Source organism: Bacteroides stercorirosoris (assembly GCF_900142015.1).
GTDB classification, from domain to species: domain Bacteria; phylum Bacteroidota; class Bacteroidia; order Bacteroidales; family Bacteroidaceae; genus Bacteroides; species Bacteroides stercorirosoris.
This window is the reverse complement of sequence record NZ_FQZN01000003.1, coordinates 113,880-171,550: the sequence shown is the minus strand read 5'-3', so window position 1 is coordinate 171,550 and position 57,671 is coordinate 113,880. Positions and strand designations below refer to the sequence as shown.

The window sequence follows — 57,671 nt, the reverse complement described above, 5'->3', positions numbered from 1 at the left end:
GGAAGGAACCGACACGCCCGTCGCTACCAAGGAAATCAGCGTGACCGCCGACGGCGGGGAGAAAACCATCACACTGACCGCCACGGCCAGCGGTAAAGTACAGCCGAAGTTCAGCACCACAACCGGATGGGACATCGACTGGCTGACGCATGACGAGGCCAGTTATCAGTCGGAAGTGGTAGACGGAGTGATTACCACCACCATGACCTTCAAATACACGCTGACTGATGGAACCCCGTATGTTCCTGTTACATTGACACTTGCCAACGAATCGGCTTCACAGGATGAATCGGTGTACACCAAACTGACCATCGTGCCGCCCGCCACAGCCCCGGTACTGGATTTCGCCACACCGGATGCGGCTACGGGGAACTTCAACCTGTACGATAAGGCAAACAACAAGCTCACTATATATAAGACCAGTAAGAGCCGCATCACGCTCGGAGCAAGCTGTCCCTTCGGTACGAAGTTGGTGTTGCCTAACACGCTTCCCTGGCTGGAGGTATCGAAAGCTACCACAGGTCCGGCATCAAGTGCCACCGGAACTCCCTCCACGGATGTGCATGCAACGACTCCGGTAGAAGAGTACTACACGCTCACACTAAAGGATGTAACGGCAAGCAGTGATGTGAACAGCAAGTTCGAAATCATCAGCCTGGGTGACGACACCAAGAAACTGGAACTGACGGTAGAACTGCTTGACCCTGCCATCACGACGATTGAGCTGACGGGCACTACGGGCGGAGCCGCCTACGCCGACAATAAGATTACCGATGTGCCCCGTACCGCTGCAACCACCGTTGAAGTGAAGGTGACTTCCCCGCAGGGTGTGACGGCGGGCACATTGTCGTCCTGGTTCACCGTTGCAGAGACTTCTGCCTTTACAAGAGACAATCCGACGGATACCACCGGACATCAGACTTTCACCCTGACCGTGAAAGATTCCGTCACCGACTTCACCGCCGCACCGATTGTGCTGAAAAACAATATCTCGGGCATGGAAGACGTGACAGTACTGGTAAGCCCTGCCGCACCTGCCGTTGTTCCTTAATTCAGTAATATAAATCCCGTGAGTTGTCTGTATGGACTATCTCAATTCCCCTCCTCCAGTTGGAGGAGGGGTGCCCTTTAGGGCGGGGTGGTAGGTGGGAAAAGAATTCCTTAGCCTTGTGATTCATAGGTATTCCGTTGTTTTACCTACCACCTCCCTCTACGGGTACTCCTCCTCCCCAGGAGGAGGAGAATTGAGATACTCTTTCAACAATATGAATAACTCGCAAAATATCAGTAAATAACCGATTAATAACAATAAGATCATGATTAAAAACAGAAAACAGTTTTCCGCATGGGTGATAGGCTTGCTTGCCCTCTCACTTGCGGGTTGCAGCGAAGCGGAAGTGCTGCCGGCAACCACTCCCGGCGATGACCCGCTGGCCGGTGACCCCACACGCCGCGAAGTCATCCTCGGCTTCCAGAACAAGCTGAACATAAAGACGGCGGGCGCCGATACCCGTGCCGCTAACGCCCGCGTCGCCACCACCCGTGCCGACGATGCCATCGCCACCACCGAAGAGAATGAAATCACTTCACTGGACATCTATGTGTTCTCCTCGGACAAGGAGGAAGGCCCGTACACCTATCAGGAACGGTTCTGCTACCGCGCAGATGGTTCCACCGTCCCCAACGCGACCAAAATCATCCTGACCGTGGAAGGCAACAACGTGGCACTCGCCACCCTGCGCCCCAAGAAAGGCCTGTTCACCAAGTTCTACTGCATTGCCAACCAGCCGAAACTGCTGAAAGCCGGAGCGGAATACACCGTTTTCACCCCGCTGGAACAAAGTTCCCCGGGTGCGGATTACAACGTCGTGACGAAGGCGGGTGTACCGACCGAAACAGATTTCCTCACCTTCACCACCCCGTTGCTGGACCCTGCCGAAGCCACCGACATATTGCTGACACCCCTGCCGATGGTAGGTTCTTATAGCCCCGCGCTCGACTTGCGGGACATCAGCATGGGTTCACGTACCCGCATCAACATGACGCTGTCGCGTATCGTCTCCCGTTTCGACATCATCAATGACGAGAAGCTCTCGCATCTCACCATTACCGGCGTATCGATGGGACACGGCCGCAAAGGGGTTACTTTCTTCCCGGTGGTTCCTGTGGAGGATGCAGACCCTACTAAGACGCTCATCACCTATCCCGACCGTGACTTTGACGGTGCCGATGCCAATAAAGGCACGCAGACAGGTGCTTTCTACAGTTATCCCAGCCCGATTGCGGACAAGGGGTATCTGATTATCAAGGGCAAGTATGCGCTGAACATGACGGACATGCCGCAGGAGGTGAGTTACATGGTGGATTTTGAACAGTCGGTAGCGGGTACGGGCGGTTACATCGAGGTGAAGCCCAACCACCGGTACACGGTTCGCATCACGGATGCCGACCCGTTCAAGCTGGATGTCAACATTACCGTCTCGGACTGGACGGACGGCGGGGATTTCGAGTATCAGCCGGAAAACGAACTGGTTATCGGGACACTGGCGGCAGAACCGGCAGGTGCAACCGCTATTGAGAATAACAATACGGCTACCGTCTCCCCGGATGAGACCGAATATTTCAGCATCCCTTTCACCAGTAATTCGGAAGCGGAATGCAGCATTGTCTATACTAGTTCTCCGGGCGGAAGTGCCGAGTGGTTGAAGACGGAAATCACGAAGGATGTGGTGACCCGTGCAGGGTCAACGTCCTATACCTGCAAGGTGTCAAAGAACACCGGATATTCAGGCAATCTGTTCCCTAAAGCCATCATTGTATTGCGCAGCAAGGCGGGACGTGAGGAGAGCCAGATTGTAGTGAAAGCCTCAGTAGGAGTGCCTACGGTTGCAGCGGCGACAGGTACGCCGTCGGAACCGGCTGGAGTTAATTCTTATGTGGCAGGAAGTGAAGCGCCAGATGTGGCAACCGGAGTGCTCAGTATGCAGAAACAGGAGAATGCGGGCACTACTTCGTCCATGAAACTGACCGTGACCGCCAAAGGGGGAAGCCGGATTTCCGGTCTGCCCGCCTGGCTGAAAGCGGACAAGACGGTGGGACATGCCACCGAAGCCGTGGACTACACCTTTACTCTGGATCAGAATGCAAAGGGGTTCCCGACAGGACCATTCCCAGCCGATGGGGCGGCGACCTTTGAAATCCAGAATCTTTCGGATGCGGCTAAGAAGGTGACGGTAACGGTGAATGTGACGGAAGCTGCGGCACCGTAAAGAAAGGACAAGGAACAATGAAAAAGGTCTTTGTTACATAAGAAAAAACTTTTGAAAATAAAGAATCGGGTAGGAAGAGAACGAAGGGGTTTTCTTCCTACTCTTGTTTTAGGGAACAAAAGAAATCGAAGATATTCTTATGCCATTCGGCCTGTTTTTATTTCATTCTGCAAAAAGTCATATACATAGTGGGAACCCTGTATATGGCTTCGACTTACTAAAATCAATTCGTCCTATTTCTACATTTGATCCGTGGTATAATTTTATGCCAAAACTCCGGCATCACTATTGCTATGCCGGAGTTTTTTTTAATGCTTATGATAACTGGAATATCTTCAAATCATCCTCCACATCGCTGATAGTGCCTATCTGGAAAGTATCTACCAGCACCTTCGCTACATTAGGCGACAGGAATGCCGGCAACGTAGGTCCTAAATGAATCTTCTTCACACCCAGGCTTAACAGTGCCAATAAAACAATGACCGCCTTTTGTTCGTACCAGGCAATGTTATATACAATAGGAAGTTCATTAATATCGTTCAGTTCGAACACTTCCTTCAATTTCATTGCGATGACTGCCAAAGAGTAACTGTCGTTACACTGTCCGGCATCCAACACACGCGGAATGCCATTGATGTCACCCAAAGGCAATTTATTGTAACGATACTTGGCACAACCTGCAGTCAGAATAACCGTATCTTTGGGTAATGCCTTGGCAAACTCAGTATAGTAATCACGACTCTTCATACGTCCGTCACACCCTGCCATCACTACAAATTTACGAATAGCTCCGCTCTTCACAGCATCCACCACTTTGTCCGCCAGTTGCAACACCTGATTATGAGCAAATCCACCGATAATCTCACCATGTTCTATTTCCGTAGGCGGCTGGCATTGCTTAGCAATTTCTATAATTTCAGAGAAGTCTTTTTTGCCTTCGGCATCTGCCTGAATATACTTGCAACCGGGGTATCCAGTGGAGTTTGTAGTGAACATACGTTCTTTGTATTCAGCATTTGCTAACGGGGGAACAATACAGTTCGTAGTGAACAGGATAGGGCCATTAAAGGTGGTGAACTCTTCACGTTGTTTCCACCACGCATTTCCATAGTTGCCCACAAAGTGAGAGTATTTCTTGAAAGCGGGATAATAGTGAGCAGGAAGCATTTCGCTATGCGTATATACATCCACACCTGTGCCTTCGGTTTGTTTCAGCAACTCTTCCATGTCTTTCAGGTCGTGTCCGCTTATCAGGATGCCCGGACGCTTTCCTACCCCGATATTTACTTTGGTAATCTCCGGATTACCGTAACGACTGGTGTTCGCCTTATCCAGCAGAGCCATGGTCTTCACGCCATATTCTCCGGTTTGTAGCACCATCTTCACCCATTCGTCTGCTGAGAGTGATTTTGCAGCGCTGGCAGCCAAAGCATGTTGCATAAAAGTGTGAATAGAGGCATCATCATAACCCAGGCGCATAGCATGTTCCAGATAAGCAGCCATACCTTTTAATCCATAAGTCATCAACTCTTTCAGAGAGCGCAGGTCTACGTCCGGCTCACGCAACACACCAACCGTTTCCGCCTTAGAAGCATATTCTTCACGACCACCCTGCCATTGCAGTTCGTCAATTGCCGGCAGAGAAATGCCCTTATTCCCTGCTTCTTCCATCAACCGATTGCGCAATTCCATACCTTTATCAACCCTGCGGAGAATACTTTCATCATCGAAATTCGCATTCGTAATAGTGCAGAACAAAGAATCTACAACGAAACTATTCACCTCAGGAGATACAGCATGTCCGGCATTCCTCAGTTCATCAGCGACTACTGATACACCACGCACTACAAACATCAGCAAATCCATTGCTTTTGCCGTATGACTCTCTTTTCCACACACACCTTTCAGGATGCAACCTGTTCCTTTCATGGTTTCCTGACATTGATAACAAAACATTTTAGCTTCCATCATCTTATTCTTTTTATTTAGTTATAAAATACATTTGCACCTTCTTCAAAGAAGATAAGCGACATCTCAGCATAACTTTTTCATGTGAGCATGAAAGTTCTGCATTCGATTTGCATTATCTTTGTGCAAAGATGGAGTGTTTACTGCAGGTAAATTGTCACCTATGTTACACCCAATCACAAAAAACTTAAAAAGAATGGAACCACATGTATTATTGCAGATGCCATTGTTTCAAGGCATAACAGAAGAAGCGCTGTTGCGGTTCATCCTGTCGCACCAACATACACTTAAATCTTATAAACCGGGAGATTTCATAGCCTTACAAGGAGACATATACCGCTCACTCTACATCCTGTGCAACGGAACCGTCCGCACACAGATGGTCAGTGCCGAAGGAAAGCAACTGACCATAGAGACCTTGCGGGCTCCCAAGCTCCTTGCCCCTGCATTCATTTTTGCATCCGAAAACCGTTTCCCGGTAAATATCGAAACCCTGGAAGCTGCCGAAGTACTTATCCTGAACAAAGATGCATTCCTGGAATTCATGCACCAGCATCCGATAGTCATGCAAAATTTCCTGAAACTGATATCCGACCGCAGCCTCTTCCTCTCCAAAAAGCTGAATGAGTTTGCCTTACAAAGTCTGAAATCACGCTTACTTAATTACATAAAAATGCACGGCATCCTCACCTCGCAACAGGAAGTTGCACACATACTTGGAGTGGCTCGCCCCTCATTGGCACGTGCCTTATCCGAGCTGACCAACGAAGGTTGCATACTGATGGAGGGAAAGGAAATGCGGATTGACGAGAAAAATGCAAAGAAATATCTATAGGTTCAAGAATTCTTACCTTTACATTGCACGGCATTTGCATATAATTCTTATATTTGCACAACCAAACATCTAATTCCCAATGAAGAAAATCACTTTAACCGATAAGCATCAAGAGTTACTGTTCCAGATACCCCTGTTCCGGGACCTACCCTTGAACATCAAGCACTCATTGCTCGACAAACTCGACATCTCATTGTATGAAATCAACAAGAAAGATATAATCGCCACCCAAGGCACACTCTGCAAAAAGCTATATGTATTGCTGGAAGGAAAACTGCGCGTGGATATCATTGACGGACTGGGAAATGAGGTCATGATAGAATACATCATAGCCGCACGGGCATTCGCCACTCCACACCTGTTCAGTACTGACGGAGTATTACCAGCTACATTCACGGCAATAGAAGATGGCATTCTCTTTACCGCCAGCAAAGAGTCCATGTTTAAGTTGATTAGCCAGGAGCCGAAGATATTGCATAATTTCCTTTGTATCACGGGGAATTGCAATGTCTGTACAGTAACGCGCCTGAAAACGCTTTCACGGAAAACTGTACGGGAACGCTTTGTAGTCTATCTGTTGGAACACAGGAAAAAGAATACTACGACGGTCAACATTATACATAACCAGGCCACACTTGCCGAATATCTGAACGTAACCCGCCCGGCACTGTCGAAGGAAATCAATAAGATGATAAAGGAAAGAATTATAGAAATGGAAGGAAAAACAGTACGGATTCTGGATGAAGCATTATTAGAAAAGTACGTATAAGATACCTCCTATACGTACTTTCATTCTATATTATCTTACCACTTTACAAACAATACACGGGGATTGATATTTACTGAAACCCAGCCCCAGTCTTGCCAGCTTTTGTGATTACCGCCTTTCACTACGTCCATAGTCTCTGTTCCGCGCATAATAGAATATCCGGCAGAGAGTTTCACATCTTTCATCACCGACCAGTTGATCTGGTAATCCATTTCCGAACCTAATGCTTTCTTCAAGCCCGATAATTTTGCCGCTGTAGAGAAGTGATGATAGTTCAAGTCCATATCCACCTTATCGGAAGCACGGAAACGAACGCCCAGACGCTTGTCAAACAAACCGGGAGCATACCCGGATACAAAGTCGGAAGCATAGAAATAATCCATGGCACCATAGAATTTATGGTGCGTGCCATACAGAGGGTTGAAGGCTTTATATTTATCGCTACCACCGCTGTTGCCACTCAGATAATCGGCGCTTGCCACTATCGTCCAAGTAGGTTCAAGGCTGCTCGATGCGAAAGCATAAGCCACTTGCAGGCTTGCCATAAAAGCGGATACTTTCTGCACATTTTGGTTCTTGCCCGTCTGATAATAGAAGGCTCCGATTACATCCCATACGTTTATCTTGCAGGTTATATAAGTTCCCATCGTTTGCAGATAACGGGTGTGAGATTCTTTAGTAGCGGCATCACCGGTTTCCAACCCCAGATTCATGAACAATAAAGATGCATCGAAAGAAGTATAGCTGGAGAAATAATGATACCAGAACGTCTGCATATTCTTATAGGGCTGCGCGCCGTTTTGCTGATAGTAGGTACCGCCTATTTTAGTCTCATCATTCTGATTGAAGGCAAGAATAAGATGCAGTTGATTGTTGGGGTTGGCATACCCCAGTTTCAATGCATCATGGTAGCGTCCGGCTATGTTCCAGTCCAATCCTCCCAAAATACGCTCGTCATCATAAACAAGGCTTTGACGTCCCAGTCGGGCAAAGAAACCTTTGCCGAAGTTCAGTTTGGCCCATGCCTCGTTCATAATGAAACGGCCGTTCTTGTCAATCTGAGGGTCTTGTCCCCATACACCGACGTGCTGTGCAGAGATTTTCATCTGCAAGTCGGAACGCTTGTACTCCATAGAGAGGCGTGCACGGTTGTTGATGAAACCCGCAGGCTCCTCCCCTTCATTGCGGGGAACCAAAGCACCGTTACGATACTCCGCGCGGGGTCTGATTTGGATAGACATTGAAAAATCATTCTCTTTTTCTGTAGTTTGCGTATACGCCATGCTTGGCAAAAGCATGAGAAGCATTGCCCAATAAGTAGTTTTCATAATGATTATCAGTTTAAATTATAAGTATGAATACTTGCTCCCTGTGCGGAAGGCAGGTAGTTGATGCCATACCAGCACATTTGCAGTAATACAAATGATATCAGAAGTAGAATTAAAGCCCTGCGATGCAGTAGCGGTTTGCCGAGACGGAAATGTACATATATAAGGTAAGAGAACCAGGTGGCAGCCGCCCATGTTTCTTTCGGGTCCCACGACCAGTAATGTCCCCAAGCCTCCTTAGCCCACACAGCGCCCGAAAGCATGCCCAAAGTCATAAATGCCAGACCTACGTAAGTCAGGTTATCGCACAAGTCCATTTCCCGGCTCTCAATCGGTTTCTTCTTGAACCATAGCAGATAGATGGCCATCACCGCAGCCGCTCCCAACATGGCATAAGCAAACATATACACTATGACGTGCGGCGTAAACCACGGACTTTGCAAAGCAGGCATCAGGGTTTTGTTGTGTATCTCCGGTTTGAAGATATTGATACAGATAAATACCAGCGACAGGATAAAACTGAAACTAAGTATCCACTTATACCTCCAGCGACTATAAGTGATAAGTCCGGCCAACGGAAGAAAGAAAGAATACCACAGGCGGGTCTCCCCCATCGTCCGCATAGGCGGGCGTTCCAGTGAACTCCACATACCCACAATGAAGCAAAAGAAGATGGCAAGTCCTATCAGAGTAAGCCCGCCTACTATCGCCGGTTTCCTCCCACGCCAGGCGGCAAAAGCGCCGAAGCCCCAGAAGTGCAGGGCAGCAATGGCAAACGGTACAAAATAATCCCACGTCATTCAGTGTCCTCCTCTTTTCTCTTTTGTGCGTTAATAAACAGACAGACAGCGCCGAGCATCATCATAACGATACCTGTGTAAACAGCCGGCAACCACGGGTCGCGAACCAACTCGAAAACACTGATGTCGCTCCAGCGTCCCTTCGTGTCATCATAACTCAATTGGTAAATATTCCATCCCGCCACATTCAGGGGGTGGTTCACTGCAATCGTATCTTCCACTTGCTTGCCGTCTTCCGTATAGACTTTCACTGTCGATGCAAAGCGTTGCGGCTCACGCTCCGGCATGATAAGGCTTGTCAATGAGTCAAGGCGCAATGCCTTATAAGGGAAAATGAAACTGCCGCAACTCACCCAACCTTCTTTCGCAGCTTTCGTCTTCTTGTTCAGAGCTTGCAGGTAAACGGCATACGTGGCACCTACGGAATGGAATTCGGTAAATTTCAATGTATCTTCCGTAGCAACGGAGGCTGCCCACGGAATAGTCTGCCGGATGGATATCAACCAATCAGCCAATTGCCCGTCCGTCACGCCTTCTTCCAGCAACAGATGTTCCGGTGTTTTTTCGGGTAATGTGCGTCCTGTTTCGTTGTCAATCAGCATCAGTTTCGGAGGATATTCGTCAATCGTGAAGTCTTTCAACTCGATGGCGAGTGGAAGTTCTATCAACTTGCCGTGTTCATCGGTTGCCCGCCACTCGGCATTGTCTATACGGGTAGTCATCCGCAGCCTGTGCATATCGGCGTTGCCTAACGTGGCCGTAACCAAAGCAATGAACAGCCCGGCATGATTCAGCAGAAAAGAGAGCTTCTTCCACCTGAAAGGAAATCCTGCACGGAGCGTAGTCAGTCCCAACACCGTCACCAACCATATATAGAGCAATACAAAAGGCCATGCCGAAAGCATCCGCGAGAAGCCTAACACATCCGCCGGATGGCCGGAAGGTGCTTGGCGAATAAGTCCCATCACCACCGTAATGCCCGCCACCCACAGAAGGGAAGACACCGCCGCCGTATAATGACTCATCCATCCAAAGAAATAAACACGCTTGCGCAGGCAATGCATAGCTACTATCCCACCCAGATACACCACCAATACAATGATGTTCACCGGGTAAGCGAACAAACTCCAGTTTATTTCGCCTATAGTCACCTGCAATAGCAGACCTGTTATAAGCAGACCTGCGCCAATCAAGCAGCCTTCTTTATATCCCCACGGTCTGTTCCACATATGCCTCTTTCTTATTTCTGAGCCAGACGACCGTTAGCTTTTGCTTTCTCCAACCAGGCGGGTACGGTGGTCTTCAGGAACTTGTCCTTAGCAGCTCTTTCCGCATCCATATCCAGGCCGATATAGCGTTGTGCCTTGTCCTTAGTAGAGATGTCCGGCATGGGCACATCATCCGTATAGCCGTGTTTGGCCAGTACTTTCGATACAGCCAGACGGGCCTGCATAGCCTTGTCCAGTCCGTGCGAAAGGATACGCTGGATTTCCTGCGGAGCATGGAACGAGCCACCGTGAGAAGCCACACCAAAATCCCAACGCCACTGAGCCTGGCGGATAAGGGCAAGTACATCCTTCATTTGGTCGTCCGTAGCCCCTTTGTCCCAGGCAAACTTAGCCTCGATGTGAGCTTTGGCAAGTTCCTGCTCCAGGCGATTACGGATTTCGTTAGCCTTACGCTGACGCTCGTACACATTATTACGCAATGTTGCCTCACTCTCACGGTGGCAAGTCTGACAAGTGCGGTCAATCATCGCCAACGGGCTTTGTATGTGATGGTCGCTGAACTTCACGCCCCCCTCACTTTTATAAGGCATGTGACAATCGGCACAAGAGACACCTCTCTGCCCATGAATACCCATCTGGGCAATTTCATAATCGGGATGCTGTGCTTTCAGTATCGGTGCGCGGCTCAACTTATGAATATAGTCATAGAAACCTTCATTATCATAATAAGCCTCCATATCTTCCACTGTGAAGCCTTTATCCCAGGGGAAAGTCAGATATTTGCCATCCCCCTTGAAGTAATATTCCACATGGCACTGCGCACATACCAGCGAACGCATTTCCTGCGGAGTAGCTTTCGTGATGTCCCTTCCCTGGCGTGCGAAAGCCTCCATCAAAGCCGGACGGCTGATATGCAGATTCATATTCTCCGGTTCATGGCAATCGGCGCATCCGATAGGATTCACTATTTCAGAACCCATAGCGCCCCACTTATTATTATAGAAAGCATCCACACCAACGGCTTCCATCATGCGGGGAACATCCGGACTCTTGCACGTCCAACAAGTAGAGGGCTGCGGGCCGTCTTCCGCCGTGGCAGGCGCACCCGTACGGAGGCTTGCCGTGATGTCTTCAATCGCATGCATGTGTCCGCGGGGAGTGGAATAATCTTTAGAGAAAGCATATCCCGCCCACAAAACTACCATTTCGGGACGTTGCTCCAACACATCAACGGCAATGTTTCCGTTGAACTCGCTTTGGAAATCAGTCTTTGCCGTCTCCGTCCAGGTCTGATATTCACGGGGGAAATCATCTTTAAAGACTTCATTACGGGCTTCGATGCCTGTAATGACGGTCTTGCGGTTATTGAACACGCTTGCCAGTTCCGCCCGTCGCTCTGTCAGTGCGGAAACACATAATCCTAATACAAACACGACCACCATCGAACCGCCGAACAGCAGCCAGCCTTGCCATGATTTCAATTTCTTTTCCATACGTATATTGATTTTATTTCATTTTCATTATTTCTTCAGCATCTTTTGCAGCCACTCCGGCACGGGCGACTCGGGATAAGGAACCAACGCATTGGGCGTAGCCGACAATGAGTTCTTTCCACCATGCGGCACATCGCGGTGGCAGTCCCAGCAAGCCTTGCCCTCTCCCACCTGAGACATCATGTAGTCTATCTTCCCGGTCTTCACGAACTCCGTGTTCAGTTGCGTATGGCAACGGATGCAGTTGTTCATGATTACCTCCGAACTGGCCGCATGAGCCTTGATAACCTGCGGCTCGCTCTTGGTGAGAAAAGCCGCCACGTGCTTCATACCGTCCATCCCTTTGAACGTCCATTTCTTGACGGCGTTCTCATGAGGAACATGACAATCATTACAAGTGGCATCACGACTATGCGAGCTGTGAAACCAAGTGGCATAATAAGGTGCCATGATGTGGCAGTTCACGCATGCCGACGGATCATCCCCCAGATAGGTATGCGCCCGCAGCAGATACATGAACAAACCTCCCCCGCCTACCACAATACCGCAGATAATTATTGCAGCCACTTTCCATTTGTACGAAGGTAAAAACCTGTTTATAAATGACAATTTCTTCATAGGAAAAAGTATTTTTCACAAAAGTAGCGGCTTTATTTTATAAAAAGTGTAATAAAGATTACTATTTTATTAGTGTCTTGCGCTATCTTTACATAGTTCCATTGAGTAAAAGTTAAGTCTCATCCGTATATCTTCAATAAACACTTAATGTAATTATAGAATATGAGAGTAGTAAGTTTATTGATATGCCTTTTCATTTCAGGAATATTGCAGGCGCAGAAAGGCCATATCACCTTTCAACAACAGTTACCGGACAGCCACCCGCGCTATCTGACGGATGCCAACGGCAAAAGCGAAACCCTCCATCTGATAAAGACGGAAGCCTGGGCAAAAGATGTATTTGAAAAGTTGAAAAGACGAACGGACATCTACGCCAACCTGACAGACGCCCAACCGGATTGGTTGCTCTCCCGCCTTGCCATGTATTGGCAATCGCATGCCACGGACGTATATATAAAAGGTGAAACCTTCGACCATGCCGGAGGTGAAAAAGCCCCGGCACCCACCGTAAGATATACAGGTACGCGCGGCACCTTCGCCACCCACGGACGCCCGCGACTGGAAGACGTCGTACCCTACGATGACACCGACGGCAACGTCACCTTCTGCAACAACGCCTTGCCCGGACGTCCGATGGAAAGCGTACACCCCTCCAAGACCGGACGGAACATAGAGAGCCTGAACCGTGAAATCATGGGTATCGCCCGTGACGCCGCCTTTCTCTATTGGCTGACCGGAGAAGAAAGATATGCAAAACTCGCCGCCGGAGTATTCGATACCTATATGACCGGCATCTATTACCGGAATGTTCCCATCGACCTCAACCACGGCCATCAGCAAACGCTGGTAGGAATGAGTTCTTTTGAGGTTATTCACGAAGATATTCTTTATGATATCGTTCCCCTTTACGATTTCCTGTATGACTACCTGAATGCCCGGCATACTGACAAAATGGATATATACGCAGAAGCTTTCAAGAAATGGGCGGACAATATCATTGCCAACGGTGTTCCTCACAACAACTGGAACCTGATGCAGGCTCGCTATGTCATGAATATTGGCATGATACTGGAAAACAATAAGCAATATGCCGATGGTAAAGGGCGTGAATATTACATCGACTATGTGCTCAACCGTTCCAGTATCCGCCAATGGAGTCTGACTAAATTAGCCGATTATGGCTTCGACCCTCAGACCGGCATCTGGGCGGAATGTCCCGGATACTGCAACGTCGTTCTGAACGATTACACCAGCTTCGCCACCCTCTTCGACCGCAATCTGAACTTTGATTTAGTAAAGGCATTGCCCGTCATTTCCAAAGCCGTGTCCGCCACCCCGCAGTATCTCTTCCCCAACCGGATGTTATGTGGCTTCGGTGACACCCACCCGGGTTATCTGAACACCGCCCCCATCTCCCGCCTGATACAGAATGCGCAACATAATGGTAAGAAGGAGCAGGAAGACTACTTCACCGCCATGCTGAAATGCTTCAACCCCAATGCCGGACAAGAGACAGGGATGAAAAAGGATGTACGCGTCTCCGTCAACTCCTTCTTTGACGACAAACCGCTGGAGCTGACCCCCGCCATAGAAGCCGGAAAGATAGAAGATTACGTTTCTCCCCTCTTCTATGCCCCCAACGTCTCCTGGCTGATGCAGCGCAACGGTATGCATCCGCGCCACAGCCTGATGATTTCTCTGAATGCAAGCGAAGGCAACCACATGCACGCCAACGGCATATCCATGGAATTGTACGGAAAAGGCTATGTTCTCGGCCCCGATGCAGGCATCGGCCTCTACGGTTACAGCGGACTGGATTATCTGGAATATTATTCCCAGTTCCCCAGCCATAACACCGTATGCGTGGACGGCATTTCCAGTTATCCGGTCATGAAGAGCAATCACTCTTTCGACCTGAAATCCAGCTTCCCCGCCCCCGCCGAACCGGGCAGCGCATTCACACCCGTCACTTACAGTGATGTCTACTTCCGCGAACCCGAAAGCCGCGCCGACCAGACCCGCCTGATGGGTATCGTCACCACCGGCCCCGAAACCGGTTATTACGTAGACATCTTCCGTAGCCGCAAAGAGCAGGGCGGTGACAAGATGCACGATTACTTCTACCATAACCTGGGACAGACATTAACCCTGACCGCCGCCGACGGCTCGGACCTAAACCTGCAACCCACGGAAGAGTTAGCCTTTGCCGGTGCCCACCTGTATGCCTATTCTTATATATATGATAAGAAATCGGCCGCCACCGATAAAGACATCAAAGCCACATTCACCATCGACATGCCCGACAACGATGACATCTCCATGAATCTCTGGATGAAGGGAGAGGCCGAACGGGAAGTCTTCACCGCCCTGTCGCCCATGACGGAAGGCTTGAGCCGCACTCCGGGTATGCCTTATAACATAAAAGAGCAACCTACGCTGACCTTCGTAGCCCGACAGAAAGGAGAAGCCTGGAACCGTCCGTTCGTAGCCGTCTACGAACCCTCGTCACAGAAAGAACCCGGCTGCATTTCCGAAGTCAGCTTCCCCGAAGTAAACAGCAAAAATAAGAATAGTGCCGTCAGCGTATGCGTCAGACAAAAAGACGGACGCACCGACTATATCCTTTCTTCCGACCGCCCGGAAGAAACATGCACCAGCGGAAATATGAGTGCACAAGCCACTTATGCGTTATGGGGCAACAAACAAGGAAATGACTGCACGCTGTTCTTGGGCAACGGTACCTTGTTGAGTACTCCTAACATAATCATCAAGTCGGCCACTCCTGCCAATGTACTGCTGGAATATAAAAACGGAACCTGGCACTATACAGCATCTGCCGACTGCACCGTCAGCCTAAACAAGAAAACATATAGGCTGAAAGCTGTTTCAGAAGCAACAAAGTTGAAATAGGCAATACATTTCCAGTCGTTTTGTTGAGATAAATCAACACCACGGGTCATTTTACAACTATCTGATTATCAATAACGTAAAATGACCCATAATAAGGTAACGACTGAATAGGGATGAAGTAATGACTGAATGGGAATGAGGTAACGACTGAATAGGGTTAAAGTAACGGCTGTTTCTCAAGGAAACCTCCCTTGTAAACAACTTTATACAATGCTGAAAAATAGTCGTCAAATCATCATTTCCATCAACCCCAATGCTTTTTATTCTTTTTTGCGTATATTTGCTGTGCTGAAACGAATATATAAAAACAAATGTCCCATACAGTGAAAAACATTTTAAGATATATCCTCCTGTTATTCTTGCTGTTTGGCTTCTTGCCGGGCTATTCCCACTCCTATGTTTTCCGGGGATTATCCGTCACCGAAGGGCTGTCCGACCTGGTGGTCAACGCATTGTATAAGGATTCCATCGGTTACGTTTGGATAGGCACCGGAAATTCCCTGGAACGTTTTGACGGCACTTACCTGAAACATTTCCTCATCACCGGAGCCAACGAAAAAATAAAGCGGGTGAATGCCATAGCTGAAACCGCAGGAAATCAGATATGGATGGGCAACGGCATGGGTCTCTGGCGAGTGAACAATGAAAAAGACATACTGGAACCCATTGCCGCAGAAACTTTGCGATATGGCGTCCGCAGCCTGTTGCCCGACAGCCGAGGTGCCCTCTACATCGGCAGCGAAGCGGGCCTCTTCATCTACGAGAACGGAAATCTGGAACAAATACTGATAGACCCTAATGTCCTTTCCGCATCCAACATCGTCACAGGCCTGAGTCTCGGCGAAGCCAACACCTTGTGGATGGCCACCAACGGCGGACTCTATGCCCTGTCGCTGACCGACAGGAAAATCACCCCTTATCACTACATTGTAGAAGACAAGCATATCTGTTCCTACAACAATGTCACCCGCATCGGCACCATGCTCTACCTGGGCACCATGGGGCAAGGCATCATCTGTTTCAATACCCGGACTCACCAATTCAGTCACTTCATCGACGTAGGGTGCAATGTCATATCTTCCCTGTCCAGCGACGGAGAAGATGTTTTGTATATAGGCACCGACGGAAACGGAGTACATTTCGTCTCCACCCGGAAGATGAAGCCTATACGCTCTTTCCGCCACGAACCGGGGCAGGATGAAAGTATCCGCTCAAACTCCGTATATTCCCTGTTGGTGGACCGCGACGGGCTCATCTGGATAGGCTTCTATCAGTTGGGACTGGACTACAGCCTATATCAAAGCGGGCTTTTCTCCACTTACAGTTATCCGCCTCATTTCGACTCAAAAGATATGCCCGTCCGCAGCATAGCGATTACGGAAAATGAAAAGCTGATAGGCTCCCGCGACGGTTTATTCTATATCAATGAGGACAAAGGGATTTTCAAGAATTTCAAGACGCCCGAACTGCGTTCCAGCATGATATTCTGCATCTATAAGTTCCAGGATAAATATTACATCGGGACATACGGCGGCGGCATGTATATATTCAATCCTTCCGACCAGAGCATCCATGACTTTGAACCGGACGAGTCACAGCCCTTCATGCGTGGACAAATCTTCTGCATCAAGTCCGACAGCAAGGATAATCTATGGATAGGTACGTCCATGGGGCTATATTGCTATAAGGACGGAAAGCAAGTGAAGCACTACACCAGCTCCAACTCCAAACTGCCGGAAGGCAACGTCTACGAAATATGCTTCGACTCTACCCGTAAAGGATGGATATGTACCGAAAACGGCATGTGCATCTGGGACCCTTCATCCGAAAGTCTGAAAACCGATGTTTTCCCGGAAGGCTTCATACATAAAGAGAAAATCAGAGTGATATACGAAGACTCCGGGCACGACCTCTACTTCTTGCCGGATAAAGGCAGCATGTTCATTTCCGACCTTTCCATGAGCCGTTTCAGGAGATTGCAGCCCCACACACTGCTGGAGGGCAAGGACGGCATGTTCATATTGGAAGATGAAGAACATTGGCTCTGGATAGGCACCAACAATGGGCTGTACCGGTATGATAAGAAAGAAACCTTTATCCCTTACAACTTTATAGACGGCATCCCCAGTTCCATCTTCACCCTGTGCCCGCCCATACAGGACAAAAAAGGCATCCTCTGGATGGGAAATTCAAAAGGATTGATCTGCATGGACTTCAAACAAAACAACCGGATGAAAAGCTATAATTATCCGCCGGTAATCACTGATATCTATGTCAATGGCAAAAAGTCCGTCCGCCCCGTAACCGGAAACAACGGAATGCCGGAAATAGAGCTTGAGTCCTCTCAAAACAACCTGACTTTTTATTTCTCGGGCTTCACTTATACCGAACCCGCATACATGACGTATGAATACAAACTGGAAGGAGAAGACGGCGAATGGCAGATTCTCACCGGAAAATCGGATATCACTTACTACGACCTTCCGGCTGGAAAGTATGTATTCAAAATCCGCCATATAGGAAATCCCGACTCGATGGCGTGCATAGCCGTTCAAATCCCCTACCCGATAGAAACATGGAGCATCATAGCCATTGCTATAGCCGCCGCTTTCCTGGGCTATGTCTATTTCCAACGGAAGAGGAAAGAGAAACAGGCAAAAGCCGTTCAGCCCCAAGCCCTGGTACGCGAAGAGACCAAGGAAATCGAGAAGCAGGAGAAAACCGCGGAAGCCAAATACAAGACCAATAAAATCAGTTCCGAAGAGTGCAAGCACCTGACTGAGAAACTGGAAGCACTGATGCTCCGCGAGAAGCCTTACACCAATCCGGAACTTAAAATAGCCGACCTGGCAACCATGCTCGGCCGCTCGGCTCACACCCTGTCTTACCTGTTCAATCAACACCTGAACCAGAATTACTACGATTACATCAACGATTATCGTATTGAAGAATTCAAGCGCCTCATCAATGAAGACGAGTATTCCAAATATACTCTGAGTGCCCTTGCCGAATTATGCGGCTTCAGTTCACGCGCCTCCTTCTTCCGGTATTTCAAGAAAGCTACGGGCATCACTCCCAATGAGTATATCCGGAGCATCGGAAAGAATAACGAATAAGTCACTAATTAAAGTACATTGAATGTTTTTTAGCAATTATCTTTCAATATATTGAAAGATAATTGCTATTTTTATTGCAGTAAACTAAGGAATCATGGAAAAAAGAGTCATCAAAAGCTTGATAATGGAGAAGCAACATGAGATTCCGCAAATGGAACTCATGCCCAGAAAAATAAGAATATAATGCCAGTCAATCGGGCAATGGCACATCTTCATCACACGTCTGGAGCTATGATAAAGTAACTGTCACCACTTACAAACAAAATGACACCAAACAACGCGGTGACTTCAAATGCTGGAATCCGAATACCTGGTTACATGCCGGCAATTATCCTATCTTCGCTATCCGTATGCAGGATGTGAAAGACCTGCACCCGGGAGTAACTGCACGCAACATTACCCTCGACGCCTCCGGTTCCTGCGATGGTACTACCTTCAGCGGTGGTCTGGATGGCAACAATAACAAATGGCTGCACGATTATAAATGCAGTGACGGCAGTCATGTTTTCATATATAGCCTTACAGAACAAAAATGGGCTAATGGCGGTATTTTACCAACGACTTCAGTAGCAACATTCGCCACTATCCAGTTCAAGTATGCTGATATTGGCACCCTGACCGAACAAGTTACTTATGATGTATATTGGATACAAACATTCAAGAATCTCGGAGATTTACAAAAGTATATTACAGCAGAAGGATTAACTTATGAAGTTATCAAATAAAAAATGAATATGAAAAGTAGAATATTAACCATAACAAGTCTTGCACTGCTTCTGGCAGTGCAGACTTCCTGTCGTGAAAATAAATTCGGAGAGGTAGACTTAACATTGCCCGACGAAGAAGAAATCTATACTCCGGTAGCGGCACAATATACCTATACTCATCCTTGTGCTATGTTCAACCAGGCCGATTTCGACCGGGTAAAAGCAAGCCTGAACAATGGGAATGCCCCGCAGGCAGTAAAAGATGAATTTACATTACTAAAGAACAGCAGGTACACTGCCATCCCCTACACTCCCACTCCTTTGGAGTACATTGTGCGTGGCGACGGAACAGGCATCACTCCTGATGGCAAAGAAAAATATCAGGAAGCAATGAACGATGCCGCCGCAGCTTATCAAATGGCATTACTATGGAAACTAACCGGTGACATCAAGTATGCTGACAACTCTATCAAGGTTATGAACGAATGGGCCAAAAACTGTAAAGGTATCAAATCCAATGATGCCAACCAAATGCTAGCTGCCGGAGCCCAAGGCTATACATTCGCTAACGCTGCCGAAATTATGCAAACTTATGAAGGATGGGCAGCTAAAGATTTGGCCCTATTCAAAGAATGGATAACAGAAGTCTTTGCAAAAAAGAATAAAGAGTTCATGGACAAACATGCCAACCAATGCGACGATCACTACTGGTCGAACTGGGATCTCGTGAACATGTGCTCCTACCTGTCCATCGGAATTCTGACTGAAAATAACGACATGGTCAATTTTGTAGTAAACTACTTCTACGATGGTGTGGGGAATGGTTGTATCAAAAAGTTAGTGCAAGGCACCTTCTCCGACCCATTAGGAACAGGTGAAGAAATCAGCCAGAACCAGGAAAGCGGACGCGACCAGGGACACGCCATGATGTCTGTTGCTGTTACTGCCAACCTGTGCCAGATGGCCTACACGCTATATCAGGTCAACCCATCCGTTCCCGAACTTGACTTCTTTGCAGCCAATGGCAACGAAGTTATGAAGATGGGCGAATATACTGCTCTCTTTAACCTTCGTGACGGATCCGACCAACTTAATTCCAGTGGTGACTGGTTGGTTACTCCAGAGAAAATGCCATTCAACGAATATAAATATTGCATAGATTGCAGTTGCAGTAACAAAACGCATGGCGCTACCCATACGTCTGTTGCTAATGACAACGGTCGCGGCAAACTTCGTCCGGGATGGGAGATTTTTTACAACCACTACTCGAAAATAAAAAAGCTGGGCAGTGGTTATAAATATGCAGAACAAGCAGCCAAGAAAATGCGCCCCGAGGGTGGTGTGGATGGCAATAGCCGTTATGGTACCAACAGCGGTGCTTTCGACCAACTGGGTTGGGGAACGCTGATGATGTATCGTGAATAAAAAAAGGGCTTGACCATCAAATTGTGTTAATGAGATTCCATAAGATAGGAGAATAAAAATACAACTTCTCTATTTCTTATAGAATCTCATTATATATTTTCATTCAAGTAATACTAAAAGACGACATTTTTTCCTAAATTTGCATAGTACAAAGAAAGAAAACGCTTATGTCTTTAGGAAAACACATATTAGTTCTCGTAATACTTTTTATAAGGGTATTCAATATCTTTGCTTCCAGTAGCGATTATATTATTTACTCTATAGGAAACGAAGAAACAAACTGCAAATTTGAAGACAACCGTGTCAATTGTATTTATAAAGATTCAGACGGGTTCATATGGATTGGTACAGGCGGCAGTGTGGAACGGATAAACGGGAAGTACACCTCAATCTATCACTTCGCGGGGCTTCAAGAAAGCAACACGCCCTCTCCCTTTCTGGTCAATGCACTGATAGAAAACCGCAAGCACGATTTTTGGGCAGGTAACATCCAGGGACTTTTCCGCATGAACCACGAAAAACATACATTGGAACGGGTCTTTACCGAAGAAATAAATTTCTCCGTCCAGTCATTGGAGAAAGATGAAGAAAACAGACTTTATATAGGAACAGTAAACGGCCTCTATATCTACGACGGAAAACAGCTCCGCCACATCATCATTGACGAGAAAAACATGCTTTCCGCCAACAACCGTATTCTGGATATTGCCGTACGGAACCACAATTCTGTCTGGCTACTGACCTCCAACGGAGTGGTGATCTGCGATGCCAAGTCCGGAGCGCTCAAACAGTATAAATGCACCCTGCCTTCATGTGGACAGTTGAAATGCCTTGTGAGAGTAGACGAAATGCTATATATCGGTACAGAAAAAGGGGGCATCATAACCTTCGACTTACTTCAACAACGCTTTACTCCTTATTGGAATGAGGTAAAAATCCCCATATCAAGACTTGCTTACGAAAAAGGAATACTGGGAGTTGCCACCAACGGACAGGGAATTTATTTGCTGTCATTGCCTGAAGGGAAAACCGTTTATTCCGCCACTTGCGGCACAGAAAGCGGACAAGACCTTTTGTCAAATGTCATTTCCTCTATCTTAATCTCTCAAGGCGACGTGTGGTGCGGAACCGGCTATTATCTTGGGATGAATATTTTGAGAAAGAAAAACGAATCTTTCCAACACTACGACAAGGGAATTTTTAAGACTAAAAGCATTGCGATACGCAGTTGCCTGCCTACCCGGGAGTATGACTTCATCGGCACACGCGAAGGGTTCTACTACCTTCACAAAGAAAGCGGCAAGATGCACTACGTCAATGTGCGCAAAGACAAAAGCGGATTGTTGCGCTCCAACCTGATATTTTCTTTCCACGAATACGAAGGAGGCCTATTAGTCGGAACTTGCGGAGGTGGTCTGTCCGCTTTCAGTCCCCAAACCGGTACGTTCAAAGAAACTCCTCTGACACGCGCATGCATATCGAACGATATCTTCATGTTCCTGGAAGATGAAAACGGAAAATTATGGTTGTCTACCTCTGACGGGCTCTATTCGTATGACAAGCAGACTCAGATGGTGCAGGAATACAATGCCTCCAACAGCGGCATGCCAGGCAATATCGTATATGGCATCTATATAGATTCAGCTAAGCGCTTCTGGGTGGGCACAGATAAGGGGTTGGCCATATTCGACCGACAAACAGGAAAGTGTGACCAAAGCATATTGCCTGAAGTCTATCGCAAAGAAGCAATCCGCTATATTTATGAAGGAAGAGACGGGACGCTTTTCTTTTGCCAGCTTAACAACCGCCTGCTGGTAGCCAACAAAACATTAAATCACTTTCATTACCTCTCGCCCATTTGCCCCAACCTCACACAAGACGATCAGGGATTCTACTGGTTGGGACAATGGGATGGACTGCTGCGGATTGACGAAGAACTGAAAAGCTATACTTTCTTTCCCTCTATCAATGGCATAAATACCAATGCCGGACCACCGATTTTAAAAGACAAAGACGGCATGTTGTGGGTATGTGGCATGAAAGGACTGTTCACGGTAAATCCTCAAGCGGACTTCCCCCCTTCACCTGTGCAAATCACAGAAATGTGCATCAACGGCAAACCTTATGCCGACGACTATAAGTTGAAAGCCGACTCCATCCTTTATCTGAAGGCGAACGAGAATACCGTAACTTTCCGGTTCGCCTCCCTGGGATATGAAAAACAGGAACTCATCAAGTATGAGTACATGCTACAAGGTAAAGACTCCACATGGATTGTGTTATCCAACGACGACAAGGTATCCTACTTCGACTTGCCGTCAGGGAAATACACTTTTCAGGTCCGAAAGTTCCTGAACTCCGACTCCATGGCCCGGGTTTCATTTACAATCGGGTCCAATCGTTCATGGGTATATTATATCGGTATTACACTCATCATCGTAATAGCTATCTCCTTATTTGTCTTCCAGAAAAAGAAGGTGATAGCGTCGGTATCTTCCCATACTACTCCTCTGCTTTCCGATGATAAACAGCCGAAGATTCCTCAGCCGAAAAATGTTCTACCGGGCGCTATGCCGGATATAAAAGTTGCCGACCAACCGGTAGAAAGCTACGTCAAACTGAGCGAAAAAGAAGCGGCCGAAGTGATTGATGCATTAAAGAAGTATATGCAGGAGCAGCAAGCCTACCTGAATGTAGACTTGAAACAGTCTGAAGTTGCAGTCGCCATCGGCTACCCCACCTATCTTCTTTCCGCCATTTTCACCCATTACCTTAAAATGGGCTACTATGACTTTGTCAACAGTTACCGTGTGGAACGTTTCAAGCAGTCGGTCAGCGAAGGCAAACACAAGAAGTACACCCTGGTAACACTGGCTGAAAAATGCGGATTCAAATCAAAAGCATCATTTTTCCGCGCTTTCAAAAAGTTTACAGGCAGCACTCCCAACGAATATATTCAGCAATTCGACAAAGAATAGCTTTCCGTCCACTCAGACAGCGGTATCACTCATTTGTGATACCGCCATATCTCACTGATAATCAACAACATTATACATACATTGTATCTTTCATAAGTTTGATACACCTTCCACCTGTTTTTCATTCTTCATCTACTGGTTGTTACCTATTTTTGCATTGAACTTCTTGACAAAGAGAAGCGCAATTAACAGCAATTTGTACAACCAAAAATCGAAAGCATGGAAGACTTAAAGCCGAAATCCTCTTGCCTCATTACCGATTCTTATAAAAAGTACTACCCATTTGTATGTGCTTATATTAATACAAGAATCAATAATCAGGAAACAGCCAAAGACTTATCTCAGGATGTATTCCTGCGTCTGATGGATTACAAGCAAATGCTTCGCCCCGATACCGTGAAATACTTCATTTTCACCATCGCCCGTAATCTGTTGAATGATTACCTGCGTCGTTATTATAAAAAGCAGGAAATCACCTCTTATATATATGACCATACCATAACCTATACAAACGAGACAGAAAGCCTGATTATAGCAAAAGAGCTTTCGCTCTTAGAGAAACACAAGCTTTCTACGCTCTCCGACCAACGTAAGAAGGTCTACACTATGAATCGCTTTGAGAATAAATCCATCGCTGAGATTTCCACAGCGCTCAGCATATCTCTCCGCACGGTCGAAAACCATCTTTTTACAAGCCGTAAGGAAATACGTAATTACATCAAACAGTGCATCTAATAATTAGATTTACAATAATAACGTTAATTTTAAATTAAGAATTTATGAAGAAAGATTCGTTAAGTTCTCCGTTGAAGAAAGTCTTGCTTTCTACGGTATTTTTTTCTTTTCTATCTGTCATTTCCAGTTCATGTGGAGATGACATAGAAGGGAAAGTGTCAATTAATGATAAGGCACCCGACAAAGTCACCAACGTGACTACAGCCGCCGGTCCGGGTGAAGTTTACCTTACATGGACCAACCCGGAAAATTCCAGTTTCATGTATACTAAAATAGAGTATACAAATTCAAAAGGGGAAAAGTCGTATACTATGGTTTCTAAAGACAGAGCAAATGAGAGCCGTGTTGCTACAGCCACTATCAAAGGATTTGCAGACACCCAGCCCAAGTCTTTTTCATTGTTTGCATGTTCTGTAAGAGGTAATAATAAAGGTGCTGTAGAAGTATCGCAAGCGCCTGACAGCCCGGCCTTTTTGGAAGTAGTTAAGACCATCAGCCTTGAACCTGTACTTGGCGGCGTGTTAGTGAACTACGAAAACAAATTTAACAATAGTGTTCTGATAGCACTGAAATATTATGAAGTAAATAATGAAAGCAAAGCAGGCTCCATCAAATTCGAAGCTCCGGGCAATTCGAAGGGTCCAAAGCTCGTGATGCTTGCTGACAGTAACAACGAATTTCTTAGTGGTGAATGTGTCATCCTTGCCAGTGCTGAAGATGAATATGAAAACGCATCAGATGCGAAAGAGCTAAAAGTGACTCCTATTCTGGCAGCAAAGATAGACCGTAGCAACTGGTCGTTCCCGGAATATAAAGAAGATTCCAGTGAGGGTACTATAGGTTACAGTTCACAGGAAGCTATCGGCGAAAGCGACAAAGACGGTTTAAAAAACGGGCGTGTGGTTTCTATGATAGATGGCAGCCTGAATACTTATTGGCATGCTTCCTGGAAGACTCCTGCAACCAATTATCCTCACTGGTTCATACTTGACATGGGCAAAGAAATTACCGTAGCGAGCATTGAGTTGACACGCCGTCAAAACGACGCCAGAGGTCAGAAAGGCCAAAAAATTTACACTTGTAGCGAAGCTGGTGCAACAGATGTGAAAAATCCCGATAGCTGGAATTGGGTTGACCACGGTTCATTCGCTTTTGACCCCAATATAAATACTCCGCAATCATGCGGTTTGCCAACAACGCCTAAAGCAAGATATATTAAAATTTATTTCGGAACAGAACATAAAGGAACCGGTTCACAGGCAATGCTTGCAGACCTGAATGTATATGGTGCCGAATAATAAATCCTAATACTAATAAGAAAAATATTTATATCATGAGAAAGAGAATTATATTTGCGGCCGCTTTCTGCCTGACAATATTATCTCCCGCATATAACGTCAATGCGGCAGTGGAAGTTACGCAAGAAGTAAAACAAGCCGGACAAACCATACACGGTACAGTAGTAGACAAAGAAGGCGAACCCATTATCGGTGCAAATGTCACCGTAAAGGGCAGTACTGCCAACGGAACCATAACTGATATTAATGGTAACTTTACTTTAAACAACGCCAAAGGTACATTGGTTATTTCCTTCATCGGTTACAAAACACATGAAGTTTCCATCAGCGGAAAGACTACCATACACGTCACACTACAAGAAGATTCCGAGTTATTGGACGAAGTAGTAGTTACCGGTTACGGTTCACAGAAAAAAGCGTCTCTAACCAGCGCCATCTCTCAGATCAAAGGTGATGAAGCGTTCAAGGACCGTGTGATAAGTAACCCTACGGTGGCCTTGCAAGGTGCCGTACCGGGACTGACCGTAACGCGTTCCTCAAGCCGCCCTGGTAGCGAAGGAGCCTCACTGAAAATACGAGGTGACGTTTCTGTCAACAACACGTCTCCATTAATACTTATTGACGGTGTAGCCGGTTCTGTAGATGAACTGAACAACATGGATGGCAATGACATTGAAAACATCTCCGTATTGAAAGACGCTTCTGCTGCTATTTATGGTGCACGTTCGGCAGCGGGCGTAGTGTTGGTTACCACCAAACGCGGGAAAAAAGGGAAGGCGCAAATCTCTTATAACGGATCGTTTAGTACAACAATCGATGGTATCCAAACACCACTTACCACCAACGCTCAATTTTTGGACATGTTTTACGAAGCGCAAGTAAACGACTGGTCGGTTACACAGCCCGGAATGACAATCGCAGAAATGGAAGCTCAGGATGGTTTCTGGTGGATATTCGGTAGCGTATTGTCCGGAAATGACATCGAAACCGGTGTTAGCTATAAAAACCGGAAACTTTTTGACGCATTGCGTAATGGTGAAACATTAACACTGAATAACAGTGGTAAGATACTCCGTTATGAACCGGGCAATTACTTTATGGATGCCATGTACGGTTCTGCTTTCTCTCACAAGCATTCGTTCAGCGTTTCCGGTGCCGATGAAAAGTTCGCATATCGTGCATCTTTAGGGTATGCCGATAGTCAATCGCAATTAAAAATAGCGGATGATGGTGAAACCAAATACAGCGGACGTTTGAATATGGATTATCAGGCAACCAAGATGTTTAAGATAGAAACCGGTATGTCTTACGAAAAACGCGATATCACCACTCCGAAAACAGATGTCGGAGCTGGTTATTACGATCCTTGGTTCTGGCCTTACTACAACAAAGATGGACAATTCTATGATACGTTCGGCTATAGAAACTATGTAGGTGGTATCGTAGGAGGCGGACAAGTAAAAACCGGGTGGACTACATTCCGAGCCACTGCAAAAGCTTCATTGGATCTCTCCAAATACGTTGACGGTCTTGTAGTATCCGGAACAGGCGCTTATAAACTTGTACAGCAAAATGTGCAAAGCGTTGGCAAAGCGATAAAATACTATGATTGGGAAGGCCATTTACAAAACACCCGAAACGCTCCCGGCGGTCTGAGTGAAGAAATGAAAAAATGGGAAAGTAGAACGTATGGTGCATTTATTGACTACAACCATACATTCAATAGCGCACACAGCGTATCAGCCATGTTAGGTATGACTGCTGAGGAAGAAAACTATAAAAGAATTTTTGCAGAACGCAATATGGGACCGTTATATGAAGGTTCCGACCTGACAGATCTTGATGTTTACATTTCCAGTTCAAGCAATAAAGCCGATGGAGGTCAAAGTTCATGGGGATTTCTCTCTTATGTTACCCGTTTGCGCTATGGCTATATGGACAAATATTTGGTTGACTTTCTGGGACGTCGCGACGGCTCATCCAAATTACACCCCAGCCAACGCTGGAAAAACTTCTACTCCATTTCTGGAGCCTGGGTTATTTCTCAAGAAAAGTTCATGGAAGGTATCAATTGGCTCGATTTTCTGAAAGTACGTTATAACTATGGTAAAACAGGTAGTGTAACTGGTATTGACAATTACGAACAATACGCTCTGATCAAATCCGGTACGGCATATTTTGGTAATGGCGCTTTAACTTCCCAGCCATCTATGTGGGTTGACGGAATGCGCTCTGCTTCACGCACCTGGGAAACCATCGACAGCCACAATTTCGGTTTAGACTTCACCCTCTTGAATAATAGATTATCAGGTACTCTCGAATTATTCCAGAAAGAAAACAACGGTATGTTCATTAGCGTCACCTACCCGTCTATATTGGGAACAGGTGCTCCAAAATCAAATAATGGTAAATTCCGTACGCGTGGTTGGGAACTTGAATTGAACTGGCGAGATAAAATCGGTCAGGTAGCCTATCATCTAGGCGGTTCTTTATCCGATGCTTCATCAAAAGTGGTTCGCCTGGAAAATAATGAGAACCAGCCTGATCCCGGAACAAACAAGAATCGTCTGATTGGAAAACCTAGAAATGCAATCTATGTATACCAAACCGATGGTGTCTTCCAAAACCAAGAAGAGGTAGACGCTTACTATGAAATGTATTATTGGAATGCAGACAAATCAGGACCGAAATCAGGGAATATTCTCCCTACTCCATTGGCCAAAAGTACCAACACTTTACGTCCGGGCGCACGCAAAGTAGTTGACGCTAACGGTGACGGCGCTGTCACAAGAGAAGACTTGATTTATGCCGGCGACGCAGATCCGCACCTCGTATTCGGCTTAAAAGCCGGTTTGGAATGGAATGGTATCGATTTCCAGGCTTTCTTCCAAGGTGTAGGAAAGCAGAGAGTATTAAGAACAGGTAGTATTTATGCTCCATGGGTAGTAAACTATGTAATGCAAAACACCACTTTTATGGGTAAAATGTGGTCTGAAGACAATCCGACCAACGAATATACAATTGCTTCGCGTGACTCCGGTTTCAATAGATGGAACTACGAAAACAAAGATGTCAGTGTGCAAAATTCCACATACATCCGTTTGAAGTCACTGGTACTTGGCTATACACTTCCGAAGACATGGACCCAAAAAGCCGCATTAAGTAAAGTGAGAATCTATTTTTCTGGTGAAGACCTCTGGGAATGGACCAAAATCAAAGACGGTTATGACCCTGAACATGGTGAAGCCTCCAACAGTACCTTCCCATTCAGCCGTTTACTGTCATTCGGTGTAGACATTACATTCTAAATCATAAACCTATAAATAATACAAGAATATGAAATATATAAATATAGCAACTTCATTTGTGGCACTCGCCATGTTGATGAGTGGGTGCAGTGATTTCCTCAATAAGGAACCCTTATCACAAGGTACCGAAGCTATCTTCTTCCAGAATCCCGACCAGTTTAAGCAAGCAGCCAATGCGTTGTATAATATGGAAGGCTGGAAAGACTATAACGGAGCCTCAGCTCTGTATAAAGATAAAGGAACGGATCTCTTCGGTCTGAGTACTAACGGTGGCGGATCCGTCGGTGAATCAGACTGGCATTGGGACAAGCCTTACGGACATATACGTACCTGCAATATCCTGTTGGATAAAGCAAAAGCATATAGCGGTAACCAGAATGACATAGCCCCTTCAGTAGGAACCGCCTATTTCTTCCGTGCTTGGCAGCACTTTTATCTGCTCCAATATTTCGGCGGTATCCCCATTGTAGACCATACACTTGATATAAACGATCCGGTGGTAAAGGGAGCTCGTAACAGCCGTTATGAAGTGATAGATTTCATTATCAAAGATTTACGGGAAGCTGCCCGGTTATTGCCCAAAGAAAAAGACATTGCAGACAACGATAAAGGTAAGATCAGCCAGGAAGCCGCCAAAGCATTTTTGGCACGAGTACTGCTATACGAAGCTACATGGGAGAAATATGTTCCCAGCATTGACTACAATCTTGACGGTGACGGCTCAAGCATAGGTGCCGGTACTGTGAAGCCAGAAGGCTATCCTTCTATTACCGAAATGCTGACCGAATCCAAACAAATGGCAAAGGATGTCATTAATGAAGCTGAAACAGGCACTTTCCAACTGTGGAACGAATGTGACTCACTGAGCTATTATTATCTGTTCAGCATTGATGAAAAGGGAGGAAATATCAGCAACTTTAAAAATGCAGGCAAATCAATGAACAAAGAATTCATTCTCAGTGTAAAATATGACTATGACGTGAAAAGAGGAGGTATCAATATTGGTCATGCCATTTCCAGTGGACAAGGTTACAACATGAGCGCCTATTTTGGTGAAATGTTCTTATGCCGCAACGGACTCCCGATCCGTATCAGCACCACTGGCAATATGACCGATGCAAAGAATAATCCCGACTTCTTAGGTTACAAGCATTTTTACAATGAATTCCGCAATCGCGATTACCGCTTTATCGGTTCCATCTACATGCCGGACAGACCAAGTTGGAGAAGTTCTACCGCTTATGGAGTACAATGTACCGAAGCAGGCCATCCATATCCTGACCCTGTTTACCCGAAACCGGTTTATGATCCTAAAGATCCCGCTTTCTCCAGCAAAAATGCAATTTACACTCCTACTGTATATGGTGGAACACACAACGTATATACAGGTCGCAAATTCTTGCCGGAAGGTGCCGGTAGAGCTGATAATACCGAATCAGCAGACTACCCGCTCATCCGCCTTGCCGAAGTACATCTGATTTATGCGGAGGCAGCTGTAGAACTGGGCAATGGAACAATTTCTGATGAAGATCTGAACTTCTCAGTCAACAAGAATCGTGCACGTGCCAGAGTGGCTCCATTGACCAATGCTCTAATTGCCAACATATGGGATGCCGGTTACTTCGACCACAAATCAGGAAAAACGATATGCAAGAAGATGAACATGTTGGATGAAATCCGCCGCGAACGTGCTTGCGAACTCTTCGGTGAAGGTTTTCGCGAAAACGACCTGAAACGTTGGGGCATTGCACACATTAACCTCACAGGCCAAAAACTTGGGCGTCCCATCTATGGCACAGCATACATGACAGCTACCGCCAATGATGCTTCACATTTCGGTGAACCTTGTTATCAACCGGATAAATATCCAATGACATATGGTATCTATGAAGGTTCCGGTCCTAATGACCCTGACTATGGACGTCCCATTGCCAACCTGGCAGAAAACCTCCTATACAGTCAACGTGATTATCTGGCTCCGATACCTAAAAATCAGATGCGCTTAAATCCGCAACTGGTACAGAATCCGGGATGGTAATCTGAAATAAGAGAAGTTTCAATAGATTAATTATATTTTATGGAAGGTCCGTAATTATCCAATAAGATATTTACGGACCTTTTCCCCAAAAAATAACATTATATCGTTGTAATTTCCATTCATATTAAGTACATTTCCACTATTATCCGTATTATGAATAATACGATAAATTAAATACCGTAAAATGACATTAAGAAAATTCATATTTATAGCAGGTGTATTGTTATACACCACCCATAATGCCCATTCACAAAGCCAATTAGTGACCTACCCAGCACCAGAAGGGGCTGAGTTGATGAATGACTTTACTGTCAAAGTGAGGGAAAGCGGGAAAGACTGGAAACCCATTGACACATACCTTGTCCAAGTAGACGAAGTGCAAGGAAACAAGCATAATGTAGAAAATGCCTCCATGAGCTATTTCGACTTTTCAGGCGAAGTGGAAGTATCGGTAACGTTCAATCACGGAACAATCCAAACGGGTCGTATCCGACCGTTATCTTACGGAATAGTCCCTTCGATAGACGGTAATACAATGACCTTCAAACTGAACTGCCCGCGCAACTTGTCGGTAGAAGTAAATGGAGATATTTTCCATAATCTTCATCTGTTTGCCAATCCGATAGATGAGAAGAAACCCAAAAAACTGAAGGATAAGAATCTGATTTACTTAGGTCCGGGCATACACACTTTTCCCGGAGACACACTGAATGTTCCGTCCGGAAAGACGGTTTATGTAGCGGGAGGAGCTCTCGTAAAAGGATGCATCCAAGTGGTAAATGCTCAGAATGTGAAGATTCTGGGAAGAGGTATCGTTATTCCCGAACGCCGGGCAGGACTACGTATCGTCAATTCCAAAAATGTATTAGTAGAAGGAGTTATCACTACCCAATGCCCCACAGGAGGATCGGACAGCATAACGATACGCAATGTAAAATCCATCAGTTCTTACGGATGGGGTGACGGCATGAATGTATTTGCCAGCAACAATGTATTGTTCGACGGCGTATTTTGCCGTAACTCCGACGATTGCACCACTGTCTACGGAACTCGTCTGGGATTTACCGGCGGTTGCAAAAATATCACCATGCAAAACTCTACCCTTTGGGCGGATGTAGCGCACCCCATCTTTATCGGTATTCACGGAGACGTTGAAAACCCTGAGATTCTGGAAAACCTGAATTATATCAATATCGACATTTTGGATCATAAAGAGAAGCAATTGGATTATCAAGGCTGCCTCGCCATCAATGCGGGCGATAATAATCTGATCCGCAATGTGCGTTTCGAGAATATTCGGATAGAAGATTTCAGACAAGGACAGTTAGTCAATTTGCGCATCTTCTACAATGAGAAATATTGCAAAGCACCGGGCAGAGGCATTGAGAATGTATTGTTCAAGGACATCTCCTACACGGGAGAGAATGCGGAAGTTTCCATGATTATCGGCTATGACAAAGAACGGAAAGTGAAAAACATTCGTTTTGAAAACTTACAAATCAACGGTGAAGTGATTTATGATGACATGCCCGATAAACCCAAATGGTATAAGACCGGAGATATGGCACGCATCTTTGTGGGTGAACATACAGAAGATATTACTTTCCGGAAGTAATGCTGTCATGCTGAGCGCAGTCGAAGCATCTCTTCTCTTTTTGCATGAAGAAGAGATGCTTCGACTGCGCTCAGCATGACAGATACCCTGCCTTACCCCTCTCCCCTCATCAACTAATTTATCATTGCAAAGCAGTTTCTTATTTTCCTCTTCTCTGTCCTCTCTGAGGCCTCATGCTCTGATACTTTTTATACTGTTCGTCCGTCAGAATCTTTTTGAGTTTCGCATCTGCCTCATTACGTTTTTTCTCCATTTCCTCGCGTGAAGGTCTTTCGCCCGAAGCATTTCTGTTTGGTCTCATTTCCTCCATTACCGCCTTAAATTCTTTAGCCTGAGTTTCATTCAGTCCCAGATCCGTCACCATCTGTTCGATACGCTTTGACATGTCAGGACGTCCACCTCTGTTATCCTGAGCCATACATACTGCCGAGCCCATAAACAGAACAACGGCCAAACCTAAAATTTGCTTCTTCATAATTCTAATGCATTTAAAAGTGAGTTATATTTTCATTGAATTCACCAAATATGCATCTATGACTCTTCTCACATGAAACAGTTTAATCCCGCCAGCAAGAAAATCGACTAAGAGGAAGTTTTTATAGATGAAACGGAAACTATTCTCTCACCAAGTCAAGGGGGGATGAGAACAAATTTCTTATATAAAACTCCCTTCTTATACACAAAACAATTATTTTTGCAGATATAACTTTTTCTACTATGACACGAAAGCTTTTCCTCCTCCACCTCCTGTGCTTCTGTTGCCTCCTTTCAGCCCAAGCAACCGGACAGATATCCGATCTCATCATTATCGGAAAAGACACTTTTATGTTGGAAACATGCCCGATAGAGCACGATCCAATCATTAGCAGACAGGTGCGCGAACGTCTCTCCAACGAGAATTTCTGTACAGCCTGCTGGAGAGGATACCAGGCCACGTGGCAAATAGAAGATGATAAGCTAATTCTGAAAAGAATCGAAGACAGCAAAAGCCTTTTCCCCGATACAGTGCCGGAAGTTACCGTTGATTTAAATGGCATCTTCGATCAGTATCAGGACAAACGAGGCCGGGTGATAGCCTCCTGGTTCAGCGGAGAACTGAAAGTCGTCTCCGGTGAACAGATCTATTATGTCCACACGGGCTTTAACAGGGAATATGAAAATGAAACGGACTACCAGGTGGAGCAAGGCAGAATCATTTCTAAAACCAGCTACCGGAATTCTATAAAAAAGGGAACATCTATAAAAGATGCCATGAATTTAATTAAGACACAGTTCAATAGAGATTATTTTCCGGAACTGGCAAATACAAAAGTGGTAATATCATGCGCAGTACTGCCCAAAGCGGACGGCAGCATCGATAGTATAGAAGTTCACATAATTCGTCCGAACAGTATCATGGAAGAACGTAAAAATCTCTATATAGAACACATCTGTGAAATTTTGAAAAAAGCTCCGCAATGGGAAGTACTCACCGTACGCAATAAAATCCGGAAAACCGAACGGTGGGCAATAAGTTTGTCACCCCCCAAAAAACAAACAAGAGGAATTTCTGCACAATGAAAGTTTTTCGATAGTTGTCAGCACTCCAGCACTAAGACAGCTAATATACAATAAAACAAACGGTTGCCTTGTGATGACAACCGTTGCGACCAGTGCTGACAGACTGTTTATCAGCACTGTTTTTTCCGATATACTTACGGATTTTCCGATTTAACCTCCTGTGGTTCAGCACGCACATACACTTTATGCGAACCACGCCCGATTGTGCTCAAATATCCCTTTTCCACAAGCAAATTGAGGTCATCCAGTGCTTTATTCTTCAAAAGTCCCGTGATACTGCTGTAATCTTTGCGTGTAATGAAGGGATGCGTCTCCAAAAACACCAGTAAACGGCGGTAACGCTCGGCACCGCCAAGCTCCGCACTCTTACGGAAACCATATTTGGCACGCTCCACGGAACCGGCACACCGCTTGCGGAAATCGGGTGATACACGGAAATGTACTTTGCCGAAGAAGATAGTCTGCGCGTGGATTTCTTTCGGATCCATCACCGGACGGCCTTGAAGACCTGCCGAAAAATATCCCATGTCGCCCAACTGAACGTGGTGTCCTTCGGATAAATAATATGAAACCCGATCCTCTATCGCCGCCAACAAACCATGGATGTCACCGGGGCTGAAACTGGACATTCGGGAAATGTCACTAACCAAACGCTCTGTGTCAATCGTACCCTTGTTCACGATGCGGGGATACAAGGGTTGTAATTCACCGTCACCCTTCGGGTTAGGTCTTCTTTGGAAGTCATACTGTGCTGCCATTGTTTTTTGTTTCTGTTTAAAGGGTTAATACTGTTCTTCTTAAATGATTGAAAGCCAAAACAAGGCAGAGAAATGTGCAGATAGTCTGTCGTTTTTGTGCTTTTGGCTTAGGATAAATGTTCTTATACTTATTCCAAAACTTCGTCCTGCAATTGCGGGCTGTCCGGTGGGCAGTTGCAGGCTGTCCGGTTCCCATATCGAAACCGTCGGGCCCGCAATTGCAGGACGAAGTTTTAGAGTAAGCAAAGATACGAAATCAATAGGGCAAAAGCAAGTTTTTCCTTAAGTATTCGTTAATTTTTCTCATGCATTTAGGACGACAGTCTTTAAGGATAAATAGAATCATAAAAGACATTTATAATTTGCTTTCAGCGCATATTATGCGTACCTTGCGGTCGCTAAGGAATAACCCTTATTGCTCAATTATTTCAAAACACATATACGGATGAAAATAACTCTTATCAGAGAAGACCGGGAGAGTGGAAAAGAAACCCTCAGCACCTGCGAAGCTGACGCGTGGATAGACCGGATAAAAACAGAAACCAAAGAGGAACACGTCACAAGATTGCGCTCCATGCTCCTTTACACGAATCCTGACAGCGGAGGATACTATGAACACATCGACAAGTTGCCGCGCATTTATCCCTCCGTGGAGTTCGGAAGAAGCAGAGACAACGGGCGAAAACTGAAACACTACAACGGCGTAGTGATGTTGGAAGTAAACCATTTGGCCGGATTGTCCGAAGTGGAACTGGTGAAACGGCAGGCGGCTTTGTTACCGCAAACTTGGGCGGCTTTTGCCGGAAGCAGTGGACGGAGTGTGAAAATCTGGGTGAAATTCGCCTTACCGGACGGGAGTTTGCCGGTGAAAGAAGAAAACATAGAGTCTTTTCACGCACATGCCTACCGCATGGCCGTGCAATGCTACCAACCCATATTGCCGTTTCCCATCACGCTGCGAGAGCCTTCTATGACGCAAAGCTGCCGCATGACGCTTGATGCATATCCCTACTTCAACTGGCAAGCCATTCCTTTCTGCCTTGAGCAGCCCTTCGGTATGCCCGGTGAAGAAACTTTCCGGCAACGCCAACTGACGGAAAAGAACCCATTGTCAAGACTGAAACCGGGTTACGAAACCTCGCAGACCTTCACATTATTGTTTGAAACAACCCTCAGCAAAGCACTGAATGAAATGGAAGAATGGAAACGGGGCGACGACTTGCAGCAACTGCTGGTGTGTCTGGCAGAACACTGTTTCAAGGCAGGCATACCGGAGGAAGAGACTGTACGCCAAGTCATGATACATTATTTCAAGCAGGCGGACGAAACAACCGTGCGGACAACTATCCACAACCTCTATCAGGAATGTAAGGGGTTCGGCAAAAAGAAATCCCTGACACCGGAACAGGCTACCGCCTTCCGGCTGAACGAATTTATGGAACGCAGATTCGAATTCCGCTTCAACGCTTTGACGAACGACCTGGAATACCGGCAACGGGACTCCATTCATTTTTATTTCAAATCCGTAGACCAACGCGTAAAAAACAGCATAGCCATGGATGCCCTGCAAGAAGGCATCCGTGTGTGGGACAGGGATGTGAACAGGTATTTATCCTCCAATCGCGTACCGCTTTATAATCCTGTGGAAGACTATCTCTGCAACCTGGGCCGTTGGGACGGAAAAGACCGCATCCGCGCGCTGGCCGACCTTGTGCCCTGCAACAATCCTCATTGGAGGGAACTTTTCTACCGCTGGTTCCTGAATATGGTGGCGCATTGGAGGGGGCTCGATAAATTGCATTCCAACAGTACATCTCCCCTATTGGTGGGTGCACAGGGTTTTCGGAAATCGACCTATTGCCGCATCATCCTTCCTCCCGAACTCCGTTTCGGCTACACCGACAGCCTGGACTTCAAGAGCAAACGGGATGCAGAACTATACCTGGGACGCTTTATGCTGATCAATTAAGCTAATAACTTTTATGATTAAATTTAAAGTGCTATATTTGTGCTGAAATTCAAGCACTAAGAAGATGAAACGAGCAGCATTATTGCTAAGATGTAGCACCAATATACAGGATTATAACCGTCAGAAGTTGGAACTTGAGAAAGTCGCCAGCAGGTTTAAATTGAAAGTCGCCAAAGTCTTCGGTGAACACGTAACTGGTAAGGATGATATTCGTAAGGGCAACCGTAAGTCTGTTGATGAATTGATTGATGCCTGTGAGAATGATGAAATTGATGTCGTTCTTATCTCGGAGGTCTCCCGACTGACAAGAAACTTTCTATATGGAGTAACTTTGGTCGATAAGTTTAATCGGGATTACAGCATTCCAATCTACTTTAGAGATAAAAGGAAATGGACTATTGATGTAGAGACAGGCGAGGTCAATTTAGAATTTGAAAAGGAGCTACGCAAGGCATTTGAACAGGCGGAGGAAGAACTTGCATCCATTCGTTTCAGAATGGCGTCAGGTAAACGAGATTCAGCAGGATTAGGTCAATGGTTTGCAGGCATCCCACCATTCGGATATACAAGACAGAAGAACGGTTATTTAGTCAAGAATGAATATGCTCCAATCGTGAAAGAGATGTTCGACAAGTACCTTGAAGAAGGACAGGCATTGATTACTACAACGAGATATATCTATGGTAAGTACCCTGATATAAAGAAGCTAAAGAGCATTGGCAACACTAAGTTCATACTAAACAACAAAGCTTACACAGGCAGAGCGGAAGCCAATATCTATGACGAGATAGACAAAGTTACCGATACATTCTACTTTGACATTCCTGCCATTATAGACGAGGAAACCTATAACAAGGTGCAGAAGAAGTTGGCTAACAACAGAACCACCACCCCTTATCCGAAAGCTACCAAGTACCTGTTACAGAAACTTATCAAGTGTTCCATATGTGGAGCATTCTACACAAGGCTGCACTCCAATAAGAGAGATACCGTACACTTCAAATGCACAAGTGACAAGAATAGTCTGACAGGCTGTAAGAGCCAAGTCTATCTGAATGAAAGGATTGTAAACCCTATAATATGGAACTTCGTAAAGGAACAGTTGTTCTATGTCGGTAAGATGAATGTGGAGCAACGTCTTGAAGCTATTGCAGGAGAGAACGATAACAAGAGTAAAGCCATTGAGGAGCAGGAAGCACTTAAAATATCTTATAAGGAGCAGGAGACCAAACTTACAAGGTTGGAGGACTTATATTTGGATAATGACATAGACAAGAACCGTTACAAGGAACGTAAGTCCAAGATTGAGAAAGAACTTTCATCCATAAAGGCTCAAATGGATAGACTGACAGACAGAATAAGACTGTCAGATTTCAACATCAAGCGGTTCAACAGTACGGACTTTACGGAGCAATATTTTAAAGAGGTGGAAGCAGACCTTGAAAAGCAGATGAAAGTCCTTCGTGAGTACGTGAAAGGCATTTACCCCTTATACATAGACAAGGTTTATTGTTTCCTGAAGGTTGATACCATTGAAGGAATGTTCAATATATTCTACGAACCACGAAAGGCTCAACAGAAGTGCGCCTACTTCATTAAAGACACATTGGCACAATATCATCCTGACATACGGAACTTCTATACTCCCAATAACACATTACTGACAGACAGTGATGAAGTGGATGCTTACTACACATTGGAGGAAATGAAAGAGATTTGTAGCAAGAACGGGTTTGAAGTCCGATACAGGGAATGATTGCAGCAGCCGTTAAAGGAACTTGAACGATATGCCTGCCTTTAGACCTAATTTTACTAAAATGGGACAGAATAGTTCAGACCATAATAAGGATAATTATTATTACTTTTGTCCCATAATTCAAACGATTAAACTTTAAATTCAGATTATGATAGAGAATACCAACTTGGAGTTAAAACTCGTTGAAATTCGGGACAATCAATATATGTCAGACCTCTACCCTGACGGTCTGCCGAGCAATGCCATTATTGATAAGACTTTAACAGCCAAAGGAGCTACGACCTGTGAATTGGATGAAAGATATGCCAAACGTAACTCCATAATCATTGAACCCAATGTTCCCGTAATTGACAGCAAGCAAGTCAAATATCCTAACTTATTGGGAGTGCGTGAAGGAGTTACGGATTACGATGTTAAGAAATATCTACTTGACAAGTCCATACGTTACAAGAAGATTATAGTAACCCCTGAAAGCTATTCCAAAGTCAAAAAGGCGGCTGAATATGCAGGTGTAAACCTCTTTAAAGACTTCTTCCTGCTCATAGATGAGTGCGAGAAAGTTGTACAGGAAGCAAACTTTCGACCTGCCATAGTTCAGCCATTCTTTGACTTCTTTAGCTTTGACAACAAGGCATTGATTTCAGCTACCCCATTATCACCTAAATTAAAAGGTTTTACCAACCATTCGTTCAGTCATATAAAGATTATACCCACTTACGACTACAAGAAGAACCTATCGTTAATAGGCACGAATAACGTACAGTTAGAGTGTTTAAAACAAATATCCTTGAACGATAACAAGAAAGCTATATTCCTAAACTCACCTGACTATGCAAAGACCTTGATAGATAAAGCAGACATCAGGAACCACAGTAAAATCTATTGCTCCAATCAGGAGAATGCTATTAACAAACTCCATGAGGAGGGTTACAAGGCTTCTGACAGTTTTGTGTCAGGTGAAATATTGGAGCAGTACAGCTTCTTTACAAGCAGATTCTATTCAGCAGTAGATTTAGATACTCCTGATAAGCCCGATATAATAATGGTTACAGACTGTTTGAGCAAGGCTCAGACCATGATTGACCCTTTCACCCATTCTGTTCAAATAACAGGCAGGTTTCGTGCAGGAATTGGAAGCATTACGCATATAACGAATTGGAAGGAGGATTTGAAGCCTAAATCTCGTGAAGAAATCATTGAGGATATGGAAGCACAGAGGAAGGTCTATAATATGCTTGCAGACTTAAAGGAGACTCTTACAGGCAGAGAAAGGCAGCTTCTGACCGAGATACAGGAGCGCATCCCCATTTATCAGGTCTTGTTTAGAAATGATGATTACAAGGGCAAGGTAAATCCGTTCTTGGTAGAATGTGACATTCAAAAGTCCAAAGTCGAATCGCTCTACCAAGACTTACAGTCCTTAAATAATGCTTACAATGAGACTGGACATTTTAATGTGTCGTACCATTATGAGCATTACAAAGAGAAACCTAAAGCTGTAAAGGCTAAACCATTGTCAAGAGAGAGAAAGTTACAGATATTGGAACGGTTGCAGGATTTAAAACCTGAAGGACTGGTCTTGAAATTTCTTACCGAAGAACAACAGGAGGAATTGAGGTCTTTAAGACATGAAGCTCCCGAACTGTGCAAGTACTATGAGAAGTTCGGCATGGATAAGATTATAGAAATCGACTATGATTTAGCTACCATGAAACGGCAACTTAAATCCGCACATAAAAAGGAAATTTACTTCGTACCGATAGATGAAATCCATAACACATTTATAATAGGCAGACCATATTCAGAGAATGAGATAGTAACCACCTTACAGAACATATATGACAGATATGAGCTTGTGGATGATAACGGTAAACCCTTACAGGCTAAGGCTACCTATTTAGGTAAATATTTTAGACTTTCTGATAGAATGACTATACCCAATACTCGTCTAAAAGGGTACATTCCACTTGAAAAGAGATATTCGCTTGAATAGTCTGATATTGGGACAGAACTATTAAAATCAACCTTTATTATGGTCTGAATAGTTTTGTCCCAATTCATAAGAATTTGAGGTAGAGAGCATTCTCAGTTATAAATTTGTGAGACCGAGCGAAGCGAAGGTTGAACCCGATAGCTGAACTGAACCCGATAGCTGAACTGAACCCGATAGCTGAACTGAACCCGATAGCTGAACTGAACCCGATAGCTGAACTGAACCCGATAGCTGAACTGAACCCGATAGCTGAACTGAACCCGATAGCTGAACTGAACCCGATAGCTGAACTGAACCCGATAGCTGAACTGTGAACGCTACTACACTCCTTTAAACTCCCCCTCTCACCAAGTGAAAGAAAAATGAGTTTAAGCATAGACCTGCCCACCCCCTCAATCTTTATAAATTTTACTATTCACCTCACATCATTCATAGACTTCTTAAAGCGATACACAATACTGACATAATGGTAATATAGTCTAATTGTAATATCACTTAAAGTAATTCAGCGAATTGTAGTAAAGTCCAAATCGTAACGGAGCAATCCAAAACGATATGGGCTTTACCTATTCAAGAGTTAAATCAATCAATAATCATTTAAACAGTTTATCATTATGAGAAATTTAGTTATCATGCCAGCTATGGCACAGCGTAGAGAATCATTAAACATGGGTGAGTTTGCAGAAGAAGCAATCATTGTAGAAGAAGTTACAGCACCCAAGAGAGTAAACCATTTCATTGAAGCAAACACACAGGAAGTAACCTTACAGCACCTACAACAAGACTGCATCATTCCAAGTTTTGCATCAATGGAAGAAACCATTAGTCACCAATCCTTTATAGGTGCAGTAGTGGATGCAGCTAAAGATTACTTTCATGGAGAACAGTTTGATATGCCAGAGATTAGAATTTCACACCCTATCAATGGTAGAATACCAAGTGCATTAGGTAAGAAAGCTTCTGAACTGACTGATGAAGAGAAAACTCTGTTCTATCAGAGAATGTGCTTCTGTTTTGAAATTCCATCCATTGTACACGATGAATACGGTAATCGTTTAGCGTTATCCATTGGTGGAGTGAGAGCATATAACGAGATTAACCTATACAGTAAGAAATCTGTTGAGAGATTTAAAATCTTCATAGGATTTCGTAATCGTGTGTGTGCAAATTTAATGCTCACCACTGACGGTTTACAGGATAAGATAGAAGTCCTAAGTGTACAGGAGCTATATGCAGCAGCATTGAATCTGTTCCATGCTTACAACCCATCCAAAGACCTACATCTATTAAAGACACTTGGACAGATGTCAATCTCTACAAGCGAGTTTTGTCAGATAATAGGCAGGATGAGATTATATCAAGCTCTTACACCCAACCAACAGAAACGCTTACCTCGTCTATTGTTGGGTGACAGTCAAATTAATGCAGCTTGTAGAGCATTCGTTTCTGATGCGAACTTCAAGAGTACAGGGGACAGCATTACAGGCTGGCAGCTCTTAAACCTGCTCAATGGTTCTGTAAAGTCAAGTTACATTGATAACTTCTTGGAGAGGAATCTTAACTGTACAGAGTTTGTACAAGGCATTCAACGTGCCAAATTAGGAGATAGTGAATACGCTTGGTTCTTGGGCTGAGTGGATTGTTGATTGAGAGAGGAAAGGGCATCATTAACTTGGTGTCCTTTCTTTATTTCTACCAACTTATTAAACATTGTACATTATGGATATAGATTATACTGTGGGTGAAGTGGAACTGTCCTACAAACCCAAATTTAAAAGTCTGCATCAAGTAAGTTGTTCAGAGGACGCTTATAAATACTTGCTTCCTACCTATAAGGAAGGAACTATCTGTTACAAGGAATATTTCAAAGTCTTGTTCCTAAACCAAGCCAGCCAAGTTTTAGGATATACTCTCATATCAGAGGGAGGAGTAACAGACACAACCGTAGATGTCAGAGTAATTTTACAAGCTGCATTGCTCACCAATTCAGTAGCTATCATTCTTGCTCATAACCACCCAAGCGGTAACACGAAACCAAGCAGGCAGGATATGGAGATTACTAAGCAGGTTAAAGAAGCTGCAAGACTTATGAGAATTACAGTAACAGACCACCTCATACTTACAGGAACAGGATATTACAGTTTCGCTGACGAGGGAGAATTATAATAAGGTAAAGGGCACTCAATTTTTAAGTTGGGTGTCCTTATCATATTCACTTCTGCTATTAGTGAATGTTCCTTTAGTAATCAGTGAGTTAGTAAATCCAACTCAGAATTAATATTCACTTCTATTCGTTTCATTATAAAACAGAACATTATGTCACTCAAATATTCAAGCACAACCGCAGACTATCTTATATGGTCTGATGCAATGAACCTCATAAGGAAGTTAGCCAAAGACGAGAATTATAAAATCTCACTTTTAATAGCTTTGGGATGCTTCACAGGATTAAGAATATCTGATATTCTATCCCTAAGGTGGAAGCAGATATTAGGTACTGACGAGTTTACAGTAATTGAGAAAAAGACAAGCAAGGTAAGGACTATCAGACTGAACCCACAATTACAGCAGCACATTAAAGAGTGCTACGAGCATATAAATCCTGTTGGAATCAATGCACCAATTCTTATAAGTCAGAAAGGCACTATCTTCACAGTACAGAGAATCAATATCATTCTTAAAGAGGTGAAGAAGAAGTACAGGTTAAAGATTAAGAATTTTAGCTGCCATTCTCTTAGAAAGACATTCGGCAGGCAGGTCTATAACATGAACAGTGATAATGCAGAGTTAGCATTAGTAAAGTTGATGGAACTGTTCAACCATAGTTCTGTTGCCATTACTAAAAGATACTTGGGATTAAGGCAGGAAGAGATTCTACAGACTTATGACTGTTTGAGCTTCTGATAATTGGGACAGGATTATTAAGATTCATCTTTATAATGGTCTGAACAGTTCTGTCCCAAACAGTAGTTAATCGGAGTTCAGATATACATAAAGTTCATAATCCAAGGTTGGTGAGAATATTCTGAATAGAGTTCTTACAAATGTAAAGGTAGATTTACTACTTATCTAAAGTACCTGATTTTAGGCTTATCTCAACATTTTATAAACAATAAGTTCTTGCCATTCAAACGAATTTCTTAACTTTGCATCATAATCCCTCATATCTAAAACGTTAGGTCACTGTTGGAGGACATATTTAGTTAACGAAGAGCGTTTAACATATTATCCTATCGTGAAATCTCGACAATTTCAATCTCTAAGGATAATAGGCAAGAACGCTCACGTCAGTGCTATATACCTACTTATTGTAGTCTATATAACAGGCTGGCGTGAGCTATTGTTTATTACTTAGAGATAGGCAGTCGAGAGCCTCACGATAGTAATATTCAATAGTTTCACGCCTTCATTGTTTTATACTGATTAATTAACTAAAAGCATAATAAGATGAAATCAATTAGATTATTAGCAGCCTCTTTATTGGTTGCATCAAGCATGGGTTTTGTTTCCTGTGGGGATGATACACTGGATAGTGAACCGATAACAACACTTCCAACAGAACCCAGCATCTTTGAGAAAATGGATAAAGCCTTTGCTGAATATATTGGTGATTACTCCAATATAACCTGTAGATATTATCAAGAGGGAGAATCATCCATTCTCTTTGCAGGATTGAAGAATCAACGTCTGTGGTTTAGTGAATACGATGTAGCCAACAAACAACTCAATACAGAATGGACTGATATAGAGAAGACAGATACCATTCAGCAGCTATATAAAGGATATGGAGAATATGAGACCTTATATGTCAAATTTGTTCACCCTTTAGTTTATAAAGAAACGAGCACAGGCAATATTGTAACATTCAATATTGGAGGTAGATTTCAAACTATCTTCACAAGTAACCATAAGACTAAACGGACTCAGTTGCAATATGACAACACTAAAAATGGAGTAGCCTATAGTTGGTACAAGGAATCTGTTTTTGTAGCTGACTGTTGCTACTCACATGAAGGAGATACTATCTATACTGCTAAATCCAAACCATCATTTGATGAGAATGGAAATCCTGTCGACATTTCATTAATCTCTTACGAAGAAGGGATTAAACTTAGTGATAGTTTCATTAGTAAGTACAACTTCAAAGAAGGGAAATCAATGTGGGGGACTAATATTGTTGCTCCATTTGATGTACCTTCTGATGCAAAGAAAAGCTATACATTTCTTGGCAGCACTACTAACATTTGGGAATACAAATGTGAAGTCACATTCTATGATGGCACTAAGAAGGACTTTACATTTAAAATCAATATAGATAGTGGTAAAATCATTAGTAGCGTCACAGGCATTACATTGAATGAGACTTCTAAGGAATTGGATATTATTGATACATTCCAACTGATAGCTACCATTGAGCCAGCCAATGCGACCAATACAAATATAATATGGAGCAGTTCTAATGAAGAAGTAGCAACCGTTAATCAGAAAGGATTGGTAACAGCTAAGTCAATAGGAGAAACTACAATCACTGCAACCACAGAGGAAGGTAACTTTACAGCATCAGCTACTATTACTGTGAAGATGAAGCAGGACATTAGTGCTTATATTGAAACAAAAGTAGTTGCCAACGGTAGTAATTCAATGGGACAGTTTTGGGGAGTGCTTGATTGTACGATAAGCAATAACAGCACAGAACCTATTGTGCTTAAAAGGATAGTGATTGTCAATGGGGACGGTAAAACTATATATGGAAAACAATATGACAATCAGACTATAAGTCCAAAGCAAAGCCATTTGGAAAGTGTGCAAGGCTTGCCTGCCATTTACTCTCCAACGGTCAAGTGGACTTATACATATAATGGAATTGAATACACAACATCTAAAACTTATCAAAAATGAAAACATTAAGATTCTTAGGAATGACCTTGTTAATGGTCATGTTAGCCGTAAACTTTACAGCTTGTAGCGATGATGAAGATGAACCAAACTCTCCCTTAGTTGGCACATGGGTAGGTGGAGAAGTCGGCTTCGACTTTGAAGAAACACTTACCTTTAACAACAATGGGACAGGACAATGGGATGAAGATTCATTCAATTACACAACCAACTCCAATAAAGTCGTAATTGATTATGGGGACGGAGACCCTGAAACTTGGACTTATTCTATATCTTCAAATACACTTAACATGACAGCAGAAGATGGTGTAGAATATCGTTTCACCAAGAAATAATCAAATAAACACTATTAGAATGAAAACAGCATTTGAGGAAACTCTTATGCTGTTTTTTTTCATTATAAACCAATCTTTACTACCTTTGCAGTACAAATAATGTGTTCTTTGATTTAGTGTACATTAATTACTGCAAGACCATTAGCAGCAAACGCTTGATTGTGCATAAGAGCATCTTTAAACGTTACAAGTCCATATAACAGCACTTATACGAGTTATGAGAATTGTTAAGAGGTGGAATCGTGGTCTGTTGATAGGCACATATCATAATCTAATTAATAATTAACGATTAATAATTAAAAATCAACAATTAATAATTAACTATTAAAATAAAAGATTATGACAAACAATAAACAATCAAGGAGAATGTTCGATAGAACTAATTCCTTCATTATTTCAGCTAATATGCTGTCTCAAATCTCTAATGAAGAGATTGTTAAACTCTTAGTAAAGGGATTCTTATTTTGTAGAGTTACATATACAAAGGCATTTAATGCTATATACGATAATATTGAAAACTTAACTAAGGTTGAGTTTGTAAAAGTTACCGTAAATAGAATGGAAGACACCATGTTTAAGCTGGACTTTGAGAAAGTTACCTCGCTAAATGAATTGGCTAAATCATATTTCATCATTCATGATGTCAATACTGCTATAGCTGCATTCATTTATAAGGAAACTTACTCTTACCTATCAATTAACGCATTCTTTTACAGGTGTAGTTATATTGGTTTTATGTCGGACATAAGTGGAAAGGTAACACTTCCATTAAATCCGAAGATTATAACAATACCTGACGAAGAAACTTTAGAAACCTTACAGGACGAATATTACTGTAAGCAAGAGGAAGCTATGAATATAGACCTTCCTACAGACTACGTAGTTGAAACGACAGAGGATGCAGGATATAATCTCCCGCTTGATGATGTCGAAGAAGCTATCATCGTAGAATGATTAAAGTCAGAGGAATTTAGAGGCAACTCTAAATCAAAGTAACGCAAGTTACATAATGTACACGTCCGAGACACATTATTTGTTCTTACCCAATCGGGAGAAGTACCGAGTAAAACCTAAGTAGTCTATAATGCTCCTAACCCTGTAAATCATATTTAACAATCAGAACCATTCTTATATTGCACTGATTTACAGTTGATTATTTAATCAAGAATATTTTTAGTTTAATCAACATCGATGAATTCGACCAGGTCAGTATCAATCAACAGGGTTTTCTGAAGCATTTATTGCAAAAGCCTGTTGCCAACCTGCGCAAACCGTATGGCAGCAGTATACAGGAAATGCGGCGCTATGCCTCGTTCATCGGGACAAGCAATCAGAAAGACTTGCTGACCGATCCGAGCGGCAGCCGCCGTTTCATCTGTATAGAAGTGACCGCACCGATTGATACCAACGTAACCATCAACTACCGCCAACTCTATGCACAGGCGATGGAAGCCATCGTAAAGGGCGAACGTTATTGGTTTGATGATGCCGATGAAGCTGTTTTGCGTGAAACAAACCGGGAATTCGAGCAAATGAGTCCGATTGAGCAGTTATTCCATTGTTATTTTCGTTCACCGGAGGAGGGAGAAGAAGGCGAATACTTGTCTCCCATGCAAATACTGGAACATCTACGGAGCAAGAACAGGGATATAAAGCTGACAGCAAGCAATGTAAATCACTTCGGAAGGATATTGCGGAAGAATAACCTGGAATATAAGCGAACTCGCAAAGGTATTGTATACTGGGTAGAAAAGTTATAATAATTTATTTTTCAATGTGACGACAAACGGTTTGTCGTCACTTATCACAACGGTTGCCGTCATAAGGCAACCGTTTCTGTTTCAATAGATTAAATGGAGTTGTGCTGAAGTGCTGACAAACTATGCAAACTTATTATTGAAAAAGGTTTCCAGTTGTCCACTACACCCCTAATAATTATTGATAAGTATCTTTATGGGTGTATATAACTTTAACATGTTCGTTTATTTTGCTTTCGTATATGACTTTAGATTTCAACATTTTTGTTTCTTAAATAAGTGCAATAATTGTATCCCGATCCCCATTGTGAGCATACGTTCTTTTTTATTTGCCAATAAGTTTTGAGTCCAGTTAAGTAATCCTCCATCACCTATTTCATGTTCTACCCCATCAATAATAATCTTAGCTTTAATTCTAATGCCGTAGTAATAATTATTATGTGAATCTGATTTGGCAATACGAATATCCAAACCGCTATTTTTAGTATAAAACAATGTATCTGATACCAATTGACTTTTTTCATCATATCCTTTGCAGGGTATAATTTCAAAGAATATATTTTCAAACCCAAAGACTTCTTTGCAGACCTTCTGTGTTATGGCTAAATGTTTGTGTAATTCAGTTCTTTCAAATTCAAAACTACCCGTATCCATACCGCACGAGATTAGGCACAAAAGAGGAAAATGAGGCGTAAAATTTGGGTTTGAGAAAACCTGAGTTCTTATAACTCTTGATACATTACCAAAATTATATGTTTTCTCAGACAGTTCATTACTTTTCTTTAATGAAGCATAATGCAAAGCTATTGCATTTGTTGGGTCGGACTGAACTTCCGTGTTTCTTAGTGCTGTAAGAACTTTTTTTTGATTTACTGTTGCCATTACACTACTTGTACCTAATTGAGCAACAGGGGATAATTCAATTAATTCATAGTTGTTATCCGCAATTATTTTACAGCATTCCAATTCTTCCTCTTTAAATTCCAGAAAATCTAATTGTGCAGGTTTAGCCAATTTGTTTTTACTGTATTTACTCAATAAGGAAGATGGCGTTTCTTTTGTGGTACGCCTGTCAAACACCTCTAATAGCAAAGAGTTTAACTCTGAACCACTCAATTTATCGGACAGTATATCAACTATTTCATTTAGATTACACCTGCTAATTATATGTTTTATTGCTTCATCTTTCATATATTCATAATGCTATATATGTATTCATTAAATATTCGTTCTTCTTTTATGACGGACAATTTAATAATTGCCTCTTTCTCAAATCCAATTTTCTCTAATACCCTCATTGATGCGACATTATATTCAAATCCAAAACTGACGTGCCGTTGCTGGAGGATTACTGTAACATCGACAAATCGACCTTGTAATAAGTTGGCGCCACATAACTCTTTTCAAGGAACATCACCATGTAAATGGGAGCATACACTAATTTGCCCTCCACTCGTAGATTATCATTACAGAACACTACAGCCTCGGAAAGATCATACTCTTTACAATCCATGATATTAGACAAAGCACGATGCACCTCATAATCCTTTCCCGACTTCACCTCAATGGGTAATACTTTACCGTCAAGTTCGATGACAAAGTCTAATTCGCCTCGCTTCTTATTGTTATAATAATAGGGTTCTATGCCATGCGCCACCAATTCTTGAGCAACCGCATTCTCGTATACGGAACCAAAATTAATATTCTTCTCACCCCTGATAATCCGTAACTGAATGCCTTCGGCATATTGAGCGGCGAGCAAGCCTATATCGTTCTGAAAAAGTTTGAACAGATTGCGTGAGCGAGCAAGCAATAAGGGTATCTTAGGTTCTTCCACATTATAAACAGATAATGCAACACCCGCATTTTTCAACCAAAGAAAACTGTTCTGATAACGTTCAAACTTGGCATTCTCATTGAGTTTTTTCAAGATAAACCGTTTATTCTTGGCATCGAGTTCAGGCGGAATGAGATTAAAAATCTCTTCTATATAAAGTTTGTTATCAGGATCATATTGAGCAATGTCACGCTTATACAAACGAATGATATCCTGCTGCACAGCCATTACTGCTTGCAAATTATTACTCTCGACATATTTGCTCACGGCAGCAGGCATACCGCCCACAACCAGATACAAGCGGAACAATTCCATGATTTTAGAGTGAACAAATTCATCCACCGCCACGCGACTTTCCCAAGCATTACGCAGAGAGTCGATTATCTTATCATTAATGCCCACACACGAAATAAACTCCTCGAAATCGAGGGGATACATATCTTTGATTCCCATATATCCCACAGGTTCCGAACGCAAATCCTTCAGCTCTACGCCAAGCAGTGACCCACTCAAAATATAACGATACGAACCCTCATCTACTAAGAATTTGATGGCTGTAACCATCTCAGGACACTTCTGTACCTCATCGAAAAATATGAGTGTTTCACCTTTAATCAGTGGAATTGTAGTTATAGCCGACAATCGAAACAGTATATCCGCACTCCCCTTTGCACCTCTAAAGACTTCTACAGCTTCAGGATTATCTATGAAGTTTATCTCGACAAAACTCTTGAACGACTTTCCAAATTCCCGGATAGAATAAGTTTTACCGATTTGGCGCGCACCAGTAACAAGCAAAGCATTACGAGTGGTCTCATAATAACGCTTAATGTAATGGTCAATCTTTCTTTTCAGCATGGTTTCTACAGTTTACCCTAAACGACGAAAACACCTGTTTGCCGTTTTTCCAAGACAAAACTACCATAATTACGCCACTTATCCAAGGTAAAGAGATATTTTTTATGCCACTTTTCCAAGAAAACAAAACAAACAGTGCAGCATCACTTTTTGCACAATTCACTTCATAAATCCAGATTTATTTACTTTACTACTTCGTAATTTCTTCGCGCACCAATTTCCCTTCTTTCCATTCCTGTATTTTCACTCCAAGTGTATTTCCTTCACCTTCCATTCCGGAAAAATACAAGCGATGCTCACGACCGTCTTTCAACTTTACAATAAGTTCATCGGCTGAAGAAGCTGTAACGGACTGAACCAGACTTTCCTTTTCATAAGGTTCTATCACTGTCAGGAAACGGGCTTGCGAGGCGTCTGTACGGACACCGAAAGTGATGCGCCGTTCAGCCTCATCCCCCAATGGATAATCTCCACCGATAACAGTTTTCAGGCGTGTTGCTTGAAGGTTGCTCAAATCAAAAGTATATTCCGCAGGAGTTTCAGCACCTGCATTCACCGGTTCGGCGGGTAATCCCCATGCATAATTCTCTCCACTGATATTGATACGTCCGTCAGCATAGTCCTTTGTCAAGCCGAACGGGTTATCCTGCACATTGTTTTTAATGGACGGGAGGTCGGCAAGGCGGATAGTTTTTCCGTCTTTGGTTTCCAGTACGGCTTCGCCCCAGAACAAAGTTCCGGCTCTATTCTTATTGGGAGTGGCAGAAGACAGAGTGAGTTTTTTCACTCCGGTAACATCCACATCCACTCTGCCCTCGCCCAGAATCCAGGCGCCGAATTTACCTTCGGCAAGCGTCTTTCCATCTCCCCGGACGGCATATTGCAATAGACGTTGTGTGCCATGCTCTTCGGGAGCACGCCCGGTGAAAGCTGCGCGTTGGGTATTGGGCCAAGCATTGTAAATGTCCATATAAAGATTTCCCGGTTCACCGGATATGCGCGTTCCACGATTATCGGCATCCGGACCGAACTTCGTCAGGAAGCTGGCTTTCAGGGTTCCTGTTACGGAATAGTGGTTGACATCCGTCACCAAAGGGGCGGCACTTAAAGGGTCGGTACCGAGCTGTGCCGTATGAGAGGTATGCTCTTTACTATCCGCAGAGAGTCCCAGCAAGCCCTTCACCTGAAACAGCAGGTCAAAACGATGCTGCTTACCCTCCGTACTCTTGTCATAGTCGGCAAGAACAACATAATCATCAGTAACCACCATTAACCGGCGCTGGAAAATCGGTTCGGTAAATCCGGTCAGCACACCAAAATCCGGATGTTTATCGGGGATAGGGAAATAACGGGCTTCCCATTCCGTCTTTTCTTTAAAATCTCTCGGCCCTTTCATACTGTGGCGGAGTCCGCCGTATGCCGGATAACTCCATGCGGCAGTGCCTTCTACACAACCTGCCTGAAACAAATCGCCCGTATGGAACAAGGTGCGTTCGCTGTCGTCAGCTTCCTGCTGTTTCAAGTCGACGGTAACCATATTCTTTGAAAGGCTGGTTTGCACATAGAAGTTGTACATGTAGGGGGCATAGCTGTACCATATCATTTCAGGATTGTAGAAGCTACGTCCGTAGCGCATCAATGACAGTAATCCGGTCCGGTCGAAATGCCCGTGATAACCTCCGTGGGTTCCATACTTCAATACAGCCTGAATCTTCTCGCGGGCATCCTTTTGAGTGGAACGCAACATCAATGCTCCGGCATTGTCGGCATAAGCGCCACGCACTTCGGCAGGTTCTGCATCCGGCAGTTCCGGTACGCCGTAAATCAAATCGTTTCTTTTAGGCGTCATACGTATGAATGCTGCATAGCGCGGATCACGAAAAGCGTAATAGGCCATTTCGAAGCTGTCTCCGCCCACTTCACGTTCCGTAGCATCGTTGATGCCGAATACCCAACCGCGGTAATCAAGGAAGGGAAGCAAGGCATCGGACATCATCTTAATGGTGACGTATGGCTGATGAATAGGGCCGCGGATACGGAAACTATGACCGTGATGCAGATTACGGCTGTCCCTACGTTCATTAATGCCTACTTTATCATATTCTGGTGTCAAATTATAATCTACCGGAAATTTCTCTGTGAGTAATGAATAACCGAAAGGATTTAAAGCCAGTCCTATCTGCATATATTCACTTGCTACCCACAGGTTGTAGCTGACGGTACATTCATACCACCAACCATCGGGCATAGTGTAGGTACGGAATTTATCCATCAGACACGAAGGTGCATAAAGAGCTTCGTCCACTTTGTCAAAGTCTTGCAGTACAAGAGCAGAGAAAAAAGCACCGGTTAGTTGCGCCACCGCCCAATTGGCTCCTCCGGTTGATTTATACCGGAGTTCCTGCTCTACATACAGTCTGAAAGTATAGTCAATTTGTTCACGTTCTGCTTCACTCAATATGCCAGCATCCAAAATTAAGTCATAAGCCTGTGCCAGATGCTGAAAAAATCCTCCTTCTTGCACGGAGGCTTGATGAGACGCTTTACGGGTCAGAGGGAAACCGGTTTGATAATCACTTATCATCAATAAAAATTCTTTTACTTTCCGGGCATATTCCAGCCTGCGGGTCAACTGCCAGGCTATAGCATTATTCATCAAACCATGTTCATGATTAGTGGAACAGAGAAAAGGAATACCATCACCATTAGCCACATATGGAGGACGAGAAGGAACCGTCCAACGTTCCGCATCCTGAACATATCGCTCCTTACGCTCTTTCGCCCAATCATAATTCCCTGCTTTCCTGCGCACTTCATCCCATCCTTCCACCGTATGGATAGTAAACGGATGCGGCATACTACGCAGAGTGGTGAACGTCAATGTCCGGACTGCGGCAGGATTGGCTGAAGGAAGAATCTGTAAAGTTTGTTTTTCCCTCCCTCCGGCAGGAATACCCGGTGGAACTATCACGCGTACATTCACTTTACGGGTTTCACCGGGAGCTAATTCCAACTGTACCGGCTCAACGGTTGCAGGAAAAGCTTCCCAACCATATTTCTGAATGGAAAAGTTGACAGATTGCGAGTTCGGTTCGCAATTGGTGACAGTCACCGGATAAACAATCGTATCGCCGGGTTCACCGGGTCTTGAATAACAGTCGGCTGTTGTTTTCACAGAATTTCCTTCCAACAACCGGGTGGAAATTACTTTAACCCTGCCTCCACCTTCTCCGGACAAGCGGAAAGCAATAGACTTTATACGCCGGATGGTGCTCTGTGATGCTTGGGGAGAGTCAAAAACAGAAAAAGGAATAAGTAGCCTGCATTCTCCGTTCTTCTGCCCATGCAAAGTGAACTGGGCATGCCGGGTATTGTATATATTTTCCTTATTTAAGTCCGTTCCTGCTTTCAGGTTTTTAGCGGAAGCAAAAACTTCCACAGGAATATTATCCACACCGATCAGTTTCAGATTGACTTCCAAAGCATAATAAGACAGCAAGTCGATGACGGACTGATTGACATAAGGGTGGCGAGGCCCATCCGGTTCCGTATAAATAAAAGTACCATCAGAAGGACACGTCCAATCCTTAGCCAATCCTTGCCAGTTCTGCCTGTCGGTAAAGATTCCGGTTTCCAACTTTTGACGGACTATGGAAACATCATAAATCTTGCCCACAGACGCCGTTTCGTCATATGCTTCAAAACGAACAAGTGCGGAAGACTTGTCTTGCAAGGCAGAATCAGGGATGGGATATACTACCTCAAACAGTCCATGGCGGTTTCGGTTTAATCCTTCCGTATAAAGAAGAGTACCGTTTACGGAAATATTGAATAAGAACTTCTTCCCTTTTTCGGGTTTATCATCACCAGAATATTGAACCACCAATAATTGCGGACCTGTACCCGATGTCTTCAACTGAAAGGTATTTTGGGCGGATACACATAAAGTAATAAAGCTACACACCAACGTTAATAATGTCTTTTTCATCATGAAGTATCTATTGATTATTTCAACATATTACGAATAAAACCGATTGGTCACTCATTCCAATTGTTACCAAAGATACATTTTCCACCGAAAAAACAAACGAAATTATATTGAGTAATATCTTATCTTAATTCGTATTTACGTATAAACTTAAAAAAAATGATATCATGAGGTATATATCAATACTTCTTTCCATTCTTTTCTGCTTGCCCACGCAGGCACAGTTAGTGACATATCCTGAAAGTTTAAATCCGGGTATGCCCCATAATGACGACTACACGGTACGTGTGCGTATCCCCGGTGGGGAATGGAAAGACTTGTTCGAATACAAAGTGCAAGTGGACATGGACAATGTACAGGATGCTTCCATGGTACAGTTTGATATGGGCAGTCCTGTAGAAATCATGGTGAAAAAGAATAATGGCACAGTGCATGACGTAGCAATCCGCCCTTCGAATAAAGGCATTGAATACAAGCAAATACAAAACACCATTCTCTTCACTTTACGGCAACCTCAATATCTCTCCATCGAATTTAATGGTGACCGACTGCATAATCTGCATCTCTTTGCCAATCCTTTGGAAACAGAAAAATATGATAAAGAAGAAAAAGGCATTATGTACTTCGGTCCGGGAATACACCGCCCCAAAGACTTACCTAATAATCAAATCCGTATTTCCGGTAATACAACCGTATATCTGGCACCAGGAGCAGTAGTAAAAGCAAAACTTCTGGTAGATAAAGCAGAAAATGTTCGGATCATCGGACGAGGTATCTTAGATCATCCGATACGGGGTATAGAGATAACCGACTCTAAAAATGTACTGATAGATGGAATTACCGTAGTGAACCCTGATCATTATACAGTATTCGGCGGTGGTTCAACAGGAATTACCATCAAAAACCTGAAATCATTCAGTTGCAAGGGCTGGAGTGACGGCATTGACATGATGTGCTGCCATGATGTATTAATCGATAATGTCTTCATGCGGAATAGTGATGATTGCATCGCCTTGTATGCGCATCGATGGAACTGGTGGGGCGGTACGAGCAATATCACTGTACAAAATTCAATACTATGGGCGGATGTAGCCCACCCTATCAACATTGGCGGTCATGGCGATCCGGATTCTGCAACAGGAGAAATTGTTGAAAAAATAACATTCCGCAATATCGACATATTGGAACATGATGAAGATGACCCGATCTATCAGGGATGCATGACTGTGGATTGCGGAGATAAAAACCTGGTACGCAACATCCTGTTTGAGGATATCCGGGTAGAAAACATCCAGGAAGGGCGTCTTTTCTATGTCAAAGTACGTTTTAATTCAAAGTATGATAAACAACCGGGACATGGAATAGAGAATGTAACTTTCCGCAATATAACTTATTATGGAATCGGCGAAAATCCTTCGGTGATTCAAGGACTGGATAAAGAGCGTATGATAAAGAACGTGACATTTGAAAATATCGTCATAAACGGAAAAAAGATGAAAGACTTGAAAGAATTCACCACAAATGAATTTATTAAAAACATAAAAATAAAGTAAATAAGTAAAACTATGATACGTAAAATTACAAATTTGTTTGTGTCAGGATTATTAGTCATGTCCTGTAGTTTGCCCCAACAATCCAAAGAAGAGATTATAATCAACCTACAAGAACGGGGAGCTGATATTGCATCCTCCATGTATGGAGTATTTTTTGAAGAAATTAATCACGCCGGAGACGGAGGTTTATATGCCGAACTGGTACAGAACCGTAGCTTCGAGGAGAAAGAAATGCCTGCCGGTTTTCGTGCGGAAGGAAATAAGTTGTTGCCCAAACAAGTGAAGTACCACCTGACGGGTGAAGTGCGTGCCCGCTCCTACCGCTGGAATACGGATGAAGTTCCGGCATGGACTCTGCAAGGCAAAGATTCGCTGGCAGCGCAAATGAAAGTAACCAAGGAAAATCCAAAGTTTCCATCAGCACCCAATAACTTGAAAGTAACTATTACGGATGCCTCCCAACCAATATGGTTGCAAAATGAAGGTTACTGGGGAATGAACATCGTGGAAAGAGAAAAATACTTCTTGCGGACCATTATCCGCACTTCAACGGATTATAAAGGCAAAGTAACAGCTAAGTTAGTTTCTGCCGATGGAAAGATACTTTCTTCGGAAATATTGGAAGTAATCCCTGACGGGCGATGGAACGATATAAAGAAGACGCTGACTTCAGCCGGCAATGATGCCAAAGCCAAACTTGTACTGGAATTTGATGCTCCCGGCATAATATGGGTGGATTATGTATCACTTTTCCCGGAAAATACTTTCAACAATCGTCCCAACGGATTGAGACGGGATGTAGCAGAAATGTTGGTAGGATTGAAACCTGCCTTTTTCCGCTGGCCGGGAGGCTGTGTCGTAGAAGGCATTACGCTTGACAACCGCTTTGAGTGGAAAAAGACTTTGGGCGATCCTGCCTCCCGCCCGGGTGAATACAGCACATGGGGTTATCGCTGTTCCTATGGCTTTGGTTATTATGAAATGTTACAGTTTTGTGAGGATATCGGTGCGAAAGCAATGTATGTATGCAATGTTGGTTTAGGATGCCAGTTCCGGATGGGTGATGCCTGTCCGGAAAATGAAATTGCATTCTACATAGACGATTGTATGGATGCCATAGAATATGCGTTGGGCGACGAAACAACCGAATGGGGTGCACGACGGGCAGCAGATGGGCATCCTGCCCCCTTCCCTTTGCAGTACGTGGAAATAGGTAATGAAAACTGGGGACCGGAATACGACCGTCGTTTCGATATTTTCTACAAGTCTATCAAAGAAAAATATCCGCAACTGGTACTCATCTACAATGAGATGCCGCAACGTGAAGGACCTGCTGCGATTACAAAAACCGACATGATAGATCCGCACTGGTATGTAGACCCATATTTCTTTTTCCGCAATACGACTTTGTTTGATACATATGAACGGGGTAAATATCAGGTTTATGTAGGCGAGTATGCTTGCAACCGCAGTGTAGGTGCAGGCAATATGCTGGCAGCATTATCAGAGGCTGCTTTCATCAATGGCATGGAACGCAACGGGGATCTGGTGACAATGGCTTCGTACGCTCCTTTATTTGAGAACCGCCATGACCGCAGTTGGGCTACCAACCTCATTTGGATTGACACAGACCAGGTGGTGGGACGCAGTTCATACTATGTACAGAAAATGGCAGCGGAGAATCGCCCGACCTATAACGTGAAAAGCAATATCAATATGCATGCCGTAGATCCGGATTTATTTGACAAAGGCTATATCGGGTTCGGAGCCAATTCGGCATCGGTAGAGTTCAAGAATATTAAAATTACACAGAATGGCGTACCTACCAAGCCTGATATGGACAATTTCACTCTCCGGAAAGAAAAACAACATTTGCTGGAGGAGATATATGAAGGAGATTATACCTTGGAATGTAAAGTCCGCAAAACAGGAGGTGAACAAGGATTTCAAATCTTTCTAGGCATGAGTGCTG

Annotated in this window: 37 protein-coding genes and 2 pseudogenes (2 of these 39 cut by a window edge); 28 read left to right on the top strand and 11 right to left on the bottom strand. The window is 43.9% G+C overall.

All coding sequences use genetic code 11. The features are described 5' to 3' along the window. Both BUC01_RS03705 and BUC01_RS03700 read left to right on the top strand, forming a co-directional pair. Positions 1-1,051, top strand: the 3' portion of a protein-coding gene (locus BUC01_RS03705) for a hypothetical protein (protein ID WP_025832817.1). Its footprint begins 1,154 nt before the window's first position; the window shows 1,051 of its 2,205 coding nt (coding positions 1,155-2,205); its start codon lies beyond the left edge, outside the window; its stop codon occupies positions 1,049-1,051. Between the two features lie 265 nt (positions 1,052-1,316). Then, complete coding sequence (locus BUC01_RS03700) at positions 1,317-3,269, top strand: fimbrial protein (RefSeq protein ID WP_025832816.1); 1,953 nt, start codon at positions 1,317-1,319, stop codon at positions 3,267-3,269. Between the two features lie 315 nt (positions 3,270-3,584). On the opposite strand, the gene hcp is transcribed toward BUC01_RS03700, so the two are convergent. After that, positions 3,585-5,237, bottom strand: coding sequence for a hydroxylamine reductase (gene hcp / locus BUC01_RS03695; RefSeq protein ID WP_025832815.1), 1,653 nt, complete (start codon positions 5,235-5,237; stop codon positions 3,585-3,587). A 196-nt stretch (positions 5,238-5,433) separates the two neighbouring features. On the opposite strand from hcp, the gene BUC01_RS03690 reads away from it, so the two are divergent. Together BUC01_RS03690 and BUC01_RS03685 are read left to right on the top strand one after the other, a co-directional pair. Then, positions 5,434-6,072: a Crp/Fnr family transcriptional regulator gene (locus BUC01_RS03690; RefSeq protein WP_025832814.1), complete on the top strand. Its 639-nt coding sequence runs from the start codon at positions 5,434-5,436 to the stop codon at positions 6,070-6,072. Positions 6,073-6,151: 79 nt separating this feature from the next. Beyond that, positions 6,152-6,841, top strand: coding sequence for a Crp/Fnr family transcriptional regulator (locus tag BUC01_RS03685; protein ID WP_025832813.1), 690 nt, complete (start codon positions 6,152-6,154; stop codon positions 6,839-6,841). A gap of 35 nt (positions 6,842-6,876) precedes the next feature. Here the strand turns inward: BUC01_RS03685 and BUC01_RS03680 are convergent, their stop codons facing one another. From BUC01_RS03680 to nrfH, 5 genes are read right to left on the bottom strand one after another with little or no spacing between them, the layout of a single operon-like run. Continuing rightward, positions 6,877-8,169 carry an alginate export family protein gene (locus BUC01_RS03680; RefSeq protein ID WP_025832812.1) on the bottom strand — a complete coding sequence of 431 codons (1,293 nt, stop codon included), beginning with the start codon at positions 8,167-8,169 and terminating at the stop codon, positions 6,877-6,879. A gap of 8 nt (positions 8,170-8,177) precedes the next feature. Then, entirely contained in the window at positions 8,178-8,969 is a 792-nt protein-coding gene (ccsA, locus tag BUC01_RS03675) for a cytochrome c biogenesis protein CcsA (protein ID WP_025832811.1), read from the bottom strand. Further along, positions 8,966-10,198 (bottom strand): cytochrome c biogenesis ResB family protein, encoded by a 1,233-nt coding sequence (locus BUC01_RS03670; RefSeq protein WP_025832810.1) that lies wholly within the window; start codon positions 10,196-10,198, stop codon positions 8,966-8,968. Before BUC01_RS03670 ends, ccsA begins: the two co-directional genes overlap by 4 nt. A gap of 11 nt (positions 10,199-10,209) precedes the next feature. Further along, a complete protein-coding gene (nrfA, locus tag BUC01_RS03665; RefSeq protein WP_025832809.1) occupies positions 10,210-11,691 on the bottom strand; it encodes an ammonia-forming cytochrome c nitrite reductase in 1,482 nt (493 codons plus the stop codon). Between the two features lie 27 nt (positions 11,692-11,718). Beyond that, positions 11,719-12,309: a cytochrome c nitrite reductase small subunit gene (gene nrfH / locus BUC01_RS03660; RefSeq protein ID WP_025832808.1), complete on the bottom strand. Its 591-nt coding sequence runs from the start codon at positions 12,307-12,309 to the stop codon at positions 11,719-11,721. Between the two features lie 162 nt (positions 12,310-12,471). On the opposite strand from nrfH, the gene BUC01_RS03655 reads away from it, so the two are divergent. The 10 genes and pseudogenes from BUC01_RS03655 to BUC01_RS03610 all read left to right on the top strand — a co-directional run bounded on the left by BUC01_RS03655 (position 12,472) and on the right by BUC01_RS03610 (position 32,439). Next, positions 12,472-15,219: an endo-acting ulvan lysase-like protein gene (locus BUC01_RS03655; RefSeq protein ID WP_025832807.1), complete on the top strand. Its 2,748-nt coding sequence runs from the start codon at positions 12,472-12,474 to the stop codon at positions 15,217-15,219. 311 nt (positions 15,220-15,530) lie between these two features. Continuing rightward, a complete protein-coding gene (locus BUC01_RS03650; RefSeq protein WP_073312744.1) occupies positions 15,531-18,335 on the top strand; it encodes a ligand-binding sensor domain-containing protein in 2,805 nt (934 codons plus the stop codon). Between the two features lie 218 nt (positions 18,336-18,553). Further along, positions 18,554-19,060, top strand: a pseudogene (locus tag BUC01_RS03645) (DUF4979 domain-containing protein); the annotation flags it as partial. A 9-nt stretch (positions 19,061-19,069) separates the two neighbouring features. Further along, complete coding sequence (locus tag BUC01_RS03640) at positions 19,070-20,467, top strand: alginate lyase family protein (RefSeq protein WP_025832803.1); 1,398 nt, start codon at positions 19,070-19,072, stop codon at positions 20,465-20,467. A 167-nt stretch (positions 20,468-20,634) separates the two neighbouring features. Further along, entirely contained in the window at positions 20,635-23,445 is a 2,811-nt protein-coding gene (locus BUC01_RS03635) for a two-component regulator propeller domain-containing protein (RefSeq protein WP_073312743.1), read from the top strand. Between the two features lie 219 nt (positions 23,446-23,664). Then, positions 23,665-24,180, top strand: coding sequence for a sigma-70 family RNA polymerase sigma factor (locus BUC01_RS03630; RefSeq protein WP_025832800.1), 516 nt, complete (start codon positions 23,665-23,667; stop codon positions 24,178-24,180). A 44-nt stretch (positions 24,181-24,224) separates the two neighbouring features. Then, a complete protein-coding gene (locus BUC01_RS03625) occupies positions 24,225-25,478 on the top strand; it encodes a DUF4959 domain-containing protein (RefSeq protein ID WP_025832799.1) in 1,254 nt (417 codons plus the stop codon). A 35-nt stretch (positions 25,479-25,513) separates the two neighbouring features. Then, on the top strand, positions 25,514-28,786 hold the full coding sequence (locus BUC01_RS03620; RefSeq protein WP_025832797.1) for a SusC/RagA family TonB-linked outer membrane protein: 3,273 nt from the start codon (positions 25,514-25,516) through the stop codon (positions 28,784-28,786). A 28-nt stretch (positions 28,787-28,814) separates the two neighbouring features. Continuing rightward, positions 28,815-30,824: a RagB/SusD family nutrient uptake outer membrane protein gene (locus BUC01_RS03615; RefSeq protein ID WP_025832795.1), complete on the top strand. Its 2,010-nt coding sequence runs from the start codon at positions 28,815-28,817 to the stop codon at positions 30,822-30,824. A gap of 184 nt (positions 30,825-31,008) precedes the next feature. Continuing rightward, a complete protein-coding gene (locus BUC01_RS03610) occupies positions 31,009-32,439 on the top strand; it encodes a glycosyl hydrolase family 28 protein (protein ID WP_073312742.1) in 1,431 nt (476 codons plus the stop codon). Positions 32,440-32,578: 139 nt separating this feature from the next. On the opposite strand, the gene BUC01_RS03605 is transcribed toward BUC01_RS03610, so the two are convergent. Then, positions 32,579-32,914, bottom strand: a complete 336-nt coding sequence (locus BUC01_RS03605) for a Spy/CpxP family protein refolding chaperone (protein ID WP_007665152.1) — start codon at positions 32,912-32,914, stop codon at positions 32,579-32,581. A 242-nt stretch (positions 32,915-33,156) separates the two neighbouring features. Between BUC01_RS03605 and BUC01_RS03600 the strand changes: the two genes are divergently transcribed. Then, positions 33,157-33,999: a hypothetical protein gene (locus tag BUC01_RS03600; protein WP_025835848.1), complete on the top strand. Its 843-nt coding sequence runs from the start codon at positions 33,157-33,159 to the stop codon at positions 33,997-33,999. 134 nt (positions 34,000-34,133) lie between these two features. Here BUC01_RS03600 and BUC01_RS03595 read toward each other — a convergent pair whose 3' ends face one another. Beyond that, entirely contained in the window at positions 34,134-34,757 is a 624-nt protein-coding gene (locus BUC01_RS03595) for an HU family DNA-binding protein (RefSeq protein WP_025835850.1), read from the bottom strand. A 445-nt stretch (positions 34,758-35,202) separates the two neighbouring features. Here BUC01_RS03595 and BUC01_RS03590 point away from each other — a divergent pair, with 445 nt between their 5' ends. From BUC01_RS03590 to BUC01_RS03540, 11 genes and pseudogenes are all read left to right on the top strand, one after another. Next, the gene (locus BUC01_RS03590) at positions 35,203-36,726 is read left to right on the top strand and encodes a BT4734/BF3469 family protein (RefSeq protein WP_244895727.1); all 1,524 of its coding nucleotides are present in this window, start codon (positions 35,203-35,205) and stop codon (positions 36,724-36,726) included. Between the two features lie 64 nt (positions 36,727-36,790). Then, on the top strand, positions 36,791-38,482 hold the full coding sequence (locus BUC01_RS03585) for a recombinase family protein (protein ID WP_073312741.1): 1,692 nt from the start codon (positions 36,791-36,793) through the stop codon (positions 38,480-38,482). A 148-nt stretch (positions 38,483-38,630) separates the two neighbouring features. Then, complete coding sequence (locus tag BUC01_RS03580) at positions 38,631-40,475, top strand: hypothetical protein (protein WP_025835854.1); 1,845 nt, start codon at positions 38,631-38,633, stop codon at positions 40,473-40,475. 128 nt (positions 40,476-40,603) lie between these two features. After that, positions 40,604-40,789: a hypothetical protein gene (locus tag BUC01_RS25040; protein WP_139261794.1), complete on the top strand. Its 186-nt coding sequence runs from the start codon at positions 40,604-40,606 to the stop codon at positions 40,787-40,789. A gap of 300 nt (positions 40,790-41,089) precedes the next feature. Further along, complete coding sequence (locus tag BUC01_RS03570) at positions 41,090-42,109, top strand: DUF3871 family protein (RefSeq protein WP_025830709.1); 1,020 nt, start codon at positions 41,090-41,092, stop codon at positions 42,107-42,109. An 85-nt stretch (positions 42,110-42,194) separates the two neighbouring features. After that, positions 42,195-42,641 (top strand): JAB domain-containing protein, encoded by a 447-nt coding sequence (locus BUC01_RS03565; protein WP_025830710.1) that lies wholly within the window; start codon positions 42,195-42,197, stop codon positions 42,639-42,641. Positions 42,642-42,791: 150 nt separating this feature from the next. Further along, positions 42,792-43,379: a tyrosine-type recombinase/integrase gene (locus BUC01_RS03560; protein ID WP_025830711.1), complete on the top strand. Its 588-nt coding sequence runs from the start codon at positions 42,792-42,794 to the stop codon at positions 43,377-43,379. A gap of 543 nt (positions 43,380-43,922) precedes the next feature. Further along, positions 43,923-45,374 (top strand): Ig-like domain-containing protein, encoded by a 1,452-nt coding sequence (locus BUC01_RS25750; RefSeq protein ID WP_025830712.1) that lies wholly within the window; start codon positions 43,923-43,925, stop codon positions 45,372-45,374. Beyond that, positions 45,371-45,706: a DUF5640 domain-containing protein gene (locus BUC01_RS03550; protein ID WP_072529534.1), complete on the top strand. Its 336-nt coding sequence runs from the start codon at positions 45,371-45,373 to the stop codon at positions 45,704-45,706. Before BUC01_RS25750 ends, BUC01_RS03550 begins: the two co-directional genes overlap by 4 nt. A 339-nt stretch (positions 45,707-46,045) precedes the next feature. After that, the gene (locus BUC01_RS03545) at positions 46,046-46,660 is read left to right on the top strand and encodes a hypothetical protein (protein WP_139261792.1); all 615 of its coding nucleotides are present in this window, start codon (positions 46,046-46,048) and stop codon (positions 46,658-46,660) included. A gap of 218 nt (positions 46,661-46,878) precedes the next feature. Further along, a pseudogene (locus BUC01_RS03540) lies at positions 46,879-47,466 on the top strand (DUF3874 domain-containing protein); the annotation flags it as partial. Between the two features lie 252 nt (positions 47,467-47,718). On the opposite strand, the gene BUC01_RS03535 reads toward BUC01_RS03540, so the two are convergent. The 3 genes from BUC01_RS03535 to BUC01_RS03525 all read right to left on the bottom strand — a co-directional run bounded on the left by BUC01_RS03535 (position 47,719) and on the right by BUC01_RS03525 (position 54,149). Next, positions 47,719-48,654 (bottom strand): hypothetical protein, encoded by a 936-nt coding sequence (locus tag BUC01_RS03535; RefSeq protein WP_073312740.1) that lies wholly within the window; start codon positions 48,652-48,654, stop codon positions 47,719-47,721. 157 nt (positions 48,655-48,811) lie between these two features. Beyond that, positions 48,812-50,158, bottom strand: coding sequence for an ATP-binding protein (locus BUC01_RS03530; protein WP_073312739.1), 1,347 nt, complete (start codon positions 50,156-50,158; stop codon positions 48,812-48,814). 190 nt (positions 50,159-50,348) lie between these two features. Then, a complete protein-coding gene (locus tag BUC01_RS03525) occupies positions 50,349-54,149 on the bottom strand; it encodes a hypothetical protein (RefSeq protein WP_073312738.1) in 3,801 nt (1,266 codons plus the stop codon). A 164-nt stretch (positions 54,150-54,313) separates the two neighbouring features. Here BUC01_RS03525 and BUC01_RS03520 point away from each other — a divergent pair, with 164 nt between their 5' ends. Both BUC01_RS03520 and BUC01_RS03515 read left to right on the top strand, forming a co-directional pair. Beyond that, positions 54,314-55,699 (top strand): glycosyl hydrolase family 28 protein, encoded by a 1,386-nt coding sequence (locus tag BUC01_RS03520; protein ID WP_073312737.1) that lies wholly within the window; start codon positions 54,314-54,316, stop codon positions 55,697-55,699. A gap of 12 nt (positions 55,700-55,711) precedes the next feature. Then, on the top strand, positions 55,712-57,671 hold the 5' portion of the coding sequence (locus BUC01_RS03515; protein WP_073312736.1) for an alpha-L-arabinofuranosidase C-terminal domain-containing protein. The gene runs 521 nt beyond the window's last position; the window shows 1,960 of its 2,481 coding nt (coding positions 1-1,960); its start codon is at positions 55,712-55,714; the stop codon falls past the right edge of the window.

Bases quoted from the DNA above. Each gene is read 5' to 3' on its own strand.
- BUC01_RS03530 (WP_073312739.1), bottom strand. From the start codon at position 50,158: ATGCTGAAAAGAAAGATTGACCATTACATTAAGCGTTATTATGAGACC.
- BUC01_RS03620 (WP_025832797.1), top strand. From the start codon at position 25,514: ATGAGAAAGAGAATTATATTTGCGGCCGCTTTCTGCCTGACAATATTA.
- BUC01_RS03535 (WP_073312740.1), bottom strand. From the start codon at position 48,654: ATGAAAGATGAAGCAATAAAACATATAATTAGCAGGTGTAATCTAAAT.
- BUC01_RS03590 (WP_244895727.1), top strand. From the start codon at position 35,203: ATGAAAATAACTCTTATCAGAGAAGACCGGGAGAGTGGAAAAGAAACC.
- BUC01_RS03610 (WP_073312742.1), top strand. From the start codon at position 31,009: ATGACATTAAGAAAATTCATATTTATAGCAGGTGTATTGTTATACACC.
- BUC01_RS03600 (WP_025835848.1), top strand. From the start codon at position 33,157: ATGACACGAAAGCTTTTCCTCCTCCACCTCCTGTGCTTCTGTTGCCTC.
- BUC01_RS03570 (WP_025830709.1), top strand. From the start codon at position 41,090: ATGAGAAATTTAGTTATCATGCCAGCTATGGCACAGCGTAGAGAATCA.
- BUC01_RS03580 (WP_025835854.1), top strand. From the start codon at position 38,631: ATGATAGAGAATACCAACTTGGAGTTAAAACTCGTTGAAATTCGGGAC.
- hcp (WP_025832815.1), bottom strand. From the start codon at position 5,237: ATGGAAGCTAAAATGTTTTGTTATCAATGTCAGGAAACCATGAAAGGA.
- BUC01_RS03525 (WP_073312738.1), bottom strand. From the start codon at position 54,149: ATGATGAAAAAGACATTATTAACGTTGGTGTGTAGCTTTATTACTTTA.
- BUC01_RS03560 (WP_025830711.1), top strand. From the start codon at position 42,792: ATGTCACTCAAATATTCAAGCACAACCGCAGACTATCTTATATGGTCT.
- ccsA (WP_025832811.1), bottom strand. From the start codon at position 8,969: ATGACGTGGGATTATTTTGTACCGTTTGCCATTGCTGCCCTGCACTTC.
- BUC01_RS03635 (WP_073312743.1), top strand. From the start codon at position 20,635: ATGTCTTTAGGAAAACACATATTAGTTCTCGTAATACTTTTTATAAGG.
- BUC01_RS03615 (WP_025832795.1), top strand. From the start codon at position 28,815: ATGAAATATATAAATATAGCAACTTCATTTGTGGCACTCGCCATGTTG.
- BUC01_RS03550 (WP_072529534.1), top strand. From the start codon at position 45,371: ATGAAAACATTAAGATTCTTAGGAATGACCTTGTTAATGGTCATGTTA.
- BUC01_RS03605 (WP_007665152.1), bottom strand. From the start codon at position 32,914: ATGAAGAAGCAAATTTTAGGTTTGGCCGTTGTTCTGTTTATGGGCTCG.
- BUC01_RS03585 (WP_073312741.1), top strand. From the start codon at position 36,791: ATGAAACGAGCAGCATTATTGCTAAGATGTAGCACCAATATACAGGAT.
- BUC01_RS03690 (WP_025832814.1), top strand. From the start codon at position 5,434: ATGGAACCACATGTATTATTGCAGATGCCATTGTTTCAAGGCATAACA.
- nrfH (WP_025832808.1), bottom strand. From the start codon at position 12,309: ATGAAGAAATTGTCATTTATAAACAGGTTTTTACCTTCGTACAAATGG.
- BUC01_RS03650 (WP_073312744.1), top strand. From the start codon at position 15,531: ATGTCCCATACAGTGAAAAACATTTTAAGATATATCCTCCTGTTATTC.
- BUC01_RS03685 (WP_025832813.1), top strand. From the start codon at position 6,152: ATGAAGAAAATCACTTTAACCGATAAGCATCAAGAGTTACTGTTCCAG.
- BUC01_RS03595 (WP_025835850.1), bottom strand. From the start codon at position 34,757: ATGGCAGCACAGTATGACTTCCAAAGAAGACCTAACCCGAAGGGTGAC.
- BUC01_RS03565 (WP_025830710.1), top strand. From the start codon at position 42,195: ATGGATATAGATTATACTGTGGGTGAAGTGGAACTGTCCTACAAACCC.
- BUC01_RS03520 (WP_073312737.1), top strand. From the start codon at position 54,314: ATGAGGTATATATCAATACTTCTTTCCATTCTTTTCTGCTTGCCCACG.
- BUC01_RS03640 (WP_025832803.1), top strand. From the start codon at position 19,070: ATGAAAAGTAGAATATTAACCATAACAAGTCTTGCACTGCTTCTGGCA.
- BUC01_RS03630 (WP_025832800.1), top strand. From the start codon at position 23,665: ATGGAAGACTTAAAGCCGAAATCCTCTTGCCTCATTACCGATTCTTAT.
- BUC01_RS03545 (WP_139261792.1), top strand. From the start codon at position 46,046: ATGACAAACAATAAACAATCAAGGAGAATGTTCGATAGAACTAATTCC.
- nrfA (WP_025832809.1), bottom strand. From the start codon at position 11,691: ATGGAAAAGAAATTGAAATCATGGCAAGGCTGGCTGCTGTTCGGCGGT.
- BUC01_RS03680 (WP_025832812.1), bottom strand. From the start codon at position 8,169: ATGAAAACTACTTATTGGGCAATGCTTCTCATGCTTTTGCCAAGCATG.
- BUC01_RS25750 (WP_025830712.1), top strand. From the start codon at position 43,923: ATGAAATCAATTAGATTATTAGCAGCCTCTTTATTGGTTGCATCAAGC.
- BUC01_RS03625 (WP_025832799.1), top strand. From the start codon at position 24,225: ATGAAGAAAGATTCGTTAAGTTCTCCGTTGAAGAAAGTCTTGCTTTCT.
- BUC01_RS03655 (WP_025832807.1), top strand. From the start codon at position 12,472: ATGAGAGTAGTAAGTTTATTGATATGCCTTTTCATTTCAGGAATATTG.
- BUC01_RS03670 (WP_025832810.1), bottom strand. From the start codon at position 10,198: ATGTGGAACAGACCGTGGGGATATAAAGAAGGCTGCTTGATTGGCGCA.
- BUC01_RS03700 (WP_025832816.1), top strand. From the start codon at position 1,317: ATGATTAAAAACAGAAAACAGTTTTCCGCATGGGTGATAGGCTTGCTT.